The sequence below is a fragment of the Streptomyces sp. NBC_01635 genome (assembly GCF_045209715.1).
GTDB lineage: Bacteria > Actinomycetota > Actinomycetes > Streptomycetales > Streptomycetaceae > Streptomyces > Streptomyces hirsutus.
On sequence record NZ_CP109277.1, the window covers coordinates 8,620,620 to 8,677,871 of the forward strand.

47 protein-coding genes and 4 pseudogenes (2 of these 51 running past the window's edge) are annotated in these 57,252 nt (G+C 71.2%); 29 read left to right on the forward strand and 22 right to left on the reverse strand.

The genetic code is table 11. From position 1 onward, the window contains the following. Nucleotides 1–458 carry the beginning of an amino acid adenylation domain-containing protein gene (locus OHB56_RS39265; protein ID WP_406358677.1) on the reverse strand. Its footprint begins 12,055 nt before the window's first position, so 458 of the gene's 12,513 nt are visible here — the first part of the coding sequence; it begins with the start codon at nucleotides 456–458; its stop codon lies beyond the left edge, outside the window. Nucleotides 459–704: 246 nt separating this feature from the next. On the opposite strand from OHB56_RS39265, the gene OHB56_RS39270 reads away from it, so the two are divergent. Together OHB56_RS39270 and OHB56_RS39275 are read left to right on the forward strand one after the other, a co-directional pair. Next, nucleotides 705–2,153: a WGR domain-containing protein gene (locus tag OHB56_RS39270; RefSeq protein ID WP_406358679.1), complete on the forward strand. Its 1,449-nt coding sequence runs from the start codon at nucleotides 705–707 to the stop codon at nucleotides 2,151–2,153. A 212-nt stretch (nucleotides 2,154–2,365) separates the two neighbouring features. Further along, nucleotides 2,366–3,088 (forward strand): FAD binding domain-containing protein, encoded by a 723-nt coding sequence (locus tag OHB56_RS39275; protein WP_326750995.1) that lies wholly within the window; start codon nucleotides 2,366–2,368, stop codon nucleotides 3,086–3,088. Between the two features lie 40 nt (nucleotides 3,089–3,128). Here OHB56_RS39275 and OHB56_RS39280 read toward each other — a convergent pair. The 6 genes and pseudogenes from OHB56_RS39280 to OHB56_RS39305 form a co-directional block, all read right to left on the reverse strand. Further along, nucleotides 3,129–3,335: pseudogene (locus tag OHB56_RS39280) on the reverse strand (pyridoxamine 5'-phosphate oxidase family protein); the annotation flags it as partial. Nucleotides 3,336–3,341: 6 nt separating this feature from the next. Further along, entirely contained in the window at nucleotides 3,342–4,820 is a 1,479-nt protein-coding gene (locus OHB56_RS39285) for a hypothetical protein (protein ID WP_055594721.1), read from the reverse strand. 412 nt (nucleotides 4,821–5,232) lie between these two features. Continuing rightward, nucleotides 5,233–6,075 carry an SDR family oxidoreductase gene (locus OHB56_RS39290; protein ID WP_326750994.1) on the reverse strand — a complete coding sequence of 281 codons (843 nt, stop codon included), beginning with the start codon at nucleotides 6,073–6,075 and terminating at the stop codon, nucleotides 5,233–5,235. After that, on the reverse strand, nucleotides 6,062–7,306 hold the full coding sequence (locus OHB56_RS39295; RefSeq protein ID WP_406358682.1) for an NAD(P)/FAD-dependent oxidoreductase: 1,245 nt from the start codon (nucleotides 7,304–7,306) through the stop codon (nucleotides 6,062–6,064). Before OHB56_RS39295 ends, OHB56_RS39290 begins: the two co-directional genes overlap by 14 nt. Continuing rightward, entirely contained in the window at nucleotides 7,303–7,509 is a 207-nt protein-coding gene (locus OHB56_RS39300) for a ferredoxin (protein ID WP_055594720.1), read from the reverse strand. The genes OHB56_RS39295 and OHB56_RS39300 overlap by 4 nt, the downstream gene beginning before the upstream one ends. 61 nt (nucleotides 7,510–7,570) lie before the next feature. After that, on the reverse strand, nucleotides 7,571–8,812 hold the full coding sequence (locus OHB56_RS39305; protein ID WP_406358683.1) for a cytochrome P450: 1,242 nt from the start codon (nucleotides 8,810–8,812) through the stop codon (nucleotides 7,571–7,573). A gap of 255 nt (nucleotides 8,813–9,067) precedes the next feature. On the opposite strand from OHB56_RS39305, the gene OHB56_RS39310 reads away from it, so the two are divergent. The 3 genes from OHB56_RS39310 (at nucleotide 9,068) to OHB56_RS39320 (ending at nucleotide 13,870) form a co-directional block, all read left to right on the forward strand. Then, complete coding sequence (locus OHB56_RS39310; protein ID WP_406358685.1) at nucleotides 9,068–9,583, forward strand: MarR family winged helix-turn-helix transcriptional regulator; 516 nt, start codon at nucleotides 9,068–9,070, stop codon at nucleotides 9,581–9,583. Further along, a complete protein-coding gene (locus OHB56_RS39315) occupies nucleotides 9,580–10,371 on the forward strand; it encodes a response regulator transcription factor (protein ID WP_406358687.1) in 792 nt (263 codons plus the stop codon). Before OHB56_RS39310 ends, OHB56_RS39315 begins: the two co-directional genes overlap by 4 nt. 124 nt (nucleotides 10,372–10,495) lie before the next feature. Continuing rightward, on the forward strand, nucleotides 10,496–13,870 hold the full coding sequence (locus OHB56_RS39320) for a pyruvate carboxylase (RefSeq protein ID WP_326756881.1): 3,375 nt from the start codon (nucleotides 10,496–10,498) through the stop codon (nucleotides 13,868–13,870). A gap of 28 nt (nucleotides 13,871–13,898) precedes the next feature. Here OHB56_RS39320 and OHB56_RS39325 read toward each other — a convergent pair whose 3' ends face one another. Continuing rightward, complete coding sequence (locus OHB56_RS39325; RefSeq protein WP_326750989.1) at nucleotides 13,899–14,663, reverse strand: alpha/beta hydrolase; 765 nt, start codon at nucleotides 14,661–14,663, stop codon at nucleotides 13,899–13,901. Nucleotides 14,664–14,835: 172 nt separating this feature from the next. On the opposite strand from OHB56_RS39325, the gene OHB56_RS39330 reads away from it, so the two are divergent. Then, entirely contained in the window at nucleotides 14,836–15,516 is a 681-nt protein-coding gene (locus tag OHB56_RS39330) for a maleylpyruvate isomerase family mycothiol-dependent enzyme (protein ID WP_326750988.1), read from the forward strand. A 186-nt stretch (nucleotides 15,517–15,702) separates the two neighbouring features. Here the strand turns inward: OHB56_RS39330 and OHB56_RS39335 are convergent, their stop codons facing one another. After that, nucleotides 15,703–16,200, reverse strand: a complete 498-nt coding sequence (locus tag OHB56_RS39335) for a carboxymuconolactone decarboxylase family protein (protein WP_406358689.1) — start codon at nucleotides 16,198–16,200, stop codon at nucleotides 15,703–15,705. Between the two features lie 103 nt (nucleotides 16,201–16,303). Further along, nucleotides 16,304–17,968, reverse strand: coding sequence for a PucR family transcriptional regulator (locus tag OHB56_RS39340; RefSeq protein WP_406358691.1), 1,665 nt, complete (start codon nucleotides 17,966–17,968; stop codon nucleotides 16,304–16,306). Between the two features lie 181 nt (nucleotides 17,969–18,149). Between OHB56_RS39340 and OHB56_RS39345 the strand changes: the two genes are divergently transcribed. Next, complete coding sequence (locus OHB56_RS39345) at nucleotides 18,150–19,418, forward strand: FAD-dependent oxidoreductase (protein WP_326750985.1); 1,269 nt, start codon at nucleotides 18,150–18,152, stop codon at nucleotides 19,416–19,418. Between the two features lie 58 nt (nucleotides 19,419–19,476). Here the strand turns inward: OHB56_RS39345 and OHB56_RS39350 are convergent, their stop codons facing one another. Beyond that, nucleotides 19,477–20,391, reverse strand: a complete 915-nt coding sequence (locus OHB56_RS39350; protein WP_326750984.1) for a YceI family protein — start codon at nucleotides 20,389–20,391, stop codon at nucleotides 19,477–19,479. A gap of 317 nt (nucleotides 20,392–20,708) precedes the next feature. Here OHB56_RS39350 and OHB56_RS39355 point away from each other — a divergent pair, with 317 nt between their 5' ends. The 3 genes from OHB56_RS39355 to OHB56_RS39365 all read left to right on the forward strand — a co-directional run bounded on the left by OHB56_RS39355 (nucleotide 20,709) and on the right by OHB56_RS39365 (nucleotide 23,810). Further along, complete coding sequence (locus tag OHB56_RS39355) at nucleotides 20,709–21,068, forward strand: hypothetical protein (RefSeq protein WP_406358693.1); 360 nt, start codon at nucleotides 20,709–20,711, stop codon at nucleotides 21,066–21,068. A gap of 360 nt (nucleotides 21,069–21,428) precedes the next feature. Beyond that, nucleotides 21,429–22,169: a peptidoglycan-binding domain-containing protein gene (locus OHB56_RS39360; RefSeq protein ID WP_326750982.1), complete on the forward strand. Its 741-nt coding sequence runs from the start codon at nucleotides 21,429–21,431 to the stop codon at nucleotides 22,167–22,169. A 72-nt stretch (nucleotides 22,170–22,241) separates the two neighbouring features. Then, the gene (locus tag OHB56_RS39365; protein ID WP_406358694.1) at nucleotides 22,242–23,810 is read left to right on the forward strand and encodes a family 10 glycosylhydrolase; all 1,569 of its coding nucleotides are present in this window, start codon (nucleotides 22,242–22,244) and stop codon (nucleotides 23,808–23,810) included. Between the two features lie 99 nt (nucleotides 23,811–23,909). Here the strand turns inward: OHB56_RS39365 and OHB56_RS39370 are convergent, their stop codons facing one another. Further along, nucleotides 23,910–25,376 carry a glucose/sorbosone family PQQ-dependent dehydrogenase gene (locus tag OHB56_RS39370; RefSeq protein ID WP_326750980.1) on the reverse strand — a complete coding sequence of 489 codons (1,467 nt, stop codon included), beginning with the start codon at nucleotides 25,374–25,376 and terminating at the stop codon, nucleotides 23,910–23,912. A 477-nt stretch (nucleotides 25,377–25,853) separates the two neighbouring features. Between OHB56_RS39370 and OHB56_RS39375 the strand changes: the two genes are divergently transcribed. Continuing rightward, complete coding sequence (locus tag OHB56_RS39375; RefSeq protein WP_326750979.1) at nucleotides 25,854–26,438, forward strand: helix-turn-helix domain-containing protein; 585 nt, start codon at nucleotides 25,854–25,856, stop codon at nucleotides 26,436–26,438. 111 nt (nucleotides 26,439–26,549) lie between these two features. Here the strand turns inward: OHB56_RS39375 and OHB56_RS39380 are convergent, their stop codons facing one another. From OHB56_RS39380 to OHB56_RS39395, 4 genes are all read right to left on the reverse strand, one after another. Next, nucleotides 26,550–28,820: a cytochrome P450 gene (locus OHB56_RS39380; protein ID WP_326750978.1), complete on the reverse strand. Its 2,271-nt coding sequence runs from the start codon at nucleotides 28,818–28,820 to the stop codon at nucleotides 26,550–26,552. A 19-nt stretch (nucleotides 28,821–28,839) separates the two neighbouring features. Then, complete coding sequence (locus OHB56_RS39385; RefSeq protein ID WP_406358697.1) at nucleotides 28,840–30,054, reverse strand: serine hydrolase domain-containing protein; 1,215 nt, start codon at nucleotides 30,052–30,054, stop codon at nucleotides 28,840–28,842. A 33-nt stretch (nucleotides 30,055–30,087) separates the two neighbouring features. Next, the gene (locus tag OHB56_RS39390; protein ID WP_406358699.1) at nucleotides 30,088–30,900 is read right to left on the reverse strand and encodes an SDR family NAD(P)-dependent oxidoreductase; all 813 of its coding nucleotides are present in this window, start codon (nucleotides 30,898–30,900) and stop codon (nucleotides 30,088–30,090) included. A 269-nt stretch (nucleotides 30,901–31,169) separates the two neighbouring features. Next, nucleotides 31,170–31,547: an ASCH domain-containing protein gene (locus OHB56_RS39395; protein ID WP_360031527.1), complete on the reverse strand. Its 378-nt coding sequence runs from the start codon at nucleotides 31,545–31,547 to the stop codon at nucleotides 31,170–31,172. Between the two features lie 170 nt (nucleotides 31,548–31,717). On the opposite strand from OHB56_RS39395, the gene OHB56_RS39400 reads away from it, so the two are divergent. The 13 genes from OHB56_RS39400 (at nucleotide 31,718) to OHB56_RS39460 (ending at nucleotide 46,144) form a co-directional block, all read left to right on the forward strand. Next, nucleotides 31,718–32,914 carry a 4-hydroxybenzoate 3-monooxygenase gene (locus OHB56_RS39400; RefSeq protein WP_406358701.1) on the forward strand — a complete coding sequence of 399 codons (1,197 nt, stop codon included), beginning with the start codon at nucleotides 31,718–31,720 and terminating at the stop codon, nucleotides 32,912–32,914. Continuing rightward, nucleotides 32,911–33,606, forward strand: a complete 696-nt coding sequence (locus OHB56_RS39405; protein ID WP_326750973.1) for an HD domain-containing protein — start codon at nucleotides 32,911–32,913, stop codon at nucleotides 33,604–33,606. The genes OHB56_RS39400 and OHB56_RS39405 overlap by 4 nt, the downstream gene beginning before the upstream one ends. Before the next feature lie 130 nt (nucleotides 33,607–33,736). Then, entirely contained in the window at nucleotides 33,737–34,552 is an 816-nt protein-coding gene (locus tag OHB56_RS39410) for an IclR family transcriptional regulator (RefSeq protein ID WP_326750972.1), read from the forward strand. Nucleotides 34,553–34,865: 313 nt separating this feature from the next. Continuing rightward, entirely contained in the window at nucleotides 34,866–36,125 is a 1,260-nt protein-coding gene (locus OHB56_RS39415; protein WP_406358704.1) for a cytochrome P450, read from the forward strand. 3 nt (nucleotides 36,126–36,128) lie between these two features. Next, nucleotides 36,129–37,208, forward strand: a complete 1,080-nt coding sequence (locus tag OHB56_RS39420; protein ID WP_406358706.1) for a PEP/pyruvate-binding domain-containing protein — start codon at nucleotides 36,129–36,131, stop codon at nucleotides 37,206–37,208. Between the two features lie 23 nt (nucleotides 37,209–37,231). Next, entirely contained in the window at nucleotides 37,232–39,052 is a 1,821-nt protein-coding gene (locus OHB56_RS39425; RefSeq protein WP_406358707.1) for a PEP-utilizing enzyme, read from the forward strand. Between the two features lie 6 nt (nucleotides 39,053–39,058). Further along, nucleotides 39,059–39,829 (forward strand): SDR family oxidoreductase, encoded by a 771-nt coding sequence (locus OHB56_RS39430; protein ID WP_326750968.1) that lies wholly within the window; start codon nucleotides 39,059–39,061, stop codon nucleotides 39,827–39,829. Between the two features lie 21 nt (nucleotides 39,830–39,850). Continuing rightward, nucleotides 39,851–40,171 carry a 2Fe-2S iron-sulfur cluster-binding protein gene (locus OHB56_RS39435; RefSeq protein WP_326750967.1) on the forward strand — a complete coding sequence of 107 codons (321 nt, stop codon included), beginning with the start codon at nucleotides 39,851–39,853 and terminating at the stop codon, nucleotides 40,169–40,171. 6 nt (nucleotides 40,172–40,177) lie between these two features. After that, nucleotides 40,178–41,446 carry an NAD(P)/FAD-dependent oxidoreductase gene (locus tag OHB56_RS39440; RefSeq protein ID WP_406358710.1) on the forward strand — a complete coding sequence of 423 codons (1,269 nt, stop codon included), beginning with the start codon at nucleotides 40,178–40,180 and terminating at the stop codon, nucleotides 41,444–41,446. A gap of 12 nt (nucleotides 41,447–41,458) precedes the next feature. Further along, entirely contained in the window at nucleotides 41,459–42,130 is a 672-nt protein-coding gene (locus OHB56_RS39445; RefSeq protein WP_326750965.1) for an HD domain-containing protein, read from the forward strand. After that, nucleotides 42,127–43,614, forward strand: a complete 1,488-nt coding sequence (locus OHB56_RS39450) for an aldehyde dehydrogenase family protein (RefSeq protein ID WP_326750964.1) — start codon at nucleotides 42,127–42,129, stop codon at nucleotides 43,612–43,614. The genes OHB56_RS39445 and OHB56_RS39450 overlap by 4 nt, the downstream gene beginning before the upstream one ends. A 280-nt stretch (nucleotides 43,615–43,894) precedes the next feature. Next, nucleotides 43,895–45,445: a hypothetical protein gene (locus OHB56_RS39455; protein WP_406358712.1), complete on the forward strand. Its 1,551-nt coding sequence runs from the start codon at nucleotides 43,895–43,897 to the stop codon at nucleotides 45,443–45,445. Between the two features lie 99 nt (nucleotides 45,446–45,544). Further along, a complete protein-coding gene (locus tag OHB56_RS39460; protein WP_406358714.1) occupies nucleotides 45,545–46,144 on the forward strand; it encodes a DinB family protein in 600 nt (199 codons plus the stop codon). A 25-nt stretch (nucleotides 46,145–46,169) separates the two neighbouring features. Here OHB56_RS39460 and OHB56_RS39465 read toward each other — a convergent pair whose 3' ends face one another. Next, entirely contained in the window at nucleotides 46,170–46,628 is a 459-nt protein-coding gene (locus tag OHB56_RS39465; RefSeq protein ID WP_406358716.1) for an ATP-binding protein, read from the reverse strand. 258 nt (nucleotides 46,629–46,886) lie between these two features. Between OHB56_RS39465 and OHB56_RS39470 the strand changes: the two genes are divergently transcribed. From OHB56_RS39470 to OHB56_RS39485, 4 genes and pseudogenes are all read left to right on the forward strand, one after another. Then, a complete protein-coding gene (locus OHB56_RS39470) occupies nucleotides 46,887–47,756 on the forward strand; it encodes a helix-turn-helix transcriptional regulator (RefSeq protein ID WP_326750960.1) in 870 nt (289 codons plus the stop codon). After that, nucleotides 47,753–47,977, forward strand: a pseudogene (locus OHB56_RS39475) (DUF397 domain-containing protein); the annotation flags it as partial. The gene OHB56_RS39470 and the pseudogene OHB56_RS39475, both read left to right, overlap by 4 nt. Nucleotides 47,978–48,096: 119 nt before the next feature. After that, nucleotides 48,097–48,900 (forward strand): SAM-dependent methyltransferase, encoded by an 804-nt coding sequence (locus OHB56_RS39480; RefSeq protein ID WP_406358718.1) that lies wholly within the window; start codon nucleotides 48,097–48,099, stop codon nucleotides 48,898–48,900. A 319-nt stretch (nucleotides 48,901–49,219) separates the two neighbouring features. Then, nucleotides 49,220–52,495 carry a LamG-like jellyroll fold domain-containing protein gene (locus OHB56_RS39485; protein ID WP_406358720.1) on the forward strand — a complete coding sequence of 1,092 codons (3,276 nt, stop codon included), beginning with the start codon at nucleotides 49,220–49,222 and terminating at the stop codon, nucleotides 52,493–52,495. Between the two features lie 182 nt (nucleotides 52,496–52,677). Here the strand turns inward: OHB56_RS39485 and OHB56_RS39490 are convergent. Beyond that, nucleotides 52,678–53,577: pseudogene (locus OHB56_RS39490) on the reverse strand (AbfB domain-containing protein); the annotation flags it as partial. A 133-nt stretch (nucleotides 53,578–53,710) separates the two neighbouring features. On the opposite strand from OHB56_RS39490, the gene OHB56_RS39495 reads away from it, so the two are divergent. Then, nucleotides 53,711–54,919, forward strand: a complete 1,209-nt coding sequence (locus OHB56_RS39495) for an RNA-guided endonuclease TnpB family protein (RefSeq protein ID WP_351128785.1) — start codon at nucleotides 53,711–53,713, stop codon at nucleotides 54,917–54,919. Between the two features lie 11 nt (nucleotides 54,920–54,930). Here OHB56_RS39495 and OHB56_RS39500 read toward each other — a convergent pair. From OHB56_RS39500 to OHB56_RS39515, 4 genes and pseudogenes are all read right to left on the reverse strand, one after another. Then, nucleotides 54,931–55,119: pseudogene (locus tag OHB56_RS39500) on the reverse strand (glycoside hydrolase family 2 TIM barrel-domain containing protein); the annotation flags it as partial. Continuing rightward, nucleotides 55,118–56,152 (reverse strand): ABC transporter permease, encoded by a 1,035-nt coding sequence (locus tag OHB56_RS39505; RefSeq protein ID WP_055630661.1) that lies wholly within the window; start codon nucleotides 56,150–56,152, stop codon nucleotides 55,118–55,120. The gene OHB56_RS39505 and the pseudogene OHB56_RS39500, both read right to left, overlap by 2 nt. Continuing rightward, nucleotides 56,149–57,111: an ABC transporter permease gene (locus tag OHB56_RS39510; protein WP_326750956.1), complete on the reverse strand. Its 963-nt coding sequence runs from the start codon at nucleotides 57,109–57,111 to the stop codon at nucleotides 56,149–56,151. Before OHB56_RS39510 ends, OHB56_RS39505 begins: the two co-directional genes overlap by 4 nt. Then, a protein-coding gene (locus OHB56_RS39515; RefSeq protein WP_326750955.1) for a sugar ABC transporter ATP-binding protein crosses the window boundary here: on the reverse strand, nucleotides 57,104–57,252 show its final stretch. 1,423 nt of this gene lie beyond the right edge of the window; only the last 149 of its 1,572 coding nucleotides appear in the window; the start codon falls outside the window, past its right edge — the gene reads right to left on this strand; it ends in the stop codon at nucleotides 57,104–57,106. Before OHB56_RS39515 ends, OHB56_RS39510 begins: the two co-directional genes overlap by 8 nt.

Sequence of the window (57,252 nt, forward strand, 5' to 3'; positions counted from 1 at the left end):
TGCAGGAAGGCCAGTCCGTCCGGATCCGGTGCGACGGGGGAGGCCGGCGGCGGGCCCTCCCGCAGCGCGTCCAGCCGCAGGACCCGGGCCCCGTCCGGGAGTTCGGCGGCCACCGGCGCGCAGGCCGTGTCCACCACGACCGGGGGCCGGCCGAGGTGCTCCCACACCGGACGGACCCGCCGCACGTCGGGCGCGAGCGGCACCGGCACCAGACCGGCCGCGAGCGCGCCCCAGAACATGGGCTGGAAGTCCGCACTGTGCTCCGCGAGCACCGGAACACAGGTGCCCGGCGCGACGCCCGCGGCACGGAGACCGCCCGCGACGCGCAGCGACTCGGCCACGAGCTCCCGGAAGGTGACGGCCGTCTCGCCGCCGTCGCCCCGGACATGGACGATCAGCTGGTCGGGGGACTGGTGGGCGGCGTCCAGCAGGACATCCAGCAGGGTCGCGGTGCTCATGGGTCCGTTCGTTCGTGGTGAGTCCGAAGCCGTGGACGCGCGGTGGCGCCGGGGCGATGAGGGGACGAGGCGGGGAGGCGGGGACGCGGGAAGGCAGAGGCAAGCGATAGGTGGGACTCGCAGGAACCGGGACAGGTTGCTTCCGCGCGGGGATCACCGGCGGTCCATTGTCAGTGGTGCCGCCTACGGTTCGGACAGTGGGACCTGCCGGAACGGCCGGCGGCCCGCTCCGGGGAGGGTTCTGTCATGTCTGGCGGGTCGGTGTCGACGACGTATCTGGAGCTGTCGCAGGATGACGGCACCGCGCACAAGTTCTACGAGGTGACCGTCGACGCCCTGGTGGTGACCGTCCGTTACGGACGGATAGGGGCCTCGGGGCAGACCCAGGTCACCGCCTTCCCCTCGGCCGACAAGGCGCGGGCCGCAGCCGCCAAGAAGGTCGGTGAGAAGGTCCGCAAGGGCTACGCTCCCGCCGTCCCCGGGCAGCGCGCGCCGCGCGCGGTGACCCGGCGTCAGGTGACGTCCGCCCCGTCCACCGCGCGTGCCGTGGCCCCCGTGCTGTGGCGGTTCGGCACCGGCTCCGCGGCGTTCGGCATCCATGTCGACGACGAGCACTGCTGGGTCGGCAACCAGGCGGGCGACGTGTACACCCTGGGCCACGACGGCCAGGTGCTGGCCCGCTTCAACCTGCCGGACGGCGTGAAGTGCCTGGTCGCCGACGACTTCTGGATCTACGCGGGCTGCGACGACGGCAAGGTCTACGACCTCTCCTCCAAGCTGCCGTTCGCGGCGTACGACATCGCCGCGGACGTCGACATCTTCTGGCTGGACATCCACGAGGGCGTGCTGGACGTCTCGGACCGCGACGGCAAGCTCACCGTCATCGACCACGAGGACGAGCACCAGTGGTCCCGCCGCAGCCAGGGCGAGCACGCCTGGATGGTGCGCGCCGACGACCGGGCCGTCTACCACGGTCATCAGCGTGGCGTCACCGCCTACGCGCCCGACGGCGGCGGCGAGTTGTGGCACACCCCCACCCGCGGCGGTGTGCTGTTCGGCTGGCAGGAGGACGACACCGTGTACGCGGGCACGGCCCACCGCGTGGTGCAGCGGCTGTCGAAGGCGAGCGGGGCCATCGAGGCCACCTACGCCTGCGACAGCGCCGTGTACGCGTGCGCCACCTCGCCCGGCGGCCGGTTCGTGTTCGCCGGTGACGCGGCGTCGTCCGTCTACTGCTTCGACCAGGACGGCACCCGGCTGTGGAAGCTCGGCACGGGCGGCGGCTCGGCCCTGTCGATGCAGTACCGGGACGAGCGGCTGTACCTGGTCACCACCGACGGTTCGCTGGTGTGCGTCGACGCGAGCGAGGCGGCCATCTCCGCAGCCCAGCAGGGCACGGTGCCGGTCGCGCGGGACGTCAAGCTCGCCGAGGCGCTGCCGACCTACGCACCGGCCACGACGGCGAGCGCGGTGACCGCGGTGGCCCAGGCCCCGACCGGGTCGATCGTCGTCCAATGTGTTCAGGACTCCGGCCGCCTGCGCGTGCACGTGGTGTCCGAGGGGTACGACTCGTCGTGGAACGTGCAGTTCCCGCGCGCGATACGGGAGCCCGGAGCCCGCTATGTCGTGGACGCGCTGCACCCGGCGGCCGGCGGCTTCTACCGGGTCCGCGGTGACATCCGGCGGCTGCTCTGACCGCCCCACGGCCGCTCACGGGCGAGGGGCGGGAGAGGCGGAGGAATTCCCGGGGGCCGGACGCCGGTCCCCAGGGCGTACGACGGGCGCACACGGGGTTTGTGTGAGCTCTGTACGCGCCCCCACGTCCGTGCGGAGAATGCAGTGTCCATGATCATGCAGCGGAGTGGCCGGTTCCGTCGGCCGAAGCCCAGGAAAGCAGGTCGACCGCCATGCTCTTGCGTCTGCCCACATCCCTGACCGAAGCGCAGAACTGCATGGCCGAGGGAGCGGTGCCCATCGGTGGAGCCACTCTCGTGTGGGCGCTCTGGCAGCGGGACGGCTTCCCCGAGCAGGCGATGTCCCTGCGCAGCCTCCCGGAGGCCACCGTGCTCGAGCACGAGGCGCTGGGCGCGGCCGTCCTGCTGCACCGCATCGACGACCGGGTACCGGAGGTCCTGCGCGGTGCGGCCTCCACCGTGGGCACCGGAGCAGTGCGCCGGACGGCCACGGTCGGCGGCAACATCGTGGGCAGCACCCTGCGATGTCTGCTGCCGGCGGCGCTCGTCCTGGACGCCCGCGCCACGGCGCTGGACCGGGACGGAGTCTTCGAGACCGATCTGGCCGAGGTGGTGGCCAAGCGCCATCTGCTGCTCAGCCTGCACTGGCGCACCCCGAGGGCCAGCGGATACCACAAGGCGCCGGCCGAGGCGGGCGGACCGCCGCCCCTCGTCGTCGCCACCGCCGTGCACGCCGAGGAGGACGGACGGCGCAGGGTCCGCGTCGCGGTCCGTGACGGCTACGAGGTGATCGGTGGGAGCGCGGAGTGCACGGCCGGGACGGACGAGACGCTGCGGGCCCTGGAAAGCACGGACCTCGGTTCGCTTCCCCCGGAGATCGGCGACGTGATGCGCAGGGAGGTGTCCGGGGTCCTCGTCCGGGCCACCGACGGCTGACGGCTCCGGCCGCCGGAGGCAGCACCGGCCCCGGTACGGCTCAGCCGGCCGCGGGGACGGGCCGGGTCGTGGGGTCCCGGACGCCGGACCGGCGCAGCGATTGCGGGCAGTGCAGGTAGATCTCGTCGATCTCCAGGAGGACGGCGAGCGCCGGGCGGCGGCCGTCGGCCGCCATGTCGTCGAAGAACGGTGCGTCCGTCAGGATGCGGGCGTACCCGTCGACGCGCAGGACCTCCTTGCCACCCGGCCCGGGTCAGTCGACGGGCCAGGTGTGCACCGGGGCGTTGAGGTGCATGTAGTCGATGTACTGCTGCGTCATCCGGCGCAGGGCCTCATGGCGGCCGCAGTGGGCGGTGGCGTCGATGTGGTGGAACATCTCCTTCTGCCACACCGCCCCGTTGCGCCCGGTGACGCAGCGCTGCTCGATGATGCCGAGCAGGGGCTCCCGCCAGGCCTCGTCCATCCCGGAGAGTTCCAGCCCGCGGTGCGCCAGTGGCAGCAGCCGCCGCAGCACCAGCTCGGCCACCGGCACCTCGCCCATCCCGGGCCAGTACAGCCGGGCCTCGATGCCGTGCCGTGCCGCCGTGTGCAGGTTCTCCTCGGCGGCCGAGAAGGACATCCGGGACCATACGGGCCGTTCCTCCTCCGCCAGGGCGCGGGTGAGCCCGTAGTAGAAGGCGCCGTTGGCCAGGGTGTCGGCGACGGTGGGGCCGGCCGGCAGCACCCGGTTCTCCACCCGCACATGCGGTTTGTCGTGCGAGATGGCGTAGACCGGGCGGTTCCAGCGGTAGATGGTGCCGTTGTGCAGGGTCAGCTCGCCCAGCTCGGGGATGTCGCCCCGGTCCAGCGTCTCGGCGGGATCCTGTTCGTCGCACAGCGGGAGCAGCGCCGGGAAGTACCGCAGGTTCTCCTCGAAGAGGTCGAAGACGCTGTTGATCCACCGCTCCCCGAACCACACCCGGGGCCGTACCCCCTGCACCTTGATCTCCTGGGAACGGGTGTCGGTGGCCTGTTCGAACAGCGGGATGCGGGTCTCGTGCCACAGTTCCTTGCCGAACAGGAACGGCGAGTTGGCGGCCAGGGCGACCTGGACCCCGGCGATCGACTGCGCCGCGTTCCAGTAGTCGGAGAACTGCTCCGGGTACACCTGCAGGTGGAACTGGGTGCTGGTGCAGGCGGCCTCGGGAGTGATCGTGTCCGCGTAGGTGCGCAGCCGGTCGACGCCGTCGACCTCGATGTGCAGGTCCTCGCCCCGGGCCGCGAAGATCTGGTCGTTGAGCAGCCGGTAGCGCGGGTTCTCCGACAGCGCCGACTCACCCGCGTCCTCCTGCCGCAGCGTCGGCAGGATCCCGGTCATGATCAGATGCGTGCCGACCGACTTCGCGCGCTTCTCGGCGTGGTTCAGCGCGGTACGGATCTCGGACTCCCAGGAGTCGGGTCCGCCCGCCGTCAGCCGCCGCGGCGGAACGTTGATCTCGAGGTTGAACCGGCCCAGCTCCGTGGACCAGGCGGGGTCCGCGATCACTTCGAGCGCGTCGCTGTTGCGCATGGCCGGCTCGGCCCGGTCGTCGACCAGGTTCAGCTCGATCTCCAGCCCCACCTGGGGCCGCTCGGACTCGAAACGTGCCTCCCGCAGCATCTGCGCGAACGTGTCGAGGCACTCCTGCATCTTGATCCGGTACCGGCGACGGTCCTCACGGGTGAACACCAGCGCCGGGACATCGCGTCCCATCGCATTCCCTCCCGGCTTCCGTCCGCGGACGCTTCTCCACCCCAGCGTCGCATCACCGGCCGCCTCCGACCACGCGGGACGGGATCCACCGAGGGACCGGATACTCCTTACCCGTCCGGGGTACCCGGCCGCGTCCGGGGCCCGCGGTCGTTCGTACGGCGGTACGCGCGTCGCACGGGCGGGACGGCAGGGGCTGCCGCCGACCGCCCGCCCGCCACCGGACACCCCGCCCCGGCGAGTCCGCTTCACCCACGCGTCCTCCGGACCGGATGCGCAGCGCCCAGGCATCGCCGCCACGGCGAACCCGGGTAAGGCCGGCTGCGCCCCGGCTCCCCGGCCGCCCTCTTGGCCCCCCTCGTCCGCAGGGAGCAGCCGGGCTCGCGCTCTGCCCCTTCCCGGTCCCGTGGTGCCGTCACCCGCGGGGCATGTGGTGTCGGATCCATGCCGTCTGGCCGCCGTCGACGAGCAGGTCGGCGCCGGTGATATACGAGGAGCGCGGATCCGTGAGGAAGGCCACCGCGTCGGCGATCTCGGCGGGCGTACCGGGGCGGCCCGCGCCGCACGCGTCGAGCATCCTCATCATGTGCCCGTCGGAGTCCGCGTCGGCCTCCGCCTTCGCCATCGCGGTGGCGACGACGCCCGGACTGACCGTGTTGACGCGGGCGCCGAGCCGGCTCCACGCGAGGGCGGCGGCCTGCACCCGCAGGAGATTCGCCCGTTTGGCCAGGATGTAGGCGGCCGTCGGATCGTCGCCGAGGCCGGTGACCGCGTCCAGGCCCAGCAGCCGGTCCGCGGGTGCCGTCGCCAGGGCGGCCTCGTCCTCGGCGCCGATCGAGGCCATGTGCCCGGCGACGCTGGCGACGCAGACCAGCGACGTGCCACGAACGGCCACCTGCTCGAAGCCCTCGATGACATACACCGTGCCGAGCAGGTCGACCTCGAGGATCCTGGACACCGAAGCGGTCGCGGCGGCCACCCCGGCCGTGTGCACGACGGCTGTGATCCGCCCCGCCCCGGCCGCGGTCCGGGCCAGCCGCTCCACCGCCGCGCGGTCACGGACGTCGGTCGGCACGCCCCGTACCGCGTACCCCTCGGCGCGCAGGGCGTCCACCGTCCGGTCGAGCTGTGTCCGGGATGCGTCGGCGAGGATCAACGTCCGCCCGCTGCCCAGCCGCCGGGCGACCGCCGACCCCATCCCGCCCGCTCCGGTGACGACGACCACGTCACGCGGCTGGTCGTCCCTACTGCCGTGCACGGGCGGTCTCCCTGCCGTGGTGGTCACCGGTGCCGATGCCGATGGGGTCGTCGGGGGCGGCGGCCTCGTCCCGTACGGCCTCGTGCCAGGCCGTACCGTCCGCGACGGCCTTCCGCCAGGCGCGGACGACCCCGGGCGGCATGCCCACTGCCAGGGCGCCGGTGAGCCTTCCGCCCCTGCGGTAGGCGGCGACGAACCGCCGCTCGGCCATGTCCCCGTCCACGACGGCGACTTCGTCGTGGCCGCGCAGGCAGCCGTAGGCCTGGATCCGCAGGCCGTACTGGTCGGACCAGAAGTACGGAACCGGCGCGAACGGCGTGCGCGCCTCCGGCGGGGCGAGCAGGTTGCGCGCGGCGGCCATGCCCTGCTCGGCGGCGTTCGTACGGTGCTCGATCCGCATCGACGTCCCGAACAGCGGGTTGTACCAGCGAGCGACGTCACCGGCCGCGTACACCCCCGGCGCCGCCTCGCAGTACTCGTCGCAGACGACGCCGTCGCCGAGCGTCAGCCCGCTGTCCGCGAGCCAGCCGGTGTTCGGCAGCGAGCCGACGGCGACCAGGATCTCGTCGGCCTCGACCACCTCGCCGTCGGCCAGCCGCACGCCGTCCTCGACCACCTCCGTCACGGTGACCGAGGTGCGCAGCTCCACGCCGTGCTCGAGATGGACCCGGGAGAGCATCCCGCCGACCTCGGTGCCGACGGCGTGGGCCAGCGGGACGGGAGACGGCTCGAGCAGGGTGACGTGGACGCCCAGGCCCCGGGCGACGGCGGCGGCCTCGGCACCGAGGAATCCGGCGCCCACCACGACGAGCCTGGTACCCGGCGTCAGCACGTCACGCAGCGCGAGGGCGTCGTCCAGCGTGCGCAGGACGTGCGCGCCCTCGCCGGGCAGCCGCCGGGGCCGCACGCCCGTGGCCACGATGAGCCCGTCGTACGGCACCCGCGACCCGTCGGCCAGGCGGACCGCACGGTCCGCCAGGTCCAGCCCGGTCGCCGCCGTCCCCCGCCGCAGGTCCAGGTCCAGGGCGTCGAGGTCCTCGTCCCGGCGCAACGGCAGCCGCCCGGCCGGCCACGTGCCGGAGAGGATCTGCTTGGACAGGGGAGGACGGTCGTACGGGGCGTGCGGCTCGTCACCGACGAGGGTGAGCGGGCCGTCGTGGCCCGCCCGGCGCAGGGTCTCGGCCGCCGCGAGTCCGGCGGCCGAGGCACCGACGACCACGATGCGTCTCACCGTTCCACCAGGCGGATCGCCGCGGCCGGGCAGACCGCCTCGGCCTGGCGCGCGTCGTGGAGCAGTTCCTCACCGGGGTACTCCTCCAGCAGGACCGCCACGCCGTCCTCGTCCCGCTGGTCGAAGACGTCGGGGGCGGCCAGGGCGCACTGTCCCGACGCCACGCACTTCGGTTCGTCCAGTTCCACACGCGTCGTCGTCACTCGGTCGGTCCTTCCGGTTCTGCCGGTCGTGCTGTGTGCGGGGCGGCGGGGGCGGAGCCGGTCACCAGGTGACGGGCAGGCTGTGGACGCCGTACGTCGTCCCGGTGCGGTCGAAGGAGAGGTCCTCGATCGGGGCGGCCGCGCGCAGGGTGGGGATGCGGCGGTAGAGGGTGCCGTAGGCGACCTGGAGTTCCAGCCGGGCCAGGTTCTGGCCCAGGCACTGGTGGGGTCCGTAGCCGAACGCCTGGTGGATCCGGGCGGGGCGGGTGAGGTCCAGCCGCTCGGCCTCGGGGAACGCCTCCGGGTCCCAGTTCGCCGCGTGCAGGTCGAAGACGATGCCCTCGCCCTTGCGGATGACCACCGAGCCGATCCCGATGTCCTCCTTGGCGACCCGGCGCACACCGGTCTGGACGATGCTCAGGTACCGCAGCAGCTCGTCCACCGCGTTCGCGATCAGCTTCGGGTCGTCGGTCTCCCGCAACAGGGCGAGCTGGCCGGGGTGTTCGAACAGCGCCAGGGTGCCGAGGCTGATCATCGTCGCGGTCGTCTCGTGGCCGGCGATCAGCATCGCCACGCCCATGTGGACGGCCTCGGTGTGCGACATCTCCCCGTCGCGGACCCGGCAGGCCATCTCGGAGAGCACGTCCTCGCCCGGGTCGTCCGTCTTCCGCTTGATCAGGTCGTCCAGATAGGCGGCCAGCTCACCGCTGACCCTCCGGGCCTCCTCGGGCGCCGAGGCGCCGTCCAGGATCAGGCTGCTGCTGCGCTGGAAGAAGCCGTGGTCCTCATAGGGCACCCCGAGCAGTTCGGCGATGACCAGGGACGGCACCGGCAGCGCGAACGCCGTGAGCAGGTCGACCGGGCGGGGGCCCGCCAGCATCGTGTCGATCAGGTCGTCGACGATCTGCTGGACCGGGGCCCGCATCTTCTCGATCCGCTTGACCAGGAACGGGCCGTTGACGGTCCGGCGCAGCCGGGTGTGCTCCGGCGCGTCCGTGTTCGTGATCAGCCGGGGGGTGACCGGGGCGATCATCGCCCGGTGGGCGTTGACATGGGGGAAACCCGGGTCGAGGTCGTCGTCGCTCACCCGGGGGTCGGGCAGCAGGGCGCGCTGGCCGGCGTGCCGGGTGACCAGCCAGGGCGTACTGCCGTTCCAGATGCGGACCTTGGTGATCGGGCGCTCCGCCCGCAGTTCCTGCGCGGCCGGGGCCGGGGCCAGGGGACACTGTGCCGCCCGCGGCAGCGGATACTCGGGTAATTCCTCGGCGGCGCCGCCGGCAGGGCGGGACAGGGCCTCGGACATGGCATCTCCTACAGGACGTGGGGGAGCGCTTCCGGCTGGAACGGCCGTAGAGGAAGCAGGAGTTGTGGGATCGGAAAGCTCGGCCACCGGGCATGGAAGCGGAGCAGGCTGACACCTTCCGGTCAGTTTCCTGACCTCAGCCTGACGTGATTCAAGTCACATGAGGGGTTCGGCGGCGGAGTGGAGGTGGCGCGGGAGCGAGAAGGCCTGCGTCCCACCTTGCTTAACTTAGTCAAGTAACTCTACGGTGACCGCATGCCCACCCCGCAGCCCACAGCGGTACCCGCGCCCACAGGGGTGCCCCTGCCCGCCTCGCCGGATCCGGTCGGGATCGAGCGGGCTCTCGCCCGTGTCACCCACCTGGTGGGCCGGGTCCGGCAGCACGAGCGCCCGATGGCCGTGGCCGGGCTGTCGCTGGACCGGGCCGCCGCGGCGATCCTGCGGCACGCCGCCGGGAGTGATCCGCTGCGCCCCGGGGCGCCGGCGGCCCGCCTGTCCGTGGAGACCTCCCCTGCCGCCCGGCAGCCGGGGCGGTTGGAGAAGGACGGCTACGTGCAGCGGGTCCCCGATCCGGAGGACCGGCGGGCCCGGCGTGTCCGGCTCACCGAGGCCGGACCGACCGCCGCCGACCGGATACGGGAGGTGAACCTCCGGGGCATGCGGGTGGCGCCGGCGGACCGGCCGCCCGAGGATCTCCGTCTGCTCGCCGAGCTCTTCCCTCGCGTGGTGGGCGACTTCGTCGCCCGGGCCGAGGCCGGCATCGAGCCATGACGCCCACGTCCCACCCGGACGGCCTCCCCGCGCACCGGAGCACCGGCCGTCCGGCGGGCCGCGTCCTCGGAGAGGGGCCGTCGTCGCCCCGCGGCGACGGGCGGCACGTCCTGGTGGTCGAGCAGGACCCCTCGGTGGCCGAACTGATCACCACCGCCCTCGAGTTGGTGGGCCATCGGGTCTGCACCGCGGCAACCGCGGCCGACGGGATGGTGCGGTTCACGGAGCACCGCTTCGACCTGGTGGTCCTGGACGCCACCCTGCCCGACCTGATCGGCTTCACCCGGGGGCGGCGCGTGGCGCCCGCGGACCGGCCGCCGCTGCTGTTCCTGACCACCTGCGACCTCCTCCACAGCCTCCTGCCCGAACTCGGCCCGGGCGGCGAGGACTACGTCACCAAGCCGGTGCGGATCGCCGAAGTCCTGGCCAGGGTCCAGGTCCTGCTGCGCGGCCGCGCTCCCGAGCAGCAGGGGATGCACTGCTACGGCGACCTGGTCCTGGACGACGCCACCTGCCAGGCATGGCGCGGGTCCAGACAGCTCGACCTCACCCCCGCCGAGTACCGGCTCCTGAGCCACCTGCTGGCCAACGCCGAACGCGTGCTGTCGAAGGAGCAGATCAGCCGGCACGTGTGGGGCGAGTACCGCGCCGACTCGGCCATCGAGAAGCTCGTCTCCCGACTGAGACACAAGGTGGACAAGGAACACCCCGTACTGATCCGCACCCGCCGGGGCTTCGGCTACTGGCTCGGCCACCCCGGCCGTCGGGACGCCGCCCCCGCGCGCTGAGGTGCCCCACGGCGCCGAAGCGGAGACCCCGCCCGGCGCGGGACGAGTGGCCCGGCTCACATGGCGCACCGGGGCCGCCACCGACACGATGGTCTTCGTCACCGGGCAGGCTGAAGGGATCAACATGTTCCGCAAGGTGCTGGTAGCCAACCGTGGTGAGATCGCGATCAGGGCGTTCCGCGCGGGCTACGAGCTGGGCGCTCGAACGGTCGCGGTCTTCCCCCACGAGGACCGCAACTCGCTCCACCGGCTCAAGGCGGACGAGGCGTACCAGATCGGCGAGGTCGGGCATCCGGTGCGCGCCTATCTCTCGGTCGAGGAGATCGTCGGCGCGGCACGCCGGGCGGGCGCCGACGCCGTCTACCCGGGCTACGGATTCCTGTCCGAGAACCCCGAGCTGGCCCTGGCGTGCGAGGAGGCGGGCATCACCTTCGTCGGACCGAGCGCCCGGATCCTGGAGCTGACCGGCAACAAGGCGCGCGCCGTCGCCGCGGCCCGCGCGGCGGACGTGCCGGTACTGGGCTCCTCGGAGCCCTCCACCGACGTGGAGGAACTCGTCCGCGCCGCCGACGGCATCGGCTTCCCCGTGTTCGTCAAGGCGGTCGCCGGCGGTGGCGGACGCGGGATGCGCCGGGTCGAGGACCCCGCCCAACTGCGGGAGTCCATCGAGGCGGCCTCGCGGGAGGCCGCGTCCGCGTTCGGTGACCCCACGGTCTTCCTGGAGCGGGCCGTCGTCGATCCCCGCCACATCGAGGTGCAGATCCTCGCCGACGGCGAGGGCAACGTCATCCACCTGTTCGAGCGCGACTGCTCGGTGCAGCGCCGCCACCAGAAGGTGATCGAACTCGCGCCCGCGCCGAACCTCGACCCGGAGCTGCGGGACAGGATCTGCGCCGATGCCGTGCGCTTCGCCCGCCAGATCGGCTACCGCAACGCCGGCACCGTGGAATTCCTCGTCGACCGCGACGGGAACCACGTCTTCATCGAGATGAACCCCCGCATCCAGGTGGAGCACACGGTGACCGAGGAGGTCACCGACGTCGACCTCGTACAGGCGCAGCTGCGCATCGCCGCCGGTGAGACACTCGCCGACCTCGGACTCGCCCAGGAGAACATCACCCTGCGCGGCGCCGCGCTGCAGTGCCGCATCACCACCGAGGACCCGGCCAACGGCTTCCGCCCCGACACCGGGCGGATCAGCGCCTACCGCTCGCCCGGCGGCTCCGGCATCCGCCTGGACGGCGGCACCACCCACGCCGGTACGGAGATCAGCGCCCACTTCGACTCCATGCTGGTGAAACTGACCTGCCGGGGCCGGGACTTCACCACCGCCGTGGGCCGGGCCCGGCGCGCCGTGGCCGAGTTCCGCATCCGCGGCGTCTCCACCAACATCCCCTTCCTCCAGGCCGTGCTCGACGATCCGGAGTTCCGGGCCGGCCGGGTCACCACGTCGTTCATCGAGCAGCGCCCGCACCTGCTCACCGCACGCCACTCCGCCGACCGCGGCACGAAGCTGCTGACCTACCTCGCCGACGTCACGGTCAACAAGCCGCACGGCGAGCGGCCCGAACTGATCGACCCCACGACCAAGCTGCCCCGGCCGGCCGCGCCCGAGCCGGCGCCCGGATCCCGGCAACTGCTCGCGGAACTCGGCCCCGAGGGATTCGCGAGCCGGCTGCGCGCCTCACCCACCGTCGGCGTCACCGACACCACCTTCCGCGACGCCCACCAGTCGCTGCTCGCCACCCGGGTCCGCACCAAGGACCTGCTCGCCGTCGCCCCCGTGGTGGCGCGCACCCTGCCCGAACTGCTCTCCCTGGAGTGCTGGGGCGGCGCCACCTACGATGTCGCCCTGCGCTTCCTCGCCGAGGACCCCTGGGAACGCCTGGCAGCCCTGCGTGAAGCCGTACCGAACATCTGCCTTCAGATGCTGCTGCGCGGCCGCAACACCGTGGGCTACACGCCGTACCCGACCGAGGTGACCGACGCCTTCGTCCAGGAGGCGGCGGCCACCGGCATCGACATCTTCCGCATCTTCGACGCGCTGAACGACGTCGCCCAGATGCGGCCCGCCATCGACGCCGTACGGGAGACCGGGACGGCCGTCGCGGAGGTCGCCCTGTGCTACACCTCCGACCTGTCCGACCCGTCCGAGCGGCTCTACACCCTGGACTACTACCTGCGCCTGGCCGAGCAGATCGTGGCCGCGGGCGCGCACGTCCTGGCCGTCAAGGACATGGCAGGCCTGCTGAGGGCACCCGCGGCGGCGACCCTGGTGTCCGCCCTGCGCCGGGAGTTCGACCTGCCGGTCCACCTGCACACCCACGACACCTCCGGCGGGCAGCTCGCCACCTACCTCGCCGCCATCCGGGCCGGAGCGGACGCCGTCGACGGCGCGGTGGCGTCCATGGCGGGCACCACCTCGCAGCCCAGCCTGTCGGCGATCGTCGCGGCGACCGACCACTCGGACCGGCCCACCGGCCTCGACCTCCAGGCCGTCGGCGACCTGGAGCCGTACTGGGAGAGCGTCCGCAAGGTCTACGCCCCCTTCGAAGCGGGCCTGGCCTCACCCACCGGCCGCGTCTACCACCACGAGATCCCCGGCGGGCAGCTCTCCAACCTGCGCACCCAGGCCATCGCCCTCGGCCTGGGAGACCGCTTCGAGGACATCGAGGCGATGTACGCCGCCGCCGACCGGATCCTCGGCCGCCTCGTCAAGGTGACCCCCTCGTCGAAGGTGGTCGGCGACCTGGCCCTGCACCTGGTGGGCGCCGGAGTGTCCCCGCAGGACTTCGAGCAGGACCCGGACCGGTTCGACATCCCCGACTCCGTCATCGGCTTCCTGCGCGGCGAACTCGGCACCCCGCCCGGCGGCTGGCCCGAGCCGTTCCGGACCAAGGCACTGCGCGGCCGCGCCGAGGCCAAGCCGGTGCGGGAACTGACCGCGGACGACCGCGCCGGGCTGGCGAAGGACCGCCGGGCCACCCTCAACCGCCTGCTGTTCCCCGGCCCGGCCCGCGAGTTCGAGACGCACCGGCAGACCTTCGGCGACACCAGCGTCCTGGACAGCAAGGCCTTCTTCTACGGACTGCGCCCCGACAAGGAGTACACCGTCGACCTCGACCCCGGGGTGCGGCTGCTCATCGAACTCCAGGCCGTGGGCGACGCCGACGAGCGCGGCATGCGCACCGTGATGTCCACCCTGAACGGCCAGATGCGGCCGATCCAGGTCCGCGACCGGGCCGCCGCCTCCGACGTCCCGGTCACCGAGAAGGCCGACCGGAACGATCCCGGGCATGTCGCGGCGCCGTTCGCCGGAGTGGTGACCCTCGCGGTCGCCGAGGGCGACGAGGTGGCGGCCGGTGCCACGGTGGCCACCATCGAGGCGATGAAGATGGAGGCCGCGATCACCGCTCCGAAGTCCGGCACGGTGAGCCGGCTGGCCATCAACCGCATCCAGCAGGTGGAGGGCGGCGACCTCCTCGTGGAACTCGCCTGACCCGACCGCGGTTCGCGGACGTCCCCGCTCAGCCGAGGAACTCGCTCAGCAGCGGCAGGAGCAGGGACGTCCGCCGCATCAGGGCCATGTGCGTGGTGGCGGGCAGCACGGCCAGCCGCGACCGCGGAATCAGCCGCTGCATCTCGGCGGCGTGCTCGACCCGTACGAAGTCGGTGTCGCCGATGACCAGCAGCGTGGGAGCGGTCAGCCCGCGCAGATCGTCGGAGGTCCAGGGCAGCGGGGCGTGCGCCGCCGCGGAGCACTTGGCGAGCAGATCCTCGAAGCGCTCGGGATGCGGCGCGCTCGCCGCGTACGCGTCGGCCATCTCCCGGAAGTCCGCCTCGCCGGGCAGCCGCGGTGAGCTGTGGTCGGGGGTGCGGACCTCCTCATGGACACCGTCCTGCGTGTACGGGGCGGCGGCGAGCACGAGCCGCCCCACCCGCCCGGGATGCCTGACCCCGATCTCGAGGGCGATCAGCCCGCCCAGGCTGTACCCGAGGAAATCGGCCTCTTCGACACCGATCGCGTCGAGCAGTGCCACCACGTCGGAAGCCAGATCCGGCACCCTCATGGCGCGGTCGATGTCGGCGGTGTGCCCGTGTCCCTGCAGTTCGGGAGCGACCACCAACCGGTCGGCGGTCAGGGCGGGCAGCACGGCACCGAAGGACAGCCCGACCGTGAGGACCCCGCCGTGCAGCAGCACCAGCGGGCGCCGGGGCGCGCGGTCGACGCCGTGGACCTCGTAGTACATCTCGAGACCGTTGACCTTGGCGTAGGCGGAACCGCTTCGCACGGTCGTCACCTCCGTCCCGGGAACGTCGTCGTCGTACACCAGGGAGACCGGCCCGGCCTCCGGAACTCATCGGCGACCGATGACTTCGTCCCGGACCGGGAGTCTCCCTCACGAACCGAGAGCACGCCGGCCACACCCGAGTCGTACGCCCCGTGACAGGAGACCTGCCCGCATGAACCATCCCGAACCCACGACGGGCCGCCGTGTCCGCGGGACGTCCCTCTGGTCCTCGGTCCACGCGGAACGCGCTGCGCTGGCGGCCGATCTCACCGGACTGACCGACGAGCGGTGGGTGACGCCGTCACTGTGCACCGGCCTGACCGTGCGCGAGGTGCTGGCGCACCTCACCGCGGGCGCGAGCCTGAACGGGCCGCGCTGGCTGGCCGGGGTGATCCGCTGCCGGTTCGACTTCGACCAGCAGGTGGCCATGCGGCTGGCCGAGCAGATGGGCGCGACCCCGGCCGAGACCCTCGACCGGTTCCGGCGTGCCGTCCCGAGCACGACCAAGCCCCCTCTGCCCGTCATCGCCATGCTGGGCGAGACGATCGTGCACGGAGAGGACATCCGGCGCCCGCTGGGCATCCGTCGCGACCATCCGGCCGACGTCGTCACACGGGTCGCCGAGTACTACCGGAGCACGGACCAGGTCGTCGTGGCCAAGGGCCGGATCGGCGGCCTGCGGCTCGTCGCCGACGACGGTCCCTTCACCACCGGTTCCGGACCCCTGGTGTCCGGCCCGACCGTGGCCCTGGTGATGGCCATGACGGGACGCGCGGTGTACTGCGACGACCTCACGGGCCCCGGCGTGGAACTGCTCCGCCGCCGCTGCGGCCCGGAACGGCGCAGTCGCTGAAGTGCTTCGTCGAGCGTGCCCGTCGTGTCCGTGGTCAGGACGGTAGGCGCGGCGCCACGGCGACGTAACAGGCCGAAGACCTGGGTCCGGAACCGGACGACTGCGTCCCTGGTACCAGTCCCGCCCCTGCGCGTGGTCGATGGGGCCGGGGCAGAACGTGAGGCCACGGCAGGCCCGCGGGGGCGTTCAGTCGGCCGGTGCCGCGGCCCGGCTGCGCACCGGGTGCTTGCTCAGGACCGAGACCCGGTTGAAGGCGTTCATGGTGATCGCCACCCAGATCACGGCGGAGATCTCGTCCTCCGACAGGACGGAGCGGGCGATGTCGTAGGCGGTGGTCTGCGCCTCCGCGTCCGTGGGAAGCGTGGTCGCCTCGGCCAGCGCCAGCGCGGCACGCTCGCGAGGGTCGAACAGTTCGGTGTCCCGCCAGGCGGGCAGCACACCCAGACGCTGTGTGGTCTCACCGGCGCGCAGCGCCCTCGTGGTGTGCAGACCGAGGCAGAACGCGCACGCGTTGAGCTGGGAGACCCGGATGTTGATCAGCTCGACGAGGATACGGTCCAGCCCGGCGTCGGCCGCGACCTTGCGCACCGCCTCGGCCGTGGCCGACAGAGCGCGATAGGCGTCCGGGCTCTGCCGGTCGACGAACACCCGTCTGTCGGTGGTCTCCGCTGCCGGTTCGGTCACGTGAACTCCCTCAACGCGCGATCTCTGACTTCTCGTCCTATCATCCATGATTTATTTCTGATGATTGCACTTTCAACGGCCGGCAGGACGAGGCCGCGAGCGGTCACGGACGGGACGGCGACGAGAGGCCCGGGCCCTTGGCCTCCGACGTACCCATCGCCGTGAGCTGCAGCCGCAGAGCCAGCCGCACGCGGGGAGAGGACAGGTCCACCGGAGCCACCTCGTCGAGCTTGCGCAGCCGGTACCGCAGCGTGTTGGGATGGATCCGCAGCAGCCGCGCGGCGCTCTGCGGATCACCGAAGTGGTCCAGCCAGGCCGCGAGCGTCGCGCGGTACGGCGTGCCGTGCTCCTCGTCGTGCGCGCGCAGCACGGCGAGCGGGCCGCCGAGCAGGCCCGTGTCGATCCCGACGGCCGCCGTGGCACGCTCCACGACGACGGCGTCCCAGGCGTCCTCCATCAGGAGGATCCCCTTCGTACCGTGGAGCGGGAGCCGGCCCGCGGTGACCAGCCGGTGGAGCTCCCCGGCCTCCGCGGTGGAACGGGGCAACCGGTCGGGGGAGTGGGCAGGGCCCCCCGCGACGGCGTACAGGCCCGCATCGCGCGCGTGGACCTCACCGAGCACATGGCGGAGCCAGTCGAGGGTGCCCGCACCGGCGTCGGCCATACCGACGGCCGTGACCGGCCGTCTGCCACGGGGCCGCTCGGTGACCAGGCCGAACAGCAGCCCGTCGAGGTCGGTCAGCAAGGGCTCGTGCCAGCCGAAGCGACGCGCCACGGATTCCCACAGATCCAGCTGCCTGCGTACGTCGTCGGTTCCGTAGGGCGCCCCGAAGGCGACCACCCGCCAGGGACCCGCCGGCAGCGCAGGCGCCGCGTCCGGTCCGGGAAGCGCGCCCGGACCCGGTGCGGCTCCCTCGCGCAGGGTCGCCCGCAGCCGGCCGGCCGACACCCGCCGGGCGATACCCGCCTCGGCGCGCAGCCGCAGCAGATGCAGGGCGAGGACCGAGGCCACGTCGCCGAGCTCCCGGATGCGCTCCTCCGGGACCGGAGGGCTGACCACCGCCCAGATCGAGCCGAGCCACTCGCCGCCGGCCCGCACCGGGATGATCAGCCGGGGCAGCGTGCCGTCGGGGCCCGCCGGGGTCCAGATGGGGTCGCTGGAGCGGGCGAGCCTGCGGAAGACACCGCCGGCCCGGAAATGGGTGAGGGTCTCCGGCGGGACACGCCGTCCCACGATGGTGGAGACCCTCGCCGGATCGGTCGTGTCCTGCCGCGCGGAGTACGCGAGCACCCTGGACTGCGCGTCCTCCACCGTCACGGGCGCGTCGATGATCTCGGCCGCCGCGTCGGCCAGCGCGAACAGGTCGACGTGCGGTCCGGGCGTACCGAGGCGACTGGTGCCGGGCGCGGCAGCCCGGTCGATGACACCTCGCAGCAACCAGACGACATGCGCCCATGAAGTGTGCGGCTGCAGTTCGACCAGCGCGGGGCCCGCCAGTTCGCGGGTGGCGCGGGCCACCTGGGGATCGCCGGCGAAGGGGCTCCTGAGGACGACGCCCCCGGCCGCCGCCCGTGCGGCCCGCTCCAGCAGGGCGAGGGCCTCCGCCCGGTCGGTCACGCCCACCCCCAGGACGAGTTCCCCCGGCTGTCCTCCGGCGTCGCCGGGCTCGGCCAGGGCGATGTCGTGCACCTCGGCGTTCCCGGCCGCCACGACCGTGCGGAGGAACCCGGCGCCCAGGGAGTCCACGAGATCGGTGACCGTGATCATCACGGGCACCCCGCGGGGGGAGAGGAACGGCTCATGCGCAGGGTCATGCCCCCATTGTGGCTCCGGTGCACAGTGCTCGGCACATCATCGATCCGGCTGCCATTGGCCGCACAGCACAAAGACAACCGGGCGGACCGGGCTCACCATCAAAGACATCACCGCCTTGGAAAAGAGGTTTCGCATGGTCCGCCCGTCTTCGCCCGCGCACTCAGGCCCCCGCTCCGTCGCCATCGTCGGCGCCGGCATGGTCGGACTGTCCACCGCCTGGTTCCTGCAGGAACGAGGAGTCGACGTCACCGTGTACGACCGGGCTGGGGTGGCCGCCGGGTCGTCCTGGGGCAACGCCGGATGGCTCACCCCCGGACTGGCGACACCGCTGCCCGAGCCCGCGGTGCTCAGCTACGGCCTGCGGGCGGTCCTCAGCCCGTCCTCCCCGGTCTACGTCCCGCCCAGCGCGAACCCCGGCCTGCTCAGGTTCCTGGCAGGATTCGCCCGGAACAGCACCGCGACACGGTGGCTGCGCGCGATGCGCGCGCTCGTCCCCATCAACGGCCTGTCGCTGTCCTCCTTCGACCTGCTGGCCGAAGGAGGCGTCGAGGCGCGCACCCTCGACGCCAAGTCCTTCCTCGCGGCCTACCGCACAGCAGGGGAGCGCCGGGTCCTGCTGGAGGAACTCGAACAGATCCACGCCGCGGGCCAGAGCATGGAGTTCGACGTCCTCGACGGAGACGAGGCCCGGGGGGTCGAGCCGTCCCTCTCGGACGAGATCGGCGCGGCGATCCGGCTGCACGGTCAGCGCTACATCGACCCGGGACACTTCACGCACTCCCTGGCCGACGCGGTCCGTGCCCGGGGCGGGGAGATCCGGGAGAAGACGGAGGTCACCGATGTGCGGGACGCGGCCACCGGCGTCACCGTCCTGACCGGTGACGGCCAGAACCGACGCTTCGACGCGGTGGTCCTGGCCACCGGAGCCTGGCTCGGCCGGCATGCCAGGAAGTTCGGCGTCCGCTCCCTCGTGCAGGCCGGCCGGGGATACAGCTTCAGCGTCCCGGTCGAGCACGTGCCCTCCGGCCCGGTCTACTTCCCCGGACAGCGCGTCGCCTGCACGCCGCTCGGCGACCGGCTGCGCGTCGCCGGAATGATGGAGTTCCGCAAGCCGGAAGCGCCCCTGGACGCCCGCCGGATCAACGCCATCGCCGAGGCGGCCCGCCCGCTGCTGCGCGGGGCCGACCTGGACGCCCGTAAGGACGAGTGGGTCGGCTCACGCCCGTGCACGACCGACGGACTCCCTCTGATCGGCCGCACCCGCTCACCCCGGGTCTTCGCCGCGGGCGGACACGGCATGTGGGGCATCACCCTCGGCCCGGCCACCGGACTGCTGCTCGCCGAGACGGTCGTCACCGGCGAACGCCCCGCGCAGCTCGCGCCGTTCGACCCGCTGCGCTGACCGGACGTCGACGGCGGGTCCGGCATCCCGGTCCCGCCGTCGACGGCCGGTGAGTCCGCTAGTTGGGCGGGGTCGGCGTGTCGGGGGTCCGGTACATGGCCTGTACGTCGAGCTCCAGTTGGACCGTGGGGCCGACCACGGCGATGCCGCGGGCGAGCATCGAACGGTAGTCGAGGGTGAAGTCCTCGCGGTGCAGTTCGGCCTTCGCGAGCGCGGCGCAGCGCAGTTCCTGCTCGTAGCCGCCGTTCACGGTGCCGAGGTACTCGGTGTCGAGGCCCACGGAGCGGCTGGTGCCGTGCAGGGTGAGGGTGCCGTGCAGGGTCCACTTGGAGCCGCCGCGGTAGGCGAACCTGGTGCTGGTGAAGTCGATGTACGGGTAGTGCTCGACGTCGAGGAAGTCCCCGGACCGCAGGTGGTTGTCACGCGTCTGGTTGCCCGTGGTGAGGCTGGACGCGTCGATGCGCACCTGGACCTGGGAGTCGGCCATGTTCTGCGCGACGCGGATGCCGCCCTCGAACCGCGTGAAGCGGCCGTGCACATGGGCCATGCCCACGTGCTTGGCGATGAACCGGATCGCGGTGTGCGGCGGGTCGAACAGCCAGGTGCCGGACGGCGGCAGCTCCAGCTGACGTCCGGGCTCCAGCACGATGCGCTGTGGAGGGAGCACCACGCCGGCGGTTATCTCGACGGTCTCGCGGACCGGTGACAGGCTCTCCGCCATGGTCATCACGCTGTAGGCGCCGGGCGGCAGGGCTGCCACGAAGTAGCCGTACGGGTCGGTGGTGCCGCGCGTCGCGACACGGTGGCTGTTCTGCCCGGTCACCGTGACCTCGGCTCCGCCCAGCGGCTGCCCCAGCGCGTCGAGGACCTCGCAGCCGAACGCCCCCGCGCCGGGCGGCAGAGGGACGGAGAGGGCCGGCGCGGCGCCCTGGGCGCTGTGGGAGCGCCTGTGTCGCAGCAGTCCGAGGACCATGGTGTTCACCTTTCTTCACACGTGTCGCTGCCATGCGACCCGCACGGCGCGCCGCGTTCGCGACTGCCAAGAGGCCCGCAGAACGGGACGTCGGTACGGGGGGAGGCCGGTGACGATCCTAAAGCCGGTGAAAGGGCTGCTCCGCTGCTCCGGATGCCCGCGCGAGCGCCGGACCGTGCCGCACGAGCCACCGAAGGGGCCCTGATATATGAGGTGATGATCTGGTTTGAGGGGGCAGTGCTTTGCGGTAACGCTCCGGCAAGCAGTGTGGGGCGTAGCGCGATGTTCATGCGTCACTCGCGGTATCGGCGCACATCGTGCACGACGTCCGCACACACCACCGGCGCGCCTGGAGGGAGTTCCTCGCCGGCCGGGCCGGAGGCGTCACCGCCGTCGGCTTCCTCCACCTCGACGCCGTCCTCGGCCGCCGACTCCTGCGGACCCGCGTCCTCGGCGGCGTCGTCAACGAGTACCGCTACGCGGCCGGACCTGCGACGACGACTTTCCGAGCCCCGCAGGTCGCAGGCGCGTGCCCCTGGAGGCGGTCAAGGATCGCCGGCCGCACCGGATGCGCCAACGCCCGCACGGCGTGCGGATCGGTGAACTCGGTATCGACCAGGCGATCACCGGAGGCCATCGATGTGCGCGCCTCCTCCCGCGTCGATGGCGTCAAGTGACGGCCGCACGTGTCCATGTGCATCAGGTGCGATCGGACGACCGCGGCTCTCTTGACGGGAACCTGTCAATGCTTCGACAATCGCTCCCACTTCACCACGACCAGGAGGACCGTTGACTCACGGCCCATCTCGCCGCGCGACGCTGCTGGCGGCAGCCGCCGGTGCGCTCGCGCTGCCCGCCATATGTTCCGGACCCGCGCGTGCCGACACCCCCCTCCCGCCGGGAAGCCGTGAACTTCCCCTCGTCACGCACTCCCGCCATCCCGGCGCCGTCCACGGCCCCGAAGCAGCGCGCAGCGCCCATGCCGAGCCATTGAACGCCACCGTCAACTGTGCCCTGGGCCGAGGAGGGCGGAGCTGATGGCCACGTTCGTCACCCGCTCCCAATGGGGCGCCAGGGCGCCCGAGAGCGTCAGCGGCAACATCACCCCGGCACAGGGCGGCGTGGTCGTCCATCACGTCGACGCGGTGAAAGTGGCCAAGACCGACCACGCCGACTGCGCCGCCCAGGTGCGGGGCATCCAGAACTTCCACATGGACTCCAACGGCTGGTCGGACATTGCCTACAGCCACCTCGCCTGCGTTCACGGCTACCTCTTCCAGGGCCGCGGTGAGCACGTCCGCACCGCCGCCCAGGGCACCACGCAGGGCAACGACGACTGGTACGCGGTCTGTGCGCTGACCGGCGGCTCCAGCAGCAACTACGACACCATCACCGCCGGGCTCATCGACGCCGTCCGCCACGGGATCAACCGCCTGCGGGTGTCGGGCGGCGCCGCGCAGGCCATCACCGGCCACCGAGACCACCACGCGACCGCCTGCCCGGGCAACCTGTACTCCCGGGTGCTCAGCGGCGAGGTCAACCCCGGTGGCGGACCCTTGCCCTACCCCGGAGTCAGTTTCCGCCGGCCGCCGACCTTCGAGCACGCCAGCGTGGCGACCTGGCAGTACCGGATGAACAGCGCGCACGGCTACTCCCTCGCCGTGGACGGCCAGTACGGACCGGGATCCGACTCCGCCTGCCGCAGCTTCCAGTCGAGCAAGGGCCTGAGCGTGGACGGCATCGTCGGGCCGGCCACCTGGGGTGCCACGTTCGCCTAGAGCCGGCCGGGGGCCCACCGCCCTCCCACGACGTACGCCCGTAGCCGATGAACTCCACAGGGGACCCCTCACATGCGCTTGCCTCGTGTACTCACCACCCTGGCGGCGGGCCTCGGTCTGCTCTTCGGCGCGGTCACCGCGCCGCCCGCCCACGCCCACGACGGCGCGGCGGCGCCGACCCAGTGGCGCAGCTACTGGGTGGACGCGTTCAACCCGGGCATCTACACACCCGCACAGGTCGCGGCCCTGGTCGAAGACGCGTTGGACGTCAACGCCAACGCTCTGATCGTTCAGACGGCCCGGCGTTACGACTGCTTCTGCAACAACGCCCTGTACCCGCGCACCGACGCCGCGATCGCCCCGGAGCCCTACGATCCGCTGGAGGAAATGGTCCGGCAGGGGCACGCGGCCGGACTGCAGGTGCACGCCTGGGTCAACGTCAACACCATGTGGAACAGCACCACCCCGCCCCGCTCCCCGGATCACGTCTTCAACCAGCACGGTCCGGGCGCCACCGGCGCCGACCGCTGGCTCAACAAGAAGGCCGACGGCCAGGAACTGGTGGGCGCCAACGCCTATGTCGACCCCGGCCATCCGGCGGCCGTCGACTACATCGTCCGCGGCATCCAGAGCATGGTCCGCAACTACGACGTGGACGGCATCAACCTCGACTATGTCCGCTACCCGGACGGCAGCTCCACCACCACCCACAGCGACTGGGGCTACAACGACGTGTCCGTCGCCCGCTTCCAACGGGCTACGGGCCGTACGGACATCCCCCTCCCGTCCGACACGGCCTGGAGTGACTGGAGGCGCAGCCAGGTCACCCATCTGGTGCGCAAGATCTATCTCCGTGTCTGGGAGATCGACCCGCAGATCCGCTTGTCGATGGACGCCATCACCTACGGGCACGGGCCGCAGGCGGTGGGCGGCTGGCAGGCCACGCGTACGTACGCCGAGGTCCTGCAGGACTGGGCGGGATGGCTGGACGAGGGGATCATGGACACCGCCGTGACCATGAACTACAAGCGCGACTGGAACCCGGACCAGGCACTCATGTTCTCCGAGTGGTCCGCGTTCCTGGCCGACCACCAGGGCGAGCGGCAGGCGGTCAACGGACCCGCGCTGTACTTGAACGGCGTCGCGGACTCGCTCAGCCAGGTCAGGGAGGCGCTGCGGCCCAGCGAGGCGGGCAATACCGCGGCCGGCTGGAGCGGCTACTCGTACGCCGGTCCCAGCAAGGATGTGGCGGCCAACGGCTTGGCGGTTGAGCGGGCCAAGCTGGTGCAGGCGTTGACGCAGGGTGAGGACGCGCCGTTCAAGGACGAGGCGGCGGTGCCCGGCATGCCATGGAAGGCGGCGCCCCGGGACGGGCATGTCACGGGCAGGCTCGCCCTCCGGGGCGGCGGCCCGCTGGACCAGGTGCCGGTGACGCTCGCCCCGCTCACCGGCGGCGGTGAGAAGACCGTCCGGCTCAGCGACGGCTCGGGTTGGTTCGGCTTCGCCCATGTGGAACCGGGTGTGTATGTGCTCACCCTGTCCCTGCCGGAGGGTGTGATCGGAGCTCCGGCGACCGTGGTGAGGGTGAGGAAGGGCGGTATCGCGAAAGCGGTGTTCCCGCCGTTTCTCACCGTACCGTGACGAAGCGCTCCCGGTTCCCGGGAGCAGTCGGCCGGCCGGCCGGTTTCGCGCGGCCGGCCGGCCGGGGGTCGGGGCGGGCGGATCGAACGAGGTGGCGGGTCAGCGCTCCCAGCGGTATTCGATGATCGCGCCGGGGTTCTCCAAGGGGTCGGTGGACGGGGCGCCCCGGATGTCACGGACGGGGCCCGCGGAGTCGGTCGCGGCGAAGAGGGACTTGCCGTCGGCGCTGAACTCCGTGTCACGGAAGCGGTTGTCCTCCGTGATGAGCTTGGTGACCTTGCTGACGTCCCGGCCGTCCGGCGTGAGGTCGACGCGGTAGACGGTGCCGTCCTTGAGGGTGGTCATCACCAGGGAGTCGTTCCAGCCGGGGAGGCCCTTACCGGTGGACCCGGCGGACTTCCTGGACGTCCCGTAGTGCTCGAAGCTCGAGGGTGCGATGGTGGGCCAGCACACCGACCACATCTCGCCCTGGGCGCACGCGGGGTTCTGGAACCGGAAGTCCGAGCCCACGGTGCCGAAGGTGTGGATCGGGTCCATGAAGGGCCGGGTGAAGTCGCTCTCCTTCTGCACGGGGACCGTCGCGGGGATCTCGAAGTTGCTGAACGTCAGTTCGTCGCACGGCGTCGGCCGGGAGGCGGACCAATTGGCGTAGACGTACGCCTTGTCGTCGCGGTAGCCCGAGACGTTCGGCCAGCCGTAGTCGGCCCCCTTCTGCAGGATGTTGATCTCGTCGTCGGTCTTCGGGCCCTGCTCGTTCGAGTAGAGCGTGCCGTCGGGACCGAAGGCCAGGCCCTGGGCGTTGCGGTGCCCGTAGGTGTAGACGTGGCTGCGCACGCCGTCGAGGACCGGGTTGTCCGAGGGGATGGAGCCGTCGGTGTTCAGCCGCAGGGTCTTGCCCTGGTAGGCGATCCAGTCCAGACCCTCGACCTCGTGGGCGGTGGGCAGCCGCATGGCGTAGCTGGGCCTGCAGGTGTTGCCGAACTGGTTCACGCCCTGGTCACCGATGGTGTAGTACAGCTTGTCGTCCGGCCCCAGGCGCAGCCGCGCCGACTGGTGGTCGTTGCCGGACGGCATGCCGGCGATGACGGCCTTCGGGCTGTGCAGCCGCTGCCGGTCGGCGTCGTAGGTGTAGCGTTCGATCTTCGTGCGGGCCTGGACGACCGGGGTCGGGTCGATGTCGTAGCTGTAGGCGACGTACGCGTACAGCGCGCCGGACTTGTGCTTTTCCAGGGCGAGGCCGAGTACGCCGTCCTGTCCGCCCTCGCTGTGGACGGCCTTCGGCAGGCTGAGCAGGGTGGTCTTGGCACCGGTCTTCGGGTCGACGCGGGTGACCTTCTTGCCGGTCTTCTCGGTGACCCACAGGGCTCCGTCGGGGGCCCGGACGATCTCGTACGGGTTGTTCAGCCCGGTGGCCACGACCCGCTTGGTGAACGTGCCCGAGGCGGGCGGTGTGGTGGTGGCCGGAGGAGTCGCGGCGTCTGTGTTCCCGTTCGCGGGGGGATCTCCGCCTGTGACAGCGGCGCCGGTCAGCGACACGCCGAGGGCCAGGGCGAGCGCAGTCGTCACAGACCCGCGCAGTATGTGGTGCATGTGGTTCCTTCCGGTGAAGTTCCCCCCGCATTCGAAGCATTGCGCTCCGCTTACGTTTCAGCGCTCTGAGTAGTGATTCGTTGTGCCGTTCGGGTGAAGGGGAGACCGTGGCAGGGACGCGGGCCCGTCGGACGCCACCCCGGTCGGCGGGGAACTGGGCAGCTTCAAACGCCCCTGCCGGGAAAAGAGTTGGGACGTTCTCGCCTGCCGGCGGGGGCACGCCGGTCCCGGGTGTTCCGTACGGTGGGACCGGTCGGGGCCGCCGCGATCAGGCGCCCGCCGAACCCCACCGGCGCGGCACCGTGGCGTGCCCCCACCTCGCGGTTCACCCGAATGGCTACACTTCTCCGGAGTGCCGTACCGCCCCCGTCGGCGGGTGGGACGGACACTGTTCCCGGCCGCGCCCCGGGTGTCTCGATCCGTCAGCCTCTCCCTGTGAGCCAGGTACTTTGCATGGCAGCCAACCGCACGGCCAAGAGCATCGCCACGCGTCAGCGTTTCGTCGACGAGGCTCTGCGTCTCTTCAAGGAACGGGGCTACGAGAGCACGTCCATGGCCCAGATCGCGGCCGCGGCCGGCAGCAGCCGTGCCAACCTGTACCTGTACTTCAACAGCAAGTCCCAGATCATCAGGGCCCGCATGACCGAGATCGAGGCCGAGGTCGCCGAGCTCTACGAAGTGCTGGACGGGATGCCGGCGCACACCCCCGAGGCCCTGCGGGAGTGGCTGGGGGCCGCCCGCGGGATGTGGCTGCGCTACGCCACGGAGTTCGAGGCCGTCAACCAGGCCATGGCCATCGACCCGGACGTGCTCGAGGAGTGGCTGGGACTGATCCGGCGCGTCTCGTCGGCCCACGCCGCGCTCCACCTCGACGGCGCGACGGAGGACGAGCGGACGGAACGCGAAGTGCACATGGCCACGCTCATGATGAGCCTGGAGCGCAACTTCTACTTCCTGTACGTCCGCGGCCACAAGGAGCGGGAGGAACTGATCCTCGCTTCCCTGGCCCGGCAGTGGGCCCAGCTGTTCGACGGCTGAGACGACCGGCCGGGCCGGGGGAGCCGGGGCTGCCGACACGGCTCCGCCGGGAAACCCGGGTCACGGGTTTCCCGACGGAGCGGTGCGAGGAAGCGGGCGGCGCCGCCGGCGTCAGCCGCCGAGCACCAGCCGCGGGCACCCGGCCTCGGCCCGGGACACGCAGATCAGCATGGTCTCGTTGGTCTCCTGTTCGGACGCGGTGAGGATCGAGTCCCGGTGGTCGGCGCGGCCGGAGACGATGCGCGTCTCGCAGGTGCCGCACGTCCCGGTCTTGCACGAGGACACCACCGGCAGCCCGGCCTTCTCCGCGGCCTGAAGGATCGTCTCGTCCGCGCCGACCTCGACGACCGTCCCCGACTCCGCGAACTCCACCTGGAACGGCGTGTCGGGAACGGTGCGCTCCACGGGCTTGGGAGCGAACCGCTCCATGCGCAGGGAGTTCTTCGGCCAGTGGGAGGTGTTCTCCTCGACGGCACGCAGCAGGGGCTCGGGCCCGCACGCGTAGACGAGCGTGTCGTCACGCGCCTCACCGAGCAGACCGGCCAGGTCGATCAGCCCGTCCCGGTCCTGCGGGACCAGCGTGACCCGGCCGCCGTGAGCGGCCAGCTCGTCGCAGAAGGCCATCGACGTGCGGGTGCGCCCGCCGTAGACGAGGTCCCACTCGGCCCCGGCACGCTCGGCCTCCCTGATCATGGGCAGGATCGGGGTGACGCCGATGCCCCCGGCGATGAAGAGGTAGCGGGGCGAGGGCAGGAGCCGGAAGTTGTTGCGCGGCCAGGACACGGTCACCCGGGACCCGGCGGTCAGCGCGTCGTGCACCGCCGCCGACCCGCCCCGGCCGGCCTCCTCCCGCAGCACACCGATGCGGTACGCGGTGCGGTCCTCGGGGTCGGAGGCCAGCGAGTACTGGCGCACCCACGGCTCGTTCTCCCCGTCGTCCCCGCCGTCCTCCCGGGGCACATGGACGTCGATGTGGGCGCCGGCCTTCCACGGCGGCAGGTCCCCGCCGTCCGGGTGGCTCAGGGCCAGGGCGACGACGCCGTCCGACGCCTCGGTGCGCTCCGTCACCTCCAGGTCGAGCGTGCGCACAGTGCGCGTCCTCGACCGCTCGACGTCCGCGACGTCCCAGTGCACGTGCAGCGAACGGCGCACCGGGAGCAGGGCCATGCGCAGGAAGTCCAGCTCGTCGGTGTCGTCGGGACGCAGCGACGGCAGCCGCTCGAAGAGCACACGCAGCCCCGTCGCCCCCTGGACCCGGGCGAGCGGATTGCCCAGGCAGGTGTGCCGTCCGGCGGTGAAGGCCAGGTGATCCTCGGGGTCGGGGCGGTGGATGTCGAACTCGAAGGGACGGTCGACGTGCAGGGGATCGGTGTTGGCCGAGGCCAGCGCGACCCACACCATGTCACCGGCCGAGATCTTCACGCCCGACAGTTCCACGTCGCGCGTCACCCGGCGAGAGGTGAACGTCGAGGACGGGCGCCGCCGCACCGTCTCCTCGAAGACCCGGGGCCACAGCTCCGGTTCGGCGAGCGCGTCCTGCAGCGCCCCGGGGTTCTGGGACAGGAAGATCACCGCGTTGGTCATCGCCTGGGCGGTGGTGTCCGTGCCGGCCGCGGCGAACTCGGAGACGTGCAGGGCGATCTGCGGCGTGGGCAGCGCGTACGAGCCGTCCTTCGCCCTGGCCGACGCCATCACGGAGATGATGTCGTCCGCGTCGGAGTCGCGCCGCTCGTCCACGAGGGCACGCAGCGTCAGGTTGGCCTCGACGAAGCGGTCCCACACCTCGGTCCGTCCCGGCTCGGGCAGCGGCTCGTGCGCGGACGACAGCACGGCGAACAGATCGTCGCGCAACTGCCGCATCATCGCCTCGTGCTCGTAGCCGAGACCCAGCAGCGCCATGATGGTCTGAGTCGTCAGCTCCAGCGAGTACTCCTCGAGCAGATTCGCCGAGCCCTTGTTCTCGAACCGGTCGATGATGCGGTGGGCCCTGGCCTCGATCTCCGGCTGCAGCCGGTCCATCCGCTCCTTGACGAAGCCCCGCTGGGCCACGGAACGAGCATCCGTGTGACCGGGCGGATCCTGCCCCACGATCATCTTCGACACGAGATCAGGCGGGTAGAGCCCGCGGTGCTTCTCCGGCACGTCCGCGGCCGAGTTCGCCGCCGACGAGTAGGTCCGCCAGTCCGAGAGAACGGTGAGGCAGTCGTCCCGCCGCGTCACGATCCACGCGTTGAGGTGCGGGTACCAGAACACCGGCGAGGCGTCCCGGACCGTGGCCAGGTGGCCGGCCGGGTCCCGGTAGTAGTCGTCGCCCATCGCGTCGAAACCGTGGGCGACGGGGCAGCGGCCCACCGGACGGGCCTCTTCCTGCAGTGACGTCATGGCCTGCTCCTTTCGCTGGTCAGACGCTGGTTGCCGCGGAGGCGGCGATCGACGAGAGCTTCTGGAACCGGGCGACGTTGTCCCCCTCGTCCATCACCCCGGAGGAGAGGAAACAGAAGGACATGCCCGAGACGGGGTCCACCCACAGCAGGGACGAACCGGCCCCGTACGAGCCGAAGGTGCCCGGTGAGACGAAGGGCCCGAAGAAACGCGCGTGCGTCCCCGAACCGGCCAGGGCCATGCCCAGACCCATGTTCCCCGGCGGGAGGTCCCACTTGCGGGCGGCGGCGACCATGCCGTACAGGTCGTTGATCTGGTCGCCGGTCTGGTTGGTCACGGCGAACTCGAGCACCGACTCCCCGATGAGCTGCTCCCCGGAAGCGGTGCGCCCCTTGTTGCGCAGCATCTCGGTGAAGGCGAAGACGTCGTCGACGGTGGACACCGCGCCGACCCACGGCATCTCGGCGTCCTCGCGGTCGATGACGTCGTTGAGGCACTCGATGTCCCCGGGCTTGAGCCAGGAGTCGTTGGCGACGATGACCTTCAGCGGGACGCCCTGGTCACGCCACTTCTCGGGCATCCCGAACCGGGTGTGCGCCATGCCGACGGGGTCGAAGACCTTCTCCCGCATGAGCTCCCGGAACGAGTCGGCACCGTAGGCGCGCCGGGCCATCTCGCCCATGAGCGCGTGGTTGATGGCCGCCGAGTAGTTCAGGTTCGTGCCCGGCTCGTGCACGACGTCGACGCCGGCCAGTGCCTCGATGACATCGGCAAGCACGGCGAAGCCCTCCGGGCCCAGGCCCGGGTTGGGCGTGGCGGGCATGCCGGCCCGGTGCGTGAGCAGGTGGGCGAGGTTGATCCGGTCCTTGCGCGCCGCACGGAACGGCTCGGTGCCGAAGAATTCGGGAATGAGGTCGACGACGCGCGTGGAGAGCATCAGCCTGCCCTCACTGAGGGCCCGGAAGACCAGGGCGTTGGTGAAGCCCTTGGACATGGACAGGATGCGGTAGACGTCGTCGCGCCGGGTCGGGCGGCCGGCCTGGACGTCGGCCAGTCCGTAGGTGCCGCGCAGGGCGATCTCGCCGTGGCGGGCCACGATGATGTTCGCCCCGTGGTAGGCGCCGTTCTCGATGTCCGCGCGGATGGTGTCGTCCAGGACCTCGAGGAAACGGCGTTCGACGCCGGGCGTCTCGGTGAGGGCGACAGTGGGTTCCGGGGCGTCGGTGTGCTGCACTGGTTCTTCTCCGTCCGGTGTGTTGAGGGGGCGTCAGAGCATGAGGGCGCCGCCGGAGGGCGCCAGCGTCTGGCCGGTGTAGTGCCCTGCCGCGTCCGAGGCGAGGAAGAGGACCGTGCGGCCGATCTCGTCGGGCTCCGCCAGCCGCTTCAGCGGCTGGAGGGCGAGCAGCGCCTGGACGTGGTCGTCGCCGGACGCCGTGAGCATGGGGGTCCTGATGCCGGCCGGGGCCAGGGCGTTGACCCGGATGTCGAACGGGGCGAGTTCGGCCGCGACCGCCTTGGTGAGGCCCACGACCGCGGCCTTGGACGCCGGGTAGTAGGCGGGCATCGGCAGACCGATGAGCCCTGCCACGGAGGCGAAGTTGATGATCGAACCGCTGCCGCTCTCCTTCAGCAGCGGCACGGCGGCACGGATCGCGTAGAAGGTGCCGTTGAGGTTGATCGCGACGACCCGGTCGAAGTCCTCGTCGGAGATGCCGCCCAGGAACTCCGGGTGGTAGGTCTCACCGGTCTTGAAGGACTCGGTCATCCGGTGGTTGATCCCGTCCACCCACGCCTGCTTCTCCTTGTTCGGCGTGGCGACACCGGCGGCGTTCACGAGGATGTGCAGCCGGCCGTGGTCCTCCCGGACCCGGTCGAAGACCCGGTTCACCGCGGCGGAGTCGGACACGTCCGCGGCATGGCCCCGAACCCGCTCCAGGCCGTCGAAGGCGCGGTCGAGATCCTCCTGCCGGAGATCCATTCCGTAGACCGTGGCGCCGGCTCCCGCCAGGGCCTTCACGGCGGCCAGGCCCATGCCCGATGCCGCACCGGTCACGACCGCGATCCTGCCGTCGAGTTCCATAGTCGATCCCCTCGTCGTTGAGGTGTGGACCTGCCGCGTCACGGCAAGTTCTGCCTTCCAGCGGGTGAAGTCCGGCCAACCTAACCAAGAATTTGACACCTGTCTAGGTTTGGTTTCCGGGACCGACGGGTGCCGGATCTTCACCGGTCCGAAGCGGGGGCTGCCGTGCCGGGGCGCGAAAGCCGACCCGCAGCAGGACACCGCCACCCCCGCTGCGAGCGGGGGCGGCGGTGTCGTCGGGAGGAGAGGACGGGGGATCGCCGGGAGGGTCAGGCGGCTTGCACCACCCGGAAGGTCAGGCACACGAGGGCGGTGCCGTCCTTCACCGGTGTGCCCTCGCGCTCCCAGAAGCGACGATGGCCGGCCCGCCAGTCCTCGAGGGAGGCGTCGCCCTCGCCCTCGGCGGCGGCGTGCTCCCACGTGACCTCCGCGAAGGACGTCAGATCCACACCGGTGATCTCGACCGTGGCGACGGCACGGCCGTCGTCGTCCAGCAGGGCCAGCCGCTCACCGACGAACTCCAGCCCCTCGGTCTCCTCGACGTACTCGGCCAGCAGGCCGGTCGTGGCGGTCTTCCGTCCGGCCAGGACGAGAGAGTTCAACTCCTCGCGCAACCCGCCCGGGGTGCCGAGTTCCAGTGCGCGCATACCGCCGACCCGTGGCCACATGTTCCTTACCGCCCTGCTCCGTCAGCCGTGTGCAACACGGATCGCTCTTCGGCCGGCCCTTATGGGCCGGGCCCGCGACGGCCGATCCGTTTCCGCTGGACGGAAGAAGGCCCTGGCCCGGAGGCCCGGACGGACGCAGAATGTCGGCCATGTCATCCTCGCGCGTCCACAGCCGTACGCAGATCGGCATCGTCGGGGCCGGTCCGGCCGGGCTCATGCTCTCCCATCTGCTCGCCCGTGCCGGAATCGACTCCGTCGCGGTCGATCTGCGCAGCCGCCGGGAGATCGAGGAGACCCACCGCGCCGGGATCCTCGAGCAGGACTCGGTCGACCTGCTGGCCGGCACCGGCGTGTCCGACCGGGTGCACCGCGACGGCTACCGCCACGACGGCATCGAGCTGGCCTTCGGAGGGGGCGCCCACCGGATCGACTTCCAGGGCCTGGTCGGCGCCTCGACCCAGCTCTACCCCCAGACGGACGTCTTCATCGACCTCGCCGACGCCCGCGAGCGCGACGGCGGCGACGTCCGGTTCGGGGTCACCGACGTGTCGGTGGACGGCCTCACCTCCGACGCCCCGGCCATGCGGTTCACCGATGCCGACGGCACCGCCCACGAGATACGCGCGGACTTCCTGGTAGGCGCCGACGGGTCACGCAGTCTGTGCCGCCGCGAGGTGCCACAGGCCCGGCGCACGCAGTACTTCCGTGAGTATCCGTTCGCCTGGTTCGGCATCCTCGCCGAAGCGCCGCCCAGTGCTCCGGAGCTGATCTACAACCACTCGCCGCGAGGCTTCGCGCTGATCAGCCAGCGCACCGAAACCCTCCAGCGGATGTACTTCCAGTGCGACCCCGCGGAGGACGCCGCCGCCTGGTCCGACGACCGGATCTGGGACGAGCTGCAGTCCCGTGTGGGAGCCAACGGGCACACCCTCAAGGAGGGGCCGATCACCTCCAGGACGGTGCTTCCGTTCCGCAGCTTCGTCCAGGAGCCGATGCACCACGGGCGGCTGGTGCTTGCCGGTGACGCCGCGCACACGGTGCCGCCGACCGGCGCCAAGGGCCTCAACCTGGCGCTCGCCGATGTGCGGGTCCTGGCCGAGGAACTCGAGCGAGCGGTCGCGAGCGGTGACACCGCCCCACTGGAGACCTACAGCGAACGGGCGCTCGGCCGGGTCTGGAAGGCCCAGCACTTCTCGTACTGGATGACCACCATGCTGCACACCCTGCCGGGGGCCACCCCCTTCGACATACGGCGCCAGGAGGGCGAGCTGGCCTCGGTGACCGGTTCGACCGCGGGATCGACCTACCTCGCCGAGGCCTACACCGGCTGGGCGGAAGGGCGATGACCATGGCACCGCCCCGCCAGGAACCGACCGCCAACCAGCTCGGCGAGGACGTCACCGGCTTCCTCCCCGACCCGGCGGGCGTGCCCGGCACCGCGGGCTTCCGGCCCGAGGACGACGCCGTATGGCGACTGGCCGTCGACCACCTCCACGTCCGCAGCAACGACGGCCACACCGCCTACTCCTACGGCCTCGCCGCCGCGCTGTGCGACCTGCACCCCGAGGCCGACCGCGACGTCGTGCTGCCCGCGATCATCCTCCACGACACCGGCTGGTCGAGGGTGCCCGAGGACGAGGTGCTCGACGCGATCCGCCCCGGCGCCGGCCGTCCCGACCTGGTCCTCCGCCACGAGAAGGAGGGCGCCGCGATCGCCGCGGAGATCCTCCACCGGCTCGGCCACGATCCCGTACGGGCAGCGGAGATCGTCGAGATCGTCGACGGCCACGACTCCCGGCGCACCGCGCTCTCGCTCAACGACTCGCTGGTCAAGGACGCCGACAAACTCTGGCGGCTCACCCCGCACGGCGTGGAGACCGTCATGGACTGGTTCGGGCTGACCCGCGAGCAGGCGCACACACTGATCGGCAGCCGGGTCCACGACCACCTGTTCACCGACACCGCCCGCGCCATGGCCCGCGCCCTCGCCGCGGTCGCGACGATCGACAGCACACCCCAACGCACCGCACTCGGCTGAGGCCCGCCCGTGTCACCGCCGGCCGGCGTCCCGCACCCCGCCGGCGTCCCGCACCCGGCCCGGCCGCCCCGCGCTCGACGGGCCACCCACCGTGCGCGACGATGTCACCCCGACGATCTCTGGAGGTGCCATGCGCGGTGACGGCCGCACGGTGACCTCGAAGGCGCTCGCCCTCCTCGGCGCCTTCGAGAGCGGCCCCACCGCGCTGTCCCTCAGCGACCTCGCCGAGCACGCGGACCTGCCCCTGCCCACCGCGCACCGCCTGGTCGGGGAGCTCGTCGAGTGGGGTGCGCTGGAGCGCGACGAGCAGGGCCGCTACAGCGTGGGCCTGCGCCTGTGGGAGGTCGCCCAGAACGCGGGACGCCACCTGCGCGACACCGCGCGGCCCCACCTCCAGGACCTGTTCTCGCTCACCCACGAGACCGCGCACATCGCCATCCGGGACGGTGACGAGGCGCTCTACATCGACCGGATCTACGGCTCCACCCGGGTCCCCCGTGCCTCCCGCGTCGGCGGGCGCCTGCCGCTGCACGCCACGGCAGTCGGCAAGGTGCTGCTGGCCCATGAGGAGGAGTGGGTGCGCGAGGCCTACCTCGCCCACGGGCTCCAGGCGGCCACCCGGTACACCCACGTCAACCCCGGGCGGCTGGCCGCCGAGCTGCGCAAGGTCCGCAACGAGGGCTTCGCGACCACTCAGGAGGAGGTCCGTGAGGGCTCGTGCTCGATCGCCGTCCCGGTCCGCATCGAACCCCATCCGGCCGCCATCGGCCTGGTCATGCTGTCCAGCAACGCGTCCGCCATGACCCGCCACCTGCCGACCCTGCGGGGCGTCGCCCGCCGTATCGAGGCGGCCGCGACCCGCCCTCAGCCCAGTCTCGCCCGCATCCCGCGACGGCCCGGCCGCCAAAGCCCCCGCCCGGGCCGGGACACCGGCCCCTCCTCCTGATCCGTCCCGAGACCCGAACCACCCCCGGCACCCGAACCACCCCCGGTCCCGGACCGCCTCCCGCCCCTGTCGGACACCGGACCCGCCTCCCCCTGCCGGCCGGGAGCCGTCATCCGACCCGCCCCCGGACGGCACTCTCCCGGACCCCACTGCCCCGACGCATCCCCCGCCAACCCGTCCGACCCTGCGCCGGCCGCTTCCTCCCGGCGGACCCGCTTCCGTTCAACGGAAGTGACGCATGGACCTCCTGATGTGGTCGGGGTCACGATGAGGCGGTCGTCGTACGGCGACGAGACGAACAGGAGGCGCGACGATGACGTCGACCCAGACCCCGGCCGGCACGGCCCCGGGCTGTCCGATCCGTCACGGCTACGAGCCCTTTGCCCAGGACGACCCGTTCCCCTCGTACGCTGCCCTCCGCGCGGAGGAGCCGGTCATGTACGACGAGCGGACCGGCTGCTGGGTGGTGAGCCGGTACGACGACATCAAGGCCGTGTTCGAGGACTGGGAGACCTTCTCCTCCGAGAACGCCCAGGCACCGGTGCGCGAACGCGGCCCGCAGGCGAAGCAGATCATGGAGGAGGGCGGCTTCACCGCCTACTCCGGCCTCTCCGCCCGCGTCCCCCCGGAGCACACCCGGATCCGCAAGGTCGCCGCGAAGGCGTTCACCCCGCGCCGGTTCAAGGTGCTGGAGCCCGACATCCGCGCCAACGTCGTACGGCTCCTCGAGACGATGCTGGCCCGCCCGGAGCGCCGCGGCGACCTGGTCCGCGACCTGGCCTACGACGTCCCGACCATCACGATCCTCACCCTGATCGGCGCCGACGTCTCGCAGATCGACACCTTCAAGCGCTGGTCGGACTCCCGCTCGGCCATGACCTGGGGCGACCTCTCCGACGAGGAACAGGTGCCGCACGCCCACAACCTCGTCGAGTACTGGGCCGAATGCCGCCGGCTGGTCGCCGAGGCCCACGAGACCGAGCCGGACAGCCTGGTCGGCGACATGGTCCGGATGCAGGCCGGGGGCGACCCGATCAGCGACCACGAGATCGCCTCGGTCTGCTACTCCCTGCTCTTCGCCGGGCACGAGACCACCACCACACTGGTCTCCAACGCCCTGCGGGTGCTGCTGTCCCACCCCGACCAGTGGCGGCAGGTCGTCGAGGACCCCCGGCGCATCCCCGGCGCGGTCGACGAGGTGCTCCGCTACAGCCCCTCCATCGTCGGCTGGCGCCGCCGGGCCCTGCGGGACGCCGAGATCGGCGGAGTGAAGGTCCCCGAGGGCGCCGACATCCTGCTGCTGATGGGTTCCGCCAACCGCGACGCCGCCCGTTTCGAGGACGGCGAGTCCTTCGACATCGGCCGTGCCAACGCCCGGGAACACCTGTCCTTCGGGTTCGGCATCCATTACTGCCTCGGCAACATGCTGGCCAAGCTCCAGGCGAAGATCACGCTCGAGGAGACCGCCCGGCTCGCGCCCGGCCTCCGCCTCGCCGACCCGTCCGGCATCCACTTCGGTGACAATCTCTCCTTCCGCGCGCCCGCCGCGGTCAGGGTGACTTGGGAGGACTGAACCGTGAACGACTCCATCGTCTTCTTCGACAGCGGCCACGCGCCGACACTCGAACTGCTCGGCGGCAAGTGCAGCTCGCTGGTCTCCATGACCACCGCCGGCATGCCCGTGCCCCCCGGATTCGCCGTGACCACGGCGGCCTTCGACCGGTTCGTCGACGGCAGCGGCCTGCGCGAGGAGATCCGGACCGCACTCGCCGAGATCGACCCCGACGACGTCGAGTGCGTCGACCGGGTGTCCGCCAGGATCCGGGCCGCGATCGAGGCCCGGGAGGTCCCCGACGACATGCACGGCCTGCTGAAGGAGGCCTACGACACCCTGATGGCGCGCTTCCCCGCGGAGGTACCCGTCGCGGTCCGCTCGTCCGCGACCGCCGAGGACCTCCCCGACGCCAGCTTCGCCGGCCAGCAGGACACCTACCTCTGGCTCACCGGCTACCCCGCCGTGCGCGAGCACGTACGACGCTGCTGGGCCTCGCTCTACACCAGCAGGGCGATCATCTACCGGCTGCGCAACAACATCCCCGAAGAGGACCTGTCGATGTCCGTCGCGGTGCAGAAGATGGTCGACGCCCGCGCCTCGGGCGTGGCGATGACCCTCGACCCCGCCAACGGCGACCGCTCCAAGATCGTGATCGACGCCTCGTGGGGAGTCGGCGAGATGGTCGTCTCCGGACAGGTCACCCCCGACAACATCCTGCTCGACAAGGTCATGCTCACCGTGGTCGCCGAGCACATCGGCGACAAGCACGCCGAACTCGTCCCGGACGCGAGCACCGGCTCGCTCGTCGAACGCGAGGTCGAGCCGGGCCGCCGCGCGGTCCGCTGTCTGACCGACGACGAACTGCTCGCCGTCGCCACCCTGGCCAAGCGGGCCGAGAAGCACTACGGCTGCCCGCAGGACATCGAGTGGGCGCTCGACACCGACCTGCCCGCGGGGGAGAACCTCCTGCTCCTGCAGTCCCGCCCGGAAACGGTGCACTCCGTCGCCCAGTCCGCCCCGGCCGCTGCGGCCACCCCCAAGTCCCCGGGCCCGGCCGGCTTCTCCATGACAGGTCTCACCTTCTCCCTCACCGGCCGCTGAGCCCGAACCGCAGAGGAACCCGCATGACCATCGAACAGACCATGAAGTCCTTCCCGAAGCCCTCGCAGATCGAGGTGCCCGCCGGTGCGGAGGGCTGGGAGAAGCTCTACCCGTACAACCTCGTCTTCGAGAACGCCCCCGGCGGCGACGAGAAGTTCTGGTTCTGCGACAGCCAGCACTGGCCCACGGTGTTCAAGCCCTTCGAGACCATCGGAGGCGAGTTCGCGGTCAAGTGCCTCGGCCAGTACAACACCCGCCACCTGCTCATCCCGCCGGCGAACGGCATCGAGTTCAAGATCCACCTCGGCTATCTGTACATGAGCCCGGTGCCGGTGCCCGAGGGCGAGATCGCTGCCCGCGTCCCGGAGTTCGAGCGCCGCGCCGGCCACTACTTCCAGAACTGGGACAGCCTGCTCGAGGCATGGCACTCCAAGGTCCGCGCCACGATCGACGAGATGGAGGAGATCCGGTTCTCCGCGCTGCCCGACGCCGTGCCCTTCGACGACATCGTCTCCGGCAAGGCCATGGACGGCTCCCAGGTGCTGATGGAGAACTACGACCGCCTGATCGCGCTGCTCTACCGCAACTGGCAGTACCACTTCGAGTTCCTCAACCTGGGCTACCTCGCCTACCTCGACTTCTTCGGCTTCTGCAAGGAAGTGTTCCCGGGCATCCCCGACCAGGCCATCGCCAAGATGGTGCAGGGCGTCGACATGGAACTGTTCCGGCCCGACGACGAGCTGAAGCAACTCGCCCTCAAAGCAGTGGAGATGAATCTCCAGGCAGCCTTCGCCGACCCCGACGACGTCGAGGGCACCCTGCGCGCGGTCCGTGACGCCGGCGGCGAGACGTGGCTCGCGGCGTACGAGGCCGCCCAGGACCCCTGGTTCAACTTCACCGTCGGCAACGGCTTCTACGGCCACGACAAGTACTGGATGGAGCACCAGGAGATCCCGCTCGGCTACATCAAGGACTACATCCGCCGCGTCGACGAGGGCCGGCAGATCATGCGGCCCGTCGACGAGCTGATCGCCGAGAAGGAGCGGATCGTCGGGGAGTACCGCGAGCTGCTCCAGGGCGAGGCGCGGGAACAGTTCGACGCCAAGCGCAGCCTCGCCGCCACCGCCTACCCCTACGTAGAGAACCACAACTTCTACATCGAGCACTGGACGATGGGCGTCTTCTGGCGCAAGGTCCGCGAGCTCGCCCGCGTGTTCACCGACGCCGGCTTCTGGGCCGACCCCGCCGACATGCTCTACCTCAACCGCAACGAGGTACGCGACGCGATCTTCGACCTCGTCACCGGCTGGGCCGTCGGCGCCGAACCGACCGGCCCGCACTACTGGCCGGCCGAGATCGAACGGCGCCGCGGCATCATCGACGCGCTCTCCACCCGCCGCCCGCAGCCCGCGCTCAACACCCCGCCCGCCCAGATCACCGAACCCTTCACGATGATGCTCTACGGCATCACCACCGACCAGGTCCAGCAGTGGCTGGCCGGCGACGAGGGCGGCGAGGACGGCGCCATCACCGGCATGGCCGCCTCACCCGGCGTCGTCGAGGGCGTGGCCCGCCTGATCACCTCCGCCGACCAGCTCGGCGAGATCCAGGAAGGCGAGATCCTCGTCGCCACGATCACCGCGCCGTCGTGGGGCCCGATCTTCGGCAGGATCAAGGCGACCGTCACCGACATCGGCGGCATGATGAGCCACGCCGCCATCGTCTGCCGCGAGTACGGCCTGCCCGCCGTGACCGGCACCGGCTCGGCCTCGACCACCATCCGCACCGGTCAGCGCATCCGCGTCGACGGCACCACCGGCCGCGTCGAGATCCTGGAGGACTGAGCCCTCATGTCGCTCCCCGACCCCCCGGCGCCCGCCCGCACCCGCACCGTCCTCGTGACCGGCGCCGCGGGCGGCCTGGGCCGGGCCTTCGCGCTCGGCTTCGCGGACCGCGGCTACCGCGTCGCCGTCGCCGACCTCGACACCGACGGCGCCAAGGAGACCGCCCGCCTGGCGCAGAACGCCGGCGCCGACGCCTGGCACGGACGCGTCGACGTCACCGACACCCGCTCCACCGAGGAACTGGCCGCCCGGGTGGCCGAGTTCGGAGACGGCCGGATCGACGTCCTGGTCAACAACGCGGCCGTCTACGGCACTGTCACCCGCTCACCGCTCGAGGACATCGACCCCGCGGAATGGGACCTCGTGATGGCGGTCAACCTCAAGGGCCCGTGGCTGATGACCCGCGCCGCCAGCCCCCACCTGCCCGAAGGCGGCCGGGTCGTCAACCTCTCCTCGGCCACCGTCTACAGCGGCTCCGAGAACTGGGCGCACTACGTCGCCTCCAAGGGCGGAGTCATCGCGCTCACCCGCGTGATGGCCAAGGAACTCGGCCGTCGTTCCATCACCGTCAACGCGATCGCCCCCGGCTTCACGCTCACCGAGGCGAGCCGGGGCCTGCTGGAGGACGCCGAGTCCTACGGCGTGGACCGCGGTGCCCTGCGGCGGGCCAGCAGGCCCGGGGACATCGTCGGCGCCGCCCTCTACCTCGCCGGCCCCGACAGCGACTTCGTCACCGGACAGACCCTGGTCGTCGACGGCGGCCGCCAGTTCATCTGACCTCGATCCAGGAGGAACGTCATGCCCCAGGTCACCTACACCGATCACACCGGCGCGTCCCGCACGGTGGCGGCCAACGTCGGAGACTCGGTCATGGAGACCGCGGTCCGCAACGGCGTGCCCGGAATCGTCGCCGAATGCGGCGGCTCCCTGTCCTGCGCCACCTGCCACGTCTACGTCGACCCGACAGCCCTCGACCGGCTCCCCCCGCCGGAGGAGATGGAGGACGAAATGCTCTGGGGCGCCGCCGACGAACGGCGGGACACCTCCCGCCTCTCCTGCCAGCTCAAGGTCACCGAGGGCTGCGACCTGCAGGTGACCACCCCGACCACCCAGGTGTGAGCGATCATGACTGACGGACTGCTGATCATCGGCTCCTCACAGGCCGGCGTCTCGCTCGCCACCTCCCTGCGGGCCCTCGGACACGACGATCCGATCACCCTGCTCGGTGACGAGAACCACCGCCCCTACCAGCGGCCCGCCCTGTCGAAGGAATGGCTGCAGGGCGGGATCACCAACGAGAAGCTGATGTTCCGCACCCAGGAGTACTGGGCCGAACACCGCATCGACGTGGTGAAGAACGAGCGCATCATCCGCATCGACAAGAACGACGACGGCTCGGGCGTCGCCCACTCCATGTCGGGCGCCGACTTCCCCTTCGACCGGCTGGCCCTGGCCGTCGGCGCACGGGCCCGCCGGCTCCTGCTCGACGGCGTCGACCTGCCCGGCGTGCTCTACCTCCGCAATGCCGACGACGCCCTCGAACTCAAGGCCCGGGTGCCCGGCGTACGCGAGGCGGTCGTGATCGGCGGCGGCTTCATCGGCCTCGAGGCCGCCGCGTCCCTGGCCAGGATGGGCCGCTCGGTCACCCTGATCGAGGCGGCGCCCAGGCTGGTCCCGCGAGCCGTCGGCGAACAGACCTCGGCCCACCTCCTCGCCCACCACCGGGCCGCGGGCCTGGACATCCTGCTCGGCGCCTCGGTCCGCCGGATCGTCCCGCGCGGCGACCGGGTCGGCGGCGTCGAACTCGCCGACGGCCGGGTGATCTCCGCCGATCTGGTGCTGGTCGGCGTCGGCGTCATCCCCAACACCGAACTCGCCGAGTCCATCGGCCTGGTGTGCGACAACGGCATCCGGGTCGACGAGTCCGCCCTCGCCTCCGACGGAGTCACCGTCGCCGTCGGCGACTGCGCCAACCTGCCCAACCCCGTCCCCGGCGCCCCCGAAGGCGACCGTGTCCGCTTCGAGAGCGTCAACAACGCCATCGAGCAGGCCAAGGTGGCCGCCTACGCGATCACCGGCCGCCGCGAGGAGTACGCCGGCATTCCCTGGTTCTGGTCCAACCAGGGAACGATCAAACTCCAGATCGCCGGGCTGTCCACCGGCCACGACCGCACCCTGGTCCGCGCCGACCCCGAGCGGGGCAAGCACTCGGTCCTCTACTACCGCGGCGACCGCATCCTGGCCGCCGACTGCGTCAACAGCCCGCTGGACTTCATGGCCGTCCGCAGCGCGCTGTCCAAGGGGCAGTCCATCCCGTACGAAGCCGCCGGCGACCCGTCCGTCCAGCTCAAGTCAGTGACCGTCGACCCGGCCGCCCTGGTCGCGGCCGACTGAGAAGGGAACACCATGCCCACCGCGCTGCCCATCGAGCGCCCGATCCCGGCGCCCGGACCGGTCGACACCTCACCGATCTCCCTGACCCCGGCCACCGGTGACGACCTCGACCCGATCTGGAAGGCGGTCGTCCCCGAGACGCGCACGCGCGGCAACGACATCCACCTGCCGATCTCGCTGGCCTACGCCGAACGGCTGTGCGACGCCTTCCCCGGTGCCGACCGGCAGCTGGTGCGGGTGGCGATCCAGCTGCACGACACCGGGTGGGGGAGGGTCGACGAGGAGCGCATCCTCGCCGAGGGCTTCTCCGGCGACTGGCGCAAGGCCGAGATCCGGTTCGAGCACGAGCGGCAGGGCTGCGTGATCGCCCGTGAGGTACTGCCCCCGCTCGGCTACGACGGCGCGTTCGTGCACGAGGTCTGCGCGATCATCGACGGGCACGACACCCGCAAGGAGGCGTACTCGCTGGAGGACGCGCTGGTCCGGGACGCCGACCGGCTGTGGCGCTTCGACCACGCCGGCATCGCGCTGGCGTCCGGCTGGTTCCGCATGGACCCCGCGGTCTACAGCGACCGCCTCGAGGCGGAGATCATCCCCGAACTGCTCACCGCCCCCGCCGTCGCCATGGCCACCGCCACCCTCGACCGCTCGCGTGCCCTGCTCAAGACGGCCGTGATCCGATGAGCGCCCTCCACGCCCGCCCGGCGGCCGTACGGACCGAGCCCCGGTGGACCCATGTCGACGACCACTACGTCGACGGCGCCTGGACCCGCTCGACGGCCACCGCCCGGCTCCCGCTGGTCGACCCGGCCACCGGCCGCACCTGGGGATCGGTCCCGGACGGTTCGGCCGACGACGTCGACGCCGCGCTCGACGCCGCCGACCGGGCCTTCCGCACCGGCCCGTGGCCCCGCACCACGCCGTCGCAGCGGGCCGCGCTGCTGCTGCGCATCGCCGACGAGGTCGAGGCCCGTGCCGCGGAGACCGCCTCGGTCAACACGCTCGAGAACGGCTCCCCGATCAGTGAGACCCGCGGCGCCGCCGCGAACGCCGCCGGCATCCTGCGGCACGTCGCCGGGCTGGCTTCCTGGCTGGAGACCGAGGACGTCCGGCCGTTCCCGGCGGGCGGCGCCGAGACCGTCGTGCGCAAGGACCCGGTGGGACCGTGCGTGCTGATCGCCCCCTGGAACTTCCCGATCAACCTCATGGTGGTCAAACTGGCCCCGGCCCTGCTCGCCGGCTGCACCGTCGTCATGAAACCCGCGCCCGGCACCTCGCTGTCGATCCGGTTCGTGGTCGAGGCGTGCGAGGCCGCCGGCCTCCCGCCCGGGGTGGTCAACCTGGTCACCGGCGGCGGCGGCACGGGGGACCGGCTGGTACGGCATCCGCGCACGGCCAAGGTCGCCTTCACCGGATCGACCCCGGTCGGCCGCCGGATCGCGGCCGCGTGCGGCGACCTGCTCCGGCCGGTCACCCTCGAACTCGGCGGCAAGTCCTCTGCGATCGTGCTCCCCGACGCCGACCTCGGACAGATGTCCTCGGCACTGATCCGCACCTGCCTGCGCAACACCGGGCAGACCTGCTACATCTCCACCCGCATCCTGGCCCCGTCCGCACGCTACGAGGAGGTGGTCGACATGGTCACCCGCACCGTGGCGGCCGCTCCGCAGGGCGACCCCTTCGACGAGGGCACCGTGTTCGGACCGATGGCCTCGGAGACGCAGTACGACGTGGTGCGCGGCCACCTCGAATCCGCCCACGCGGAAGGGGCCCGCGCCACCACCGGAGGACGTCCCGCGGAAACGGACCGGGGCTGGTTCATCGAGCCGACCGTCTTCGCCGACGTCACCCCGGACATGCGGATCGCCCGCGAGGAGGTCTTCGGACCGGTGCTGAGCGTCCTGCGCTACGACGACCTCGACGAGGCCGTCGCCCTCGCCAACGACACCTCGTTCGGACTCGGCGGCGTCGTGTTCTCCGCCGACCGCGCCGCCGCGCAGGCGGTCGCCGAACGCATGGACACCGGATCCGTCGGCGTGAACTTCTTCGGCTCCAACCACAACGCGCCCTTCGGCGGCCGGCACGACTCGGGTCTCGGCGTCGAGTACGGGATCGAGGGCCTGTCCCAGTACGTCGCCTTCAAGTCGATCCACCGTCGCACCGGCTGACACCTGGCCGCAGCGGCCGGCGACGGGGGCACCAGCCGGTCGGCGAAGCGGTGACAAGGGCAACGGGCTTGCTGCACCAGCAGGTTGGGTACGGTTCAGTGCTGCCGCAGGGGTGCTGATCAACGCGGGAACGCGGTGGAATGGAGGTGCCGGGAGGGCGGGGACGCCTTGGAGAGCCGGCCTGTGGAGGAAGCGGGAGCCGCGCGCGGCACTCCCGCCCGCCGGACGAGCCGTGACGCGTCCCGTCCGCCCCGTACGACGATCATCACCTGGGGGACCGATGACCTTTCCGCCGCCGCCCACCGGACCGGACGACGAACCGTCCGCGCCACCGAAGCCGACCGAACCGCCCGCGTCGTCGATTCCGACCCCGCCGCCCGCACCCCCGCCCGGCCCGTACAGCCCGTACGGCCCCCGGGCCCCGCAGGATCTGCCGGGCCCGCCCGCCCACGACCCGCCGTTGCAGAGAGCGTCGTTCCAGGATCCGGCGCAGCACGATCCGCTCGCGGCCGCCCTCGGCAACGCGTCCCTCCTGGGGGTGGGCTATCTGCTGATGCGCCGCCACGGACTGTTCTGGACCGCAGCGGTGGTCACCTTCGCGCTGGTCTGGACGACGGTCGCGACCGCCGAGACCTGGAGCGAGGTGCTCCTGCTGCTGTGGTGGGCGGCGGTCGTGGCACACGGATGGCTGCTCGCCCGGCGCCGGCAGGGCAGCCCGCGCACGACGCAGCGCCTGGTCGCGCTCGGCCTCTCCGTCGCGGTGCTGCTGGGCGTGGGGCTGCTGCGGTTCGACGCCCACGGCATCGAGGACGACATCGCCCGGGCACGCGCGGACGGCGACTGCGGGGCCGTGACGGAGGCTCAGGAACAGGTGTGGGCGGGGCACAGGGTCGCCGCGGCCCCGGTGGCCGCACGCGGCGACAGGGCGGTCGACACCTGTGAGCGACTGGAGACGGCGGAAGCCCGGCTGGCCGCCGGACTGAACGGCGACCAGGACGACCTGACCTCGGGTTTCCGCCTGCTGGCCTCGATCCTGGAGGAGGACTCCCGCAACGACGCCACGGTCGGGACCTCCCTGGACCGTTTCCTGGACGGGCTGCCCACCGACGACGCCTGCGAGACGGTCCGGATCACGGACTGGCTCAACGACCTGGAGACCGAGCCGGGTCAGCAGGTCCTGGACCGCTCCTCCGAGACCGCCGACCGGCTCGCTCCGGCCGCACTGATGGGCTGTGGCGACGCCCTGATGAGCACACAGGAGTGGTCGCAGGCGGAGTCCCGCTACCAGCGGCTGCTGGACGAGTACCCCGGCGACAGCCGTGAGGGCCAGGCCCGCAAGGCGATCAGGAAGGCCGTGCTGGCCCTGCAACTGGAGGAGGTCCAGCAGTTGGTGCGCGAGAACCGCTACTGCGAGGCGCCGGCGAAGTACGAGGGGGCCCCCGCCCGCCGCGCGGGCTCCGGCCGGTCCCTGTTCCTGGGAGACGGCGAGCACTCGGGCAAGCTTCCCGGCGCCTGGCGGACCACCGACGCGGCAAAGGCCGCACTGGTGGTGTGCGTGGGACAGCAGGGCTTCGGGAGTGCCGTCCGCACCTGCCCCTACCGGAGCGAGACCAGCGGGCAGATCACCGACGTCACGTTCCGCAGGGTCTCGCTCCCGGTGAAGGTGTACGCGCTGCGCACCGGCAAGCGCGTCGCCGACCGCACGGTGCAGATCAGCGGTTCCACCTGCCCGTCGCTCTTCTTCACCTACGGCGTCATCCCCTCGAACAAGTACGTCACGCCCTCGAAGTCCGACATCCGCAACGCGTTCTCCTCCGTGCTCGGACGGTGACCCCCGGCCCTTGACGCCGGGCGTCGGCATGCCCGGTCGGGCGGCGGCCGCCGGGCGGCGCCCGACCGGCTGTCAGTGGCCGGTGCGAGACTGCGGGACATGACGGAGCCGAACCCGAAGAAGGACCTGATCCGATATCTGCAGGACGCCAGGGAAGCCCTGGTGTGGAAACTCGAAGGGCTCTCGGAGTACGACGTCCGCCGCCCGCTGACGCCCACCGGCACCAACCTGCTGGGGCTGGTCAAGCACGCCGCCGGAGTGGAACTGGGCTACTTCGGCGACGTGTTCGGCCGGCCGTTCTTCCGGCAGGATCCGCCGTCCTGGTGGTACACGCAGGACACCGAACCCAACGCGGACATGTGGGCCACCGCGGACGAGTCGCGCGAGGAGATCGTCGCGCTCTACCACCGGGCCTGGGAGCACGCGGACAGCACGTTCGCGGCACTCGCGCTCGACACCTTCGGCCACGTCCCGTGGTGGCCGAAGGAGCGGAGCGGGACCACGCTGCACCACCTCCTGGTGCGCGTGATCGCCGACACCCACCGGCACGCCGGCCACGCGGACATCCTGCGGGAACTCATCGACGGGGCCGTCGGCTGGGGGAAGGGAGCGAGCGACCTGCCGCCCGGTGACGCGGCCTGGTGGGAGGCCCACCGCAGCCGGCTGGAGCAGGCGGCGAGGGAGGCCGGCGGCCGCTGACCGGCCGGGCGGACCGGCTGCGGGCTCAGGACCGGTCCGTGCGCAGCATCGCCCATACGGTCCGGCCGTCCCCGTACTCGGCGGCCCTCACCCCCCAGTGCTCCGCCACGGCCTTGACCAGCAGCAGTCCGCGTCCGACCTCGTCCCGGGGGCCGGCCCGTCGCGTCCGGGGCACGGACGGACCGCTGCCGTCGTCCGTGACCTGGATCAGCACCAGGTCCGGCGTGGCTCCCAGGGTGCAGCCGATTCTCCGGCTGCTCGTGTGGAGGACGGCGTTGGTGAGGAGCTCGCTCACCACGAGGGCCGCTGTGGCGCAGTCGTCCGGGACGACGCCCCAGACGCCGAGCTGCTCCGTCACGAGGTGACGGGCCCTTCCGACGGTTCTGCGGTCGGCGGGCAGGAAGTAGGCGGCCCGGCAGGCGGCACCGCCGAGGTCGGGGGGAGGGGTGCCACCGGCCGTGGGGGTGGCGTCGGCTAAGGCCACGAACCATTCCTAACGTGGGGGGAGCAACCGGATGCCGTGCGCTGGAGGAGCGGTCATGACAGGCGTCCACGTGGCCACGTGTAGCCGGCGCCCGGCATGCAGCCCGGGGAAACCTGGTCACCCCGTCACTATGGTTGCCCCGCCAGTTCCCTGGCAACCCATCACTTTGCACAGTGCACAACTTCGCTGTGCGCCTGTCCGTGAGGTGAGGCCCGTGGCAGACTGCTCGGCGACCGGCCGCTCGAGGAGGCATGCGACGTGAGCGCACCGCGGTCGGCCCCGACCGTTCTTCAGATGGTGCTGGGCAGACGGCTCCATGAACTGCGGCGGGTCAAGGGCCTCTCGGCGCAGGACGTCGGTGCCAGGCTGCGGCAGGCCCACACCACGGTCACCAGAATGGAACAGGCCAAGGTCACCCTGAAGTGGGCCACGGTCAAGGCGCTGTTGGAGATCTACGGCGTACCGGAGGGCGAGGCCCGGGAGTTCCTCGCCCTCACCGACCAGGCCAACCAGCCCGGCTGGTGGAAGAGTTACCGTGACGCCCTGCCGGACTGGTTCGCGGTGCACGTCAGTCTGGAGAACTCGGCCACCCGCATAAGGGGCTACGAACCCCACGTCGTCCCGGGACTCCTCCAGACCGAGGACTACGCCCGCGACGTCCTGGGGCTGAACCGCCCCCACCCGACACCGGAGGAACTGACCCGGCGCGTGGCGCTGCGGATGGAGCGTCAGGCGCTGCTCACCCGTCGGGACCCGGCTGCGCCCCGGCTGTGGATCGTCATGGACGAGACCGTCCTGCGGCGACCGGCCGGCGGGCCCGAGGTCATGAAGGCCCAGATCGACCGTCTGATCGAGGTGGCGGACCTGTCGAACGTCACCCTTCAGGTGCTGCCCTTCACCGCCGGACTGCACCCGGGCGCATTCGGGCCCTTCACTCTCTTCCGTCTTCCGATGCCGGATTTCCCGGACATCGTCGGCACGGACCATCTCAGCGGCGCCCAGTACAGCGAGGATCGGAGGGAAGTCGCGCTGTACCGCGAGGTGCTCGACCGGATGAGCGCCCAGGCGATGTCCCAGGGGCGCACCAGGGAATTCCTTTCGGACGTCCGCAAGGAGTGGGAACGATGAAGCACACGATGAACGCCACAGGTGATCTGGGAACCGAGGGGTGGCACAAACCGTGGAGCGGCAGCAATAACGGAAACTGTGTCGAGGTGAAGAAACTCGGCGAGGGGCGGGTGGCGCTGAGGCAGTCGGCGGACCCCGACGGCCCTGCCCTCATCTGCACCACCGCCGCGATCGCCGAACTGGTCAGGGCGGCCAAGTCGGGAGCGGCCGACTTCCTCGTTGCCCGAGACCTGCCTGGAACATGCCGGGGCGCGTCCCTTCACGAGCACACTGAAGCGTACTGATCAGTATCGATCGAACGAAATGAATCACCATGCCGATGCCGCAGCGGAGGACTGAAGTGACAGACGCGGGATTCAACGCGGACGACATCGACACCAGCAAACCCCAGTCGGCTCGAATGTACGACTACTTCCTCGACGGAAAGGACAACTATCCCGTCGACTGGGAAGCCGCCGAGAAGGTGATCTCCTTCTTCCCCGCGGTGAAGGAGATGGCGCGGGTCAACCGCGACTTCATGCACCGGGCCGCCCGGCTGCTCGCGGAGCGGGGCGTCCGTCAGTTCCTCGACATCGGCACGGGAATACCCACCGAGCCCAATCTCCATCAGATCGTCCAGAGAGTCACTCCCGAGGCCCGCGTGGTGTACGCGGACAACGACCCGATCGTCCTCAGGCATGCCGAGGCGCTCCTGCACAGCACGCCGGAGGGCAGCACCGCCTACATCCAGGCCGACGCGAGGGAGCCGGAGAAGATTCTCGCGGCGGCGAGGGAGACCCTCGACTTCGACCAGCCGGTCAGCCTGTCCCTGGTGGCCCTGCTGCACCTGGTGGCAGAGGAGGACGACCCCTACCGGATCGTGTCCGAACTGCTCAAGTCCCTTGCTCCCGGCAGCTACCTGGCTCTCTCCCACGCGACAGGAGACTTCGACGCCGAGACCTGGGAGCGTGTCGTCGAGGTCTACCGCAAGGGAGGGACCTCCGCCCAGGTCCGGTCACGCGACGAGTTCGCCGGGTTCTTCGCGGGACTCGAGCTGATCGACCCCGGCATAGAACTCGCGGAGCGCTGGCACCCGGAGCCCGGGGGGCAGTACGGCCGGAGTGAGCAGATCCCGTTGTACGTCGGAGTCGCCCGCATTCCCTGAGGTCTGCGCCCCCGCGACCCGCTCCGGTCCTCCGTGGCCCGCCGCGGCGGCCCCGCCTCCCTCGCGCCCCGGCCGCGCGGGTTCCCGACGGCCGGCCGGCTGTGCGCGAGGTCTGGACAGTCGTTCGACAACGTGTTGTCATTCCGCTGCACAGTGAATTTCCAACGTTGAAAGAGTCTCTGGCCATCGCAGCGCCGGTGCCGTTCCGCACCGGCGGGCCCGCGTCGGCCACCGGTGAACACCCCCGGCCAAAAAGGCCGTTCACCTGACGCAGTCCGTTTCGTCCTGTCTCCAAGCCCCCTGCGCGAGGAAAGGTTCGATGACAAGACAACACACCCGCCCGAGAGCCCGGTGGTGGGCCCTGCTGACCGCTGCGGCCCTGGTCCTGCCCACGAGCGCCGCGGTTCCCGCCGCGGCGGCCGCGGAACCCGCGAGCAGCAGCACGTCCGCGCGTACCGCCGGTGCGGCAGCCGATGCCGCCGTCGAGCAGCACGGCCTGAAGGGCGAGTACTTCAGCATGTCCGCGCCGGGAGCAAGGGACTTCGCCGAACTCGGCGGCACCCTCCTGGAGCCGCAGATCAACTTCTCCGGTCTGACGAGCACGTTCGAGGAACTGACCGGGAGGACGGAGCACACGACCGCCCGCTGGACGGGCCAGATCGAAGCGCCGGAGACCGGCGACTACACGTTCCACGCCATCGGCGACAACGGGTTCCGCCTCTTCATCGACGACAAGCCGGTCATCGACCACTGGGAGCCGGACTGGGACAGGGAGCAGACCAGCGAGCCGATCAGGCTGGCCGCCGGTGAGAAGCACACCTTCCGGCTGGAGATGTTCCAGGACCTCGGCGGGTCGAACATGTTCCTGCGCTGGTCGAGCCCGACGACGCCCAGGCAACTCGTCCCCGAGTCGGCGTTCACCCCGCCCGCCGGCTTCGAGGTCTTCCCGGTGGACCTGTCGGTCACCGAGGACGGGAAGCGGCTGCGCGCCCGCTTCGAGGAACGGGTCGGGGACCTCGACGAGGTCGCGGAGCACCTGAAGATCGAGGCCGACACGACCGCCATGCCGGTCACGTCGGTGAAGGCCGCCCCCGGCGACCGCGCCTCCCTCCTCGTCACGCTCGCGAAGCCCGTCCAGAAGAACCAGCAGGTCCGGTTCACCTACGACGGCGAAGGCGGGCTGACGGCAGGGGGCAAGACCGTGCCCCGGATCGTCCGCTACGCCGCGAACGCCTCCGGTCACCGGCTCACCACACCGTGGGGCGACAAGCTGGACAGGAAGAACCCGCTGCCGGAGCACCCCCGCCCGCAGCAGGTGCGCTCCCAGTGGAAGAACCTCAACGGGACCTGGCAGTTCAGCGGTGCGAAGGCGGGCGAGCAACCGGTCTTCGGCAGGAACCTGGACGAGAGGATAACCGTGCCGTTCCCCGTCGAGTCCCAGCTGTCCGGGCTCGAACGGCACGAGGACCACATGTTCTACCGCAAGCTCGTCGAGGTGCCGAAGAACTGGAAGGTCGGCCAGGGCAAGCGGCTGAAGCTCCACTTCGGCGCCGTGGACTACCAGGCCCGCGTCTGGGTCAACGGCAGGAAGGTCGCCGAACACACCGGTGGGTACACCGCGTTCAGCGCCGACATCACCGACGCGCTCAAGGGCAGGGGCGCGCAGGAGGTCGTGGTCGCGGTCACCGACACCGGCGGCGCCGACCAGCCGACGGGCAAGCAGCACACCAGCCCCAGCGGCATCTTCTACACCCAGTCGTCCGGGATCTGGCAGACGGTCTGGATGGAGCCCGTCGCCGACACCGCCATTGACAACGTCGTCACCACGCCCGACATCGACACCAGCAGCCTGGCGGTGACCGTCGAGTCCGAGGGCGCCTCCTCGAAGGCACGCGTGGAGGCCGTCGCCCGCGACGCCCGCGGGAAGGTCGTCGGCAAGGTCAGCGGTCCGGCGGGACGCGAACTCCGGCTCCCCGTGACGAAGCAGCACCTGTGGAGCCCCGACGACCCCTACCTCTACGACCTCGACGTCCAGCTGACCGACGGCCGGTCCACCGACAAGGTCGGCAGCTACTTCGGCATGCGCGAGATCGGGATCGAGGAGGTCGGCGGCTACCGGAAACTGGTGCTCAACGGAAAGCCCGTCTTCTCCCTCGCCACCCTCGACCAGGGCTTCTGGCCCGACGGCCTCTACACCGCTCCCAGTGACAAGGCGCTGGCCTTCGACCTCGAGGCGCACAAGAAGCTCGGCTTCAACGCCGTCCGCAAGCACATCAAGGTGGAGCCGGCCCGCTGGTTCTACCACGCCGACAAGCTCGGCCTGCTGGTCTGGCAGGACTTCGTCTCCGGGAACATCACCAACGGGACCGGACAGAAGGCCTTCGTCGACCAGGGCCGCGAGATGATGCGCCAGCACCACAACTCGCCCTCGGTCATCGGCTGGATCGTCTTCAACGAGGGCTGGGGCGAGTGGAACCGCGAGGAGAGCGGCCGCATCGCCGAGTCGGTGAAGGCCGCCGACCCCTCCCGCGTCGTCAACGCCCACAGCGGTGTCAACTGCTGCAACTCCAAGGGCGACTCGGGCAAGGGCGACATCATCGACCACCACGACTACAACAACGACGACCCGCCGTTCCCCGACCACCGGGCGGCCATGGACGGCGAGCACGGCGGCTTCACCCTGCGCACCCCCGGCCACATGTGGCCCGGTACGCCGACGGTGATCTACAGCGGGGTCGCCGACAAGGAGGCGCTGACCCGCAAGTACGTGGAGAACACCGAGCGGTTCTACCTCGACCAGGCCGCCGCCGAACTCTCCGGTTCGGTGTACACACAGATCACCGACCTGGAGAACGAGCTGAACGGCCTCTACACCTACGACCGCCGGGAGATCAAGGTCGACCCGGTCCGGGTGCGCGAGGCCAACCGCAAGGTGATCGCGGCCGGCGCCGCCGCGGGCGAGCGGGAGCAGCTGAAGGGCGGCGGCCACTGGACCCTCGACGAGGGCACCGGCACGACCGCGAAGGACGGCGGCCCCAACGGCAAGCCCCTGACGCTCACCGAGGGCACCGGCTGGACCCCCGGCGTCAACGGCAGCGCGCTCGAGTTCGACGGGCGGGGGCAGCACGCCGAGACCGACGGCCCCGTGCTCGACACCACCGGCAGCTACTCCGTCGCCGGCTGGGTCAGGCTCGACTCGCTCCCCGGCAACTACGCCACCGCGATCAGTCAGGACGGGCGGCGCCAGGCCAGCCCGTTCTACCTGCAGTACGGGCAGGGCGCCTTCGCCTTCAGCACCCCCGACGGGAAGCGCGCCCGGCTGGAGACGAAGCCGGACACGGGCCGCTGGTACCACCTCGTCGGTGTCCGTGACGACGCGCGGGGCGAGATCGACCTCTACGTCGACGGCGAACTGGCGGCGACCTCCACCGCCGGCCCCGCCTACGTCGGCACCGGACCGCTCGCCGTGGGCCGCGCCCAGTGGAACGGCGGCGACACCGACTTCTGGGACGGCGCGGTGGACGAGGTCCACGCGTACGACAGGGCACTCACCGCCGAGGAGGTGAGCGCCCTGCACGACCGGGAGAAGCCGTAGTCGGGGCGCCGGCGGGCACGGATGACCGTGCCTGCCTGCGCCCCCCCGGGGATAGGGGAAAGGTGCGGGTGCCGGACGGCACCCGCACCTTCCGTCCACCGGAGGAGCACCGGCCCGGGAACGCGTGGGCGGCGACGAGCCGAGGACCGCCGCCACCCCTCACCCTGGGCGCCGCACACCGCTCACGGCGCCCAGGGCGCCGCCACGGTCCAGGTGGTGTCCTCCGCGAACAGAACGGGACTGTCCCAGGCGTGCGTACCGCCCGGGGTGGCCAGCCACAACTGGGCGTCGTAGTGGCGCAGATACTGCTCGGGGAAGTTGTGGGCGGACAGCCGCACCGCCCCGTTCGCGCCGCGCACCGGGCAGAAGGTGGCGTCCGCCCGGAACAGGTCGCCGCTGCCGGACTCCTTGTACACGCGGTAATCGCGGTGACGCAGGGACTCGCCGGGATAGTTCCGCGACTCGAACGAGTAGCAGGAGCCGTCGGCGAGGCCGGGGACGACCCTCCAGGTGGCGTCGTTCTTCAGGAGCGCGCTGCTGCCGCCGTCCACGACCTCGGTGAACACCGCACCGTCCCGGTGCCGCACGTACCGGTTCGTCAGCCCCGGTGTCGTCACGCCGAGGGACCGGTACTGACCGGCCGGCAGGGTGACGGGGGCCGCCGGTGAGCGGGACGCGTCGATCAGGGCACGGTTGGCGGCCCTCACCCGTGCCTCGTCGACCTTCACGACCTGACGGTCGTAGGTGAGCAGGCCGTTGGCCTCGTTCTCCACGTCGGTGATCTCGGTGTAGACCGCGCCGGACAGGCCTCGCGGGAGCCGCACCTCGCGGATCGCGTCCAGCAGGCCGACGAACCGGTTGTCGAGGTGGGCCGCGTCCGGCTGGTCCTCGTAGCTGAAGCCGCCGCCGGGGTACCACTCGTGACCGGACACCTTCAGACCCAGGCCGCCATACTCGCCGAGGACGGCCGCACGGCCGGCGTCGGGCACCGTGGTGCCGGGACCCACGTAGACATGGTGGTCGACGACGTCCCCGTTGCCGCCGTCGACGGAGCCGCAGCAGTTGACACCGCTCATCAAATCCTCCCTGCCTGGAAACCCCCGATTCCAGCCGTGCGAGGAAAAGCATCCCTGCTTCGGAACCGGGCAGAGGCGGAGCGCACTCCGCCGCTGCCCGATACACCTTGCTAACACGGAAACTGATAGAATGTGAGGTGTGACGCAGCAGGTCAAGCGGACTTTCAAGTACCGCTTCTACCCCACGGGTGAGCAGGCGGAAGAGCTGTCCCGCACGTTCGGCTGCGCCCGTCTCGTGTACAACAAGGCGCTGGAAGAGCGCACCGCCGCCTGGTACGGCGAGCAGCGTCGTATTTCCTACGTTCAGTCGTCGGCCGCCCTGACGGAGTGGAAGAAGACCGAGGAACTCGCCTTCCTGACGGAGGTGTCCTCGGTACCGCTTCAGCAGGCTCTGCGCCATCTTCAGGCGGCGTTCGCGAACTTCTTTGCCAAGCGAGCGAAGTACCCGCGCTTCAAGTCGAAGAAGAAGTCCCGGCAGTCGGCTGAGTACACGCGTTCCGGTTTCAAGTGGCGTGACGGCATGCTGACGTTGGCAAAGATGTCCGCCCCGTTGGATATCCGCTGGTCCCGTCCCCTTCCCGAGGATGCGGAGCCGTCCACGGTGACCGTTTCCCGCGACGCCGCGGGCCGCTGGTTCGTGTCCCTGTTGTGCGAGGACACCGTCACCCCGGCTCCAGCCACCGATCATGCAGTCGGCGTGGACGCGGGCGTAACGTCGCTGGTGACGCTGTCCACCGGGGAGAAGGTCACCAACCCCCGCCATGAGCGCCGTGACCGGGCCCGGCTCGCTCGCGCACAGCGGGAGCTGTCCCGCAAGGCGAAGGGTTCGGCGAACCGGGAAAAGGCCCGCCGGAAGGTGGCCCGCGTCCATGCGCGGATCGCCGACCGGCGCCGGGACTTCCTGCACAAGCTGTCGACTCGACTCGTCCGTGAGAACCAAACGGTCGTGATCGAGGATCTCACCGTCCGTAACCTGGTCAAGAACCACAAGCTGGCGCGCGCCATCTCGGATGCGTCGTGGACCGAGCTGCGGACGATGCTGGAGTACAAGTGCGCCTGGTACGGGCGTGAACTCGTCGTGATCGACCGCTTCTTCCCCAGCTCGAAGCTGTGCGGGGCCTGCGGCACGGTCCGCGAGGAGCTGCCGCTGAACGTCCGGGAGTGGACGTGCGACTGCGGCAAGGTGCATGACCGCGACGTGAACGCGGCACGCAACATCCTGGCCGCCGGGCTGGCGGCGTCTGCCTGTGGAGACGGTGTAAGACCTCAACGGGAGTTCTCCCGGACGGGGCGGTCGTCGGTGAAGCAGGAAACCCAGCGGGCGACCGCTGGACTCCCCCGCCTTTAGGCGGGGGAGGAAGCCAAGTTGTTCACCAGGCGGGACGGGTCGTACGCCTTGACTTCGTTCGCGGTGCGGGCCTGGTCGTACTGACCCCGGCCCTCGTTCTGGTTGATCCACATCACCACCGAGGGCGAGCTGTGGTGCTGGTCGACGACACGGTCGTACTCGGCCTCCCACTGGGCGAGGGCTGCCGCGTCCGGAGCTTCACAGCAGCCGGCGTCTGCGGCCCAGCCAGGTCTGGGCGACGACCACGACGGCCAGGAAGGCGCCGCTGACGACCTGCTGGTAGGAGGAGTCCAGGGAGCCGATCTGGTTGATGATGTTCTGGATCACCTTGAGCAGCAGCACACCGACCAGGGAGCCGCTGACGAAACCGAGGCCGCCGGTGAGCAGGGTGCCGCCGATCACGACGGCGGAGATGGCCTCGAGCTCCATCCCGTTGCCGAGGATGGTCACCCCGGAGGCGAGCCACGCCGCGTTGAGCGCGCCCGCAAGGCCCGCCAGCAGTCCGGACAGCGTGTAGACGAGGATCTTCGTACGGGCCACCGGAGCACCCATCAGGGCCGCCGCGTCCTCGTTGCCGCCGACCGCGTACACATGCTGCCCGAAGCGGGTGCGGCGCAGCACGACGGCACCCGCGGCGAACAGCGCCAGAGTGATCCACACCGGGTTGCCGATGCCGAGGGTGGTGCCCTGGCCGAGTTCGGCGAGGAAGGAGCCCTTGCCGATCAGATACGTCTCGGCGCCCTCGTCGGTGAGGGCCAGCATCAGGCCGCGCGCCCCGAGCATCGCCGCCAGCGTGACGATGAACGGCGCCAGCCGGGAACGTGCCACCAGCAGCCCGTTGACGACGCCGATCCCGCCGCACACCACCAGGGGCAGCAGCAGCGCCACCAGTGTTCCGTGCCGCGATCCCCAGGCCGCCAGGACACCGCCCAGGGCGAACAGGGAACCGACCGACAGGTCGATGCCCCCGGTGATGATGACGAAGGTCATCCCGAGCGCGACGATCGCCAGGAACGCCGAACTCGTCGCCATGTTGCCGACGTTGTCCCCGGTGGCGAAGGAGTCGAAGCTGAACGACGCCACCAGGGAGACGATCACCAGCACGGCCAGCGCCCCGTGCTGCTGGACCAGGCCGCTCAGCCGCTCCTTGCGCGCGGCGCCCTCGGGCCCGGTGTCCTTCGGCGGTCCGCCGCCCGCGGCGGTCACGGGTGCGTCCGTCTTCGTGGCGGTCATCGCTTCCCCCGTCCCCGTGCCGCGTAGACCGCGCACACGATCACTATGGCCTGCGCGATCTGGGTCCACGACGGCGGCAGATCGTGCTTGATGAGGGTGGCGGTGAGCAGCTGGATGAGGACGGCTCCCGCCACGGTGCCGGCGATGTTGACCCGGCCGCCGGTCAGCGGGGTCCCGCCGACCACGACGGCGGTGATGGCGGACAGCTCCATCAGATTGCCCAGCGAGGTCGGGTCGCTGGCCTGGAGCCGCGCGGTGGCCAGGACGCCCGCCACGGCCGCGAGCAGCGCGCACAGCACGTACACGATGATCAGCACGCGCCGCACCGGCAGGCCGGCCAGCTGCGCGGCGGGCCGGCTGTCGCCGATGGCCAGGAGCTGGCGTCCGAACGTGGTGCGGCGCACCACGAACGCCGCCAGCAGTGCCAGGGCGGCGGCGACGAGGATCAGGTACGGGACGCCCAGCACGGCACCGGACCCCAGGGAGGCGAGACCCGGATTGCGCAGGTCCTCCAGCTGCGGCAGCAGCACCAGCGCGAGACCCCGGCCGCCGACCATGAGCGCCAGCGTGGCCACGATCGGCTGCACCCCGACGAGGGCGACCAGCGCTCCGTTGGCCAGCCCGATCGCGGCGGCGAACACCGCCACCACCAGCAGCGCGGGCAGGAGGCCGTAGCCGAGGTAGAGGGCCGTCACGGACGCCGCGAGGGCCATCACCGCGCCGACCGACAGGTCGATGCCCTCGGTGCCGATGACCAGGGCCATCCCGATCGCGACGATGATGACGGGGGCGACCTGCACGGCCTGGGTGCGGAAGTTCTCCGCGGACAGGAAGTACGGCGTGATGGCGATGTTGACGATCAGGAGCAGCGCCACGCCGGCGTAGACGCCGTAGGTCTGCAGCCACTGCAGGACGCGGGTCCGGTCCAGCGGCGCGGTGCGGAGGACTGCTTCAGTCATCGCCGGCCTCCTCCGCGGCCGTGGCCCCGGCCGTGTGTCCGGCCGGGGCGTGCCCGGCGATGGTCCGCATGAGTGTGTCCTCGGTGACCTCGTCGCCGGCCAGCTCGCCGACGACCGCACCGTCCTTCAGTACGACCACGC

What these genes read in the sequence shown, in the direction of transcription:
- OHB56_RS39270 (WP_406358679.1), top strand. Translation starts at nt 705, where the DNA reads ATGTCTGGCGGGTCGGTGTCGACGACGTATCTGGAGCTGTCGCAGGAT.
- OHB56_RS39275 (WP_326750995.1), top strand. Translation starts at nt 2,366, where the DNA reads ATGCTCTTGCGTCTGCCCACATCCCTGACCGAAGCGCAGAACTGCATG.
- OHB56_RS39285 (WP_055594721.1), bottom strand. Translation starts at nt 4,820, where the DNA reads ATGGGACGCGATGTCCCGGCGCTGGTGTTCACCCGTGAGGACCGTCGC.
- OHB56_RS39305 (WP_406358683.1), bottom strand. Translation starts at nt 8,812, where the DNA reads ATGTCCGAGGCCCTGTCCCGCCCTGCCGGCGGCGCCGCCGAGGAATTA.
- OHB56_RS39310 (WP_406358685.1), top strand. Translation starts at nt 9,068, where the DNA reads ATGCCCACCCCGCAGCCCACAGCGGTACCCGCGCCCACAGGGGTGCCC.
- OHB56_RS39315 (WP_406358687.1), top strand. Translation starts at nt 9,580, where the DNA reads ATGACGCCCACGTCCCACCCGGACGGCCTCCCCGCGCACCGGAGCACC.
- OHB56_RS39320 (WP_326756881.1), top strand. Translation starts at nt 10,496, where the DNA reads ATGTTCCGCAAGGTGCTGGTAGCCAACCGTGGTGAGATCGCGATCAGG.
- OHB56_RS39330 (WP_326750988.1), top strand. Translation starts at nt 14,836, where the DNA reads ATGAACCATCCCGAACCCACGACGGGCCGCCGTGTCCGCGGGACGTCC.
- OHB56_RS39340 (WP_406358691.1), bottom strand. Translation starts at nt 17,968, where the DNA reads ATGATCACGGTCACCGATCTCGTGGACTCCCTGGGCGCCGGGTTCCTC.
- OHB56_RS39345 (WP_326750985.1), top strand. Translation starts at nt 18,150, where the DNA reads ATGGTCCGCCCGTCTTCGCCCGCGCACTCAGGCCCCCGCTCCGTCGCC.
- OHB56_RS39350 (WP_326750984.1), bottom strand. Translation starts at nt 20,391, where the DNA reads ATGGTCCTCGGACTGCTGCGACACAGGCGCTCCCACAGCGCCCAGGGC.
- OHB56_RS39360 (WP_326750982.1), top strand. Translation starts at nt 21,429, where the DNA reads ATGGCCACGTTCGTCACCCGCTCCCAATGGGGCGCCAGGGCGCCCGAG.
- OHB56_RS39365 (WP_406358694.1), top strand. Translation starts at nt 22,242, where the DNA reads ATGCGCTTGCCTCGTGTACTCACCACCCTGGCGGCGGGCCTCGGTCTG.
- OHB56_RS39375 (WP_326750979.1), top strand. Translation starts at nt 25,854, where the DNA reads ATGGCAGCCAACCGCACGGCCAAGAGCATCGCCACGCGTCAGCGTTTC.
- OHB56_RS39380 (WP_326750978.1), bottom strand. Translation starts at nt 28,820, where the DNA reads ATGACGTCACTGCAGGAAGAGGCCCGTCCGGTGGGCCGCTGCCCCGTC.
- OHB56_RS39390 (WP_406358699.1), bottom strand. Translation starts at nt 30,900, where the DNA reads ATGGAACTCGACGGCAGGATCGCGGTCGTGACCGGTGCGGCATCGGGC.
- OHB56_RS39395 (WP_360031527.1), bottom strand. Translation starts at nt 31,547, where the DNA reads ATGCGCGCACTGGAACTCGGCACCCCGGGCGGGTTGCGCGAGGAGTTG.
- OHB56_RS39400 (WP_406358701.1), top strand. Translation starts at nt 31,718, where the DNA reads ATGTCATCCTCGCGCGTCCACAGCCGTACGCAGATCGGCATCGTCGGG.
- OHB56_RS39405 (WP_326750973.1), top strand. Translation starts at nt 32,911, where the DNA reads ATGACCATGGCACCGCCCCGCCAGGAACCGACCGCCAACCAGCTCGGC.
- OHB56_RS39410 (WP_326750972.1), top strand. Translation starts at nt 33,737, where the DNA reads ATGCGCGGTGACGGCCGCACGGTGACCTCGAAGGCGCTCGCCCTCCTC.
- OHB56_RS39415 (WP_406358704.1), top strand. Translation starts at nt 34,866, where the DNA reads ATGACGTCGACCCAGACCCCGGCCGGCACGGCCCCGGGCTGTCCGATC.
- OHB56_RS39425 (WP_406358707.1), top strand. Translation starts at nt 37,232, where the DNA reads ATGACCATCGAACAGACCATGAAGTCCTTCCCGAAGCCCTCGCAGATC.
- OHB56_RS39430 (WP_326750968.1), top strand. Translation starts at nt 39,059, where the DNA reads ATGTCGCTCCCCGACCCCCCGGCGCCCGCCCGCACCCGCACCGTCCTC.
- OHB56_RS39435 (WP_326750967.1), top strand. Translation starts at nt 39,851, where the DNA reads ATGCCCCAGGTCACCTACACCGATCACACCGGCGCGTCCCGCACGGTG.
- OHB56_RS39440 (WP_406358710.1), top strand. Translation starts at nt 40,178, where the DNA reads ATGACTGACGGACTGCTGATCATCGGCTCCTCACAGGCCGGCGTCTCG.
- OHB56_RS39445 (WP_326750965.1), top strand. Translation starts at nt 41,459, where the DNA reads ATGCCCACCGCGCTGCCCATCGAGCGCCCGATCCCGGCGCCCGGACCG.
- OHB56_RS39450 (WP_326750964.1), top strand. Translation starts at nt 42,127, where the DNA reads ATGAGCGCCCTCCACGCCCGCCCGGCGGCCGTACGGACCGAGCCCCGG.
- OHB56_RS39455 (WP_406358712.1), top strand. Translation starts at nt 43,895, where the DNA reads ATGACCTTTCCGCCGCCGCCCACCGGACCGGACGACGAACCGTCCGCG.
- OHB56_RS39460 (WP_406358714.1), top strand. Translation starts at nt 45,545, where the DNA reads ATGACGGAGCCGAACCCGAAGAAGGACCTGATCCGATATCTGCAGGAC.
- OHB56_RS39485 (WP_406358720.1), top strand. Translation starts at nt 49,220, where the DNA reads ATGACAAGACAACACACCCGCCCGAGAGCCCGGTGGTGGGCCCTGCTG.
- OHB56_RS39505 (WP_055630661.1), bottom strand. Translation starts at nt 56,152, where the DNA reads ATGACCGCCACGAAGACGGACGCACCCGTGACCGCCGCGGGCGGCGGA.
- OHB56_RS39510 (WP_326750956.1), bottom strand. Translation starts at nt 57,111, where the DNA reads ATGACTGAAGCAGTCCTCCGCACCGCGCCGCTGGACCGGACCCGCGTC.